This window comes from Psychromonas sp. B3M02, from assembly GCF_003318165.1.
GTDB lineage: Bacteria > Pseudomonadota > Gammaproteobacteria > Enterobacterales > Psychromonadaceae > Psychromonas.
Genome location: NZ_QOCB01000032.1, coordinates 1 through 52298, shown reverse-complemented (window position 1 = coordinate 52298; position 52298 = coordinate 1). Strand labels below are relative to the sequence as shown.

The 52298-nt window shown below is 37.9% G+C and carries 42 protein-coding genes, 1 other RNA gene and 1 pseudogene; 28 read left to right on the top strand and 16 right to left on the bottom strand.

What is annotated here, in order from left to right; genetic code table 11:
* The first annotated feature begins 444 nt into the window (after nucleotides 1–444).
* The 4 genes and pseudogenes from DS885_RS04600 to DS885_RS17735 all read left to right on the top strand — a co-directional run.
* Nucleotides 445–1056 (top strand): hypothetical protein, encoded by a 612-nt coding sequence (locus DS885_RS04600; RefSeq protein ID WP_113818227.1) that lies wholly within the window; start codon nucleotides 445–447, stop codon nucleotides 1054–1056.
* 116 nt (nucleotides 1057–1172) lie between these two features.
* Nucleotides 1173–1607, top strand: a complete 435-nt coding sequence (locus DS885_RS04595; protein ID WP_113818226.1) for a hypothetical protein — start codon at nucleotides 1173–1175, stop codon at nucleotides 1605–1607.
* A gap of 99 nt (nucleotides 1608–1706) precedes the next feature.
* Nucleotides 1707–2657, top strand: coding sequence for a hypothetical protein (locus tag DS885_RS04590; protein ID WP_113818225.1), 951 nt, complete (start codon nucleotides 1707–1709; stop codon nucleotides 2655–2657).
* A 111-nt stretch (nucleotides 2658–2768) separates the two neighbouring features.
* Nucleotides 2769–3086: pseudogene (locus tag DS885_RS17735) on the top strand (hypothetical protein); the annotation flags it as partial.
* Between the two features lie 220 nt (nucleotides 3087–3306).
* On the opposite strand, the gene DS885_RS04580 reads toward DS885_RS17735, so the two are convergent.
* On the bottom strand, nucleotides 3307–4290 hold the full coding sequence (locus DS885_RS04580) for an isopenicillin N synthase family dioxygenase (protein WP_258546843.1): 984 nt from the start codon (nucleotides 4288–4290) through the stop codon (nucleotides 3307–3309).
* 69 nt (nucleotides 4291–4359) lie between these two features.
* Nucleotides 4360–5304, bottom strand: a complete 945-nt coding sequence (locus DS885_RS04575; RefSeq protein ID WP_113818224.1) for a LysR family transcriptional regulator — start codon at nucleotides 5302–5304, stop codon at nucleotides 4360–4362.
* Between the two features lie 481 nt (nucleotides 5305–5785).
* Between DS885_RS04575 and DS885_RS17730 the strand changes: the two genes are divergently transcribed.
* The 4 genes from DS885_RS17730 (at nucleotide 5786) to DS885_RS04555 (ending at nucleotide 9520) form a co-directional block, all read left to right on the top strand.
* Nucleotides 5786–6025 (top strand): transposase, encoded by a 240-nt coding sequence (locus tag DS885_RS17730; RefSeq protein ID WP_309472378.1) that lies wholly within the window; start codon nucleotides 5786–5788, stop codon nucleotides 6023–6025.
* Between the two features lie 220 nt (nucleotides 6026–6245).
* Nucleotides 6246–7289, top strand: a complete 1044-nt coding sequence (locus DS885_RS04565) for an acyltransferase family protein (protein WP_113818223.1) — start codon at nucleotides 6246–6248, stop codon at nucleotides 7287–7289.
* Between the two features lie 51 nt (nucleotides 7290–7340).
* A complete protein-coding gene (locus DS885_RS04560) occupies nucleotides 7341–8216 on the top strand; it encodes a DUF2971 domain-containing protein (RefSeq protein ID WP_113818222.1) in 876 nt (291 codons plus the stop codon).
* A gap of 779 nt (nucleotides 8217–8995) precedes the next feature.
* Complete coding sequence (locus tag DS885_RS04555) at nucleotides 8996–9520, top strand: M48 family metallopeptidase (RefSeq protein ID WP_113818221.1); 525 nt, start codon at nucleotides 8996–8998, stop codon at nucleotides 9518–9520.
* Nucleotides 9521–9770: 250 nt separating this feature from the next.
* On the opposite strand, the gene oleD is transcribed toward DS885_RS04555, so the two are convergent.
* From oleD to mnmC, 5 genes are all read right to left on the bottom strand, one after another.
* The gene (gene oleD, locus DS885_RS04550; RefSeq protein WP_113818220.1) at nucleotides 9771–10847 is read right to left on the bottom strand and encodes a 2-alkyl-3-oxoalkanoate reductase; all 1077 of its coding nucleotides are present in this window, start codon (nucleotides 10845–10847) and stop codon (nucleotides 9771–9773) included.
* A 2-nt stretch (nucleotides 10848–10849) separates the two neighbouring features.
* The gene (oleC, locus tag DS885_RS04545; protein WP_113818219.1) at nucleotides 10850–12547 is read right to left on the bottom strand and encodes an olefin beta-lactone synthetase; all 1698 of its coding nucleotides are present in this window, start codon (nucleotides 12545–12547) and stop codon (nucleotides 10850–10852) included.
* A complete protein-coding gene (locus tag DS885_RS04540; protein WP_113818218.1) occupies nucleotides 12548–13429 on the bottom strand; it encodes an alpha/beta fold hydrolase in 882 nt (293 codons plus the stop codon). It lies immediately after the preceding gene.
* A 1-nt stretch (nucleotide 13430) separates the two neighbouring features.
* The gene (locus tag DS885_RS04535) at nucleotides 13431–14480 is read right to left on the bottom strand and encodes a 3-oxoacyl-ACP synthase III (RefSeq protein WP_113818217.1); all 1050 of its coding nucleotides are present in this window, start codon (nucleotides 14478–14480) and stop codon (nucleotides 13431–13433) included.
* Nucleotides 14481–14634: 154 nt separating this feature from the next.
* A complete protein-coding gene (gene mnmC / locus DS885_RS04530) occupies nucleotides 14635–16650 on the bottom strand; it encodes a bifunctional tRNA (5-methylaminomethyl-2-thiouridine)(34)-methyltransferase MnmD/FAD-dependent 5-carboxymethylaminomethyl-2-thiouridine(34) oxidoreductase MnmC (RefSeq protein WP_113818216.1) in 2016 nt (671 codons plus the stop codon).
* A gap of 113 nt (nucleotides 16651–16763) precedes the next feature.
* On the opposite strand from mnmC, the gene fabB reads away from it, so the two are divergent.
* The 7 genes from fabB to DS885_RS04495 all read left to right on the top strand — a co-directional run bounded on the left by fabB (nucleotide 16764) and on the right by DS885_RS04495 (nucleotide 26365).
* Nucleotides 16764–17978, top strand: coding sequence for a beta-ketoacyl-ACP synthase I (gene fabB / locus DS885_RS04525; RefSeq protein WP_113818215.1), 1215 nt, complete (start codon nucleotides 16764–16766; stop codon nucleotides 17976–17978).
* Nucleotides 17979–18148: 170 nt separating this feature from the next.
* Complete coding sequence (locus DS885_RS04520; protein WP_113818214.1) at nucleotides 18149–19288, top strand: 4-phosphoerythronate dehydrogenase; 1140 nt, start codon at nucleotides 18149–18151, stop codon at nucleotides 19286–19288.
* Between the two features lie 9 nt (nucleotides 19289–19297).
* Nucleotides 19298–20311, top strand: a complete 1014-nt coding sequence (locus DS885_RS04515) for an aspartate-semialdehyde dehydrogenase (protein ID WP_113818213.1) — start codon at nucleotides 19298–19300, stop codon at nucleotides 20309–20311.
* A 131-nt stretch (nucleotides 20312–20442) separates the two neighbouring features.
* Nucleotides 20443–23034 carry a FimV/HubP family polar landmark protein gene (locus tag DS885_RS04510; protein WP_113818212.1) on the top strand — a complete coding sequence of 864 codons (2592 nt, stop codon included), beginning with the start codon at nucleotides 20443–20445 and terminating at the stop codon, nucleotides 23032–23034.
* Nucleotides 23035–23120: 86 nt separating this feature from the next.
* Nucleotides 23121–24137, top strand: a complete 1017-nt coding sequence (nagZ, locus tag DS885_RS04505) for a beta-N-acetylhexosaminidase (RefSeq protein WP_113818211.1) — start codon at nucleotides 23121–23123, stop codon at nucleotides 24135–24137.
* Between the two features lie 136 nt (nucleotides 24138–24273).
* On the top strand, nucleotides 24274–24813 hold the full coding sequence (gene ycfP / locus DS885_RS04500) for an alpha/beta hydrolase YcfP (RefSeq protein ID WP_113818210.1): 540 nt from the start codon (nucleotides 24274–24276) through the stop codon (nucleotides 24811–24813).
* 265 nt (nucleotides 24814–25078) lie between these two features.
* Nucleotides 25079–26365: an NAD(P)/FAD-dependent oxidoreductase gene (locus tag DS885_RS04495; protein ID WP_113818209.1), complete on the top strand. Its 1287-nt coding sequence runs from the start codon at nucleotides 25079–25081 to the stop codon at nucleotides 26363–26365.
* Between the two features lie 70 nt (nucleotides 26366–26435).
* Here the strand turns inward: DS885_RS04495 and DS885_RS04490 are convergent, their stop codons facing one another.
* The 7 genes from DS885_RS04490 to DS885_RS04460 form a co-directional block, all read right to left on the bottom strand.
* A complete protein-coding gene (locus tag DS885_RS04490) occupies nucleotides 26436–26891 on the bottom strand; it encodes a DUF2919 domain-containing protein (RefSeq protein WP_113818208.1) in 456 nt (151 codons plus the stop codon).
* 90 nt (nucleotides 26892–26981) lie between these two features.
* Entirely contained in the window at nucleotides 26982–28847 is a 1866-nt protein-coding gene (sppA, locus tag DS885_RS04485) for a signal peptide peptidase SppA (protein ID WP_113818207.1), read from the bottom strand.
* Between the two features lie 100 nt (nucleotides 28848–28947).
* A complete protein-coding gene (gene fabA / locus DS885_RS04480; RefSeq protein ID WP_113818206.1) occupies nucleotides 28948–29487 on the bottom strand; it encodes a bifunctional 3-hydroxydecanoyl-ACP dehydratase/trans-2-decenoyl-ACP isomerase in 540 nt (179 codons plus the stop codon).
* 142 nt (nucleotides 29488–29629) lie between these two features.
* Nucleotides 29630–31327, bottom strand: a complete 1698-nt coding sequence (locus DS885_RS04475; RefSeq protein ID WP_181817694.1) for an AAA family ATPase — start codon at nucleotides 31325–31327, stop codon at nucleotides 29630–29632.
* A gap of 75 nt (nucleotides 31328–31402) precedes the next feature.
* A complete protein-coding gene (locus tag DS885_RS04470) occupies nucleotides 31403–31792 on the bottom strand; it encodes a hypothetical protein (RefSeq protein WP_113818204.1) in 390 nt (129 codons plus the stop codon).
* Between the two features lie 109 nt (nucleotides 31793–31901).
* The gene (locus DS885_RS04465) at nucleotides 31902–32681 is read right to left on the bottom strand and encodes a DNA repair ATPase (RefSeq protein ID WP_258546842.1); all 780 of its coding nucleotides are present in this window, start codon (nucleotides 32679–32681) and stop codon (nucleotides 31902–31904) included.
* Nucleotides 32682–32744: 63 nt separating this feature from the next.
* Nucleotides 32745–33431 (bottom strand): sensor histidine kinase, encoded by a 687-nt coding sequence (locus DS885_RS04460; RefSeq protein WP_113818203.1) that lies wholly within the window; start codon nucleotides 33429–33431, stop codon nucleotides 32745–32747.
* A gap of 269 nt (nucleotides 33432–33700) precedes the next feature.
* Between DS885_RS04460 and cysB the strand changes: the two genes are divergently transcribed.
* Nucleotides 33701–34669, top strand: a complete 969-nt coding sequence (cysB, locus tag DS885_RS04455; protein ID WP_113818202.1) for an HTH-type transcriptional regulator CysB — start codon at nucleotides 33701–33703, stop codon at nucleotides 34667–34669.
* 75 nt (nucleotides 34670–34744) lie between these two features.
* On the opposite strand, the gene pabB is transcribed toward cysB, so the two are convergent.
* Complete coding sequence (gene pabB / locus DS885_RS04450) at nucleotides 34745–36166, bottom strand: aminodeoxychorismate synthase component I (RefSeq protein ID WP_113818201.1); 1422 nt, start codon at nucleotides 36164–36166, stop codon at nucleotides 34745–34747.
* A gap of 105 nt (nucleotides 36167–36271) precedes the next feature.
* Between pabB and DS885_RS04445 the strand changes: the two genes are divergently transcribed.
* The 5 genes from DS885_RS04445 to DS885_RS04425 all read left to right on the top strand — a co-directional run bounded on the left by DS885_RS04445 (nucleotide 36272) and on the right by DS885_RS04425 (nucleotide 42365).
* A complete protein-coding gene (locus DS885_RS04445) occupies nucleotides 36272–37813 on the top strand; it encodes a fumarate hydratase (RefSeq protein WP_113818200.1) in 1542 nt (513 codons plus the stop codon).
* An 84-nt stretch (nucleotides 37814–37897) separates the two neighbouring features.
* On the top strand, nucleotides 37898–39088 hold the full coding sequence (locus DS885_RS04440; RefSeq protein WP_113818199.1) for an amino acid aminotransferase: 1191 nt from the start codon (nucleotides 37898–37900) through the stop codon (nucleotides 39086–39088).
* 195 nt (nucleotides 39089–39283) lie between these two features.
* Nucleotides 39284–40633: a CDP-diacylglycerol--serine O-phosphatidyltransferase gene (gene pssA, locus DS885_RS04435; RefSeq protein ID WP_113818198.1), complete on the top strand. Its 1350-nt coding sequence runs from the start codon at nucleotides 39284–39286 to the stop codon at nucleotides 40631–40633.
* Between the two features lie 634 nt (nucleotides 40634–41267).
* Nucleotides 41268–41363, top strand: an RNA gene (gene ffs / locus DS885_RS04430) — signal recognition particle sRNA small type.
* Nucleotides 41364–41402: 39 nt separating this feature from the next.
* Nucleotides 41403–42365, top strand: a complete 963-nt coding sequence (locus DS885_RS04425; RefSeq protein WP_113818197.1) for an LpxL/LpxP family acyltransferase — start codon at nucleotides 41403–41405, stop codon at nucleotides 42363–42365.
* Between the two features lie 54 nt (nucleotides 42366–42419).
* On the opposite strand, the gene DS885_RS04420 is transcribed toward DS885_RS04425, so the two are convergent.
* Complete coding sequence (locus tag DS885_RS04420; protein WP_113818228.1) at nucleotides 42420–43154, bottom strand: YciK family oxidoreductase; 735 nt, start codon at nucleotides 43152–43154, stop codon at nucleotides 42420–42422.
* Nucleotides 43155–43278: 124 nt separating this feature from the next.
* Here DS885_RS04420 and sohB point away from each other — a divergent pair, with 124 nt between their 5' ends.
* The 7 genes from sohB to purF all read left to right on the top strand — a co-directional run bounded on the left by sohB (nucleotide 43279) and on the right by purF (nucleotide 52217).
* Nucleotides 43279–44328, top strand: coding sequence for a protease SohB (gene sohB / locus DS885_RS04415; RefSeq protein WP_113818196.1), 1050 nt, complete (start codon nucleotides 43279–43281; stop codon nucleotides 44326–44328).
* A 186-nt stretch (nucleotides 44329–44514) separates the two neighbouring features.
* Nucleotides 44515–47175: a type I DNA topoisomerase gene (gene topA / locus DS885_RS04410; RefSeq protein ID WP_113818195.1), complete on the top strand. Its 2661-nt coding sequence runs from the start codon at nucleotides 44515–44517 to the stop codon at nucleotides 47173–47175.
* 156 nt (nucleotides 47176–47331) lie between these two features.
* Nucleotides 47332–48117 carry a tRNA pseudouridine(38-40) synthase TruA gene (truA, locus tag DS885_RS04405; protein WP_113818194.1) on the top strand — a complete coding sequence of 262 codons (786 nt, stop codon included), beginning with the start codon at nucleotides 47332–47334 and terminating at the stop codon, nucleotides 48115–48117.
* A gap of 13 nt (nucleotides 48118–48130) precedes the next feature.
* Nucleotides 48131–49417 (top strand): bifunctional tetrahydrofolate synthase/dihydrofolate synthase, encoded by a 1287-nt coding sequence (folC, locus tag DS885_RS04400; RefSeq protein ID WP_113818193.1) that lies wholly within the window; start codon nucleotides 48131–48133, stop codon nucleotides 49415–49417.
* 12 nt (nucleotides 49418–49429) lie between these two features.
* Nucleotides 49430–50035 (top strand): SPOR domain-containing protein, encoded by a 606-nt coding sequence (locus tag DS885_RS04395; RefSeq protein WP_113818192.1) that lies wholly within the window; start codon nucleotides 49430–49432, stop codon nucleotides 50033–50035.
* A 72-nt stretch (nucleotides 50036–50107) separates the two neighbouring features.
* The gene (locus DS885_RS04390) at nucleotides 50108–50611 is read left to right on the top strand and encodes a CvpA family protein (protein ID WP_113818191.1); all 504 of its coding nucleotides are present in this window, start codon (nucleotides 50108–50110) and stop codon (nucleotides 50609–50611) included.
* Nucleotides 50612–50702: 91 nt separating this feature from the next.
* Entirely contained in the window at nucleotides 50703–52217 is a 1515-nt protein-coding gene (purF, locus tag DS885_RS04385) for an amidophosphoribosyltransferase (RefSeq protein ID WP_113818190.1), read from the top strand.
* Nucleotides 52218–52298 lie beyond the last annotated feature (81 nt).

The window sequence follows — 52298 nt, the reverse complement described above, 5'->3', positions numbered from 1 at the left end:
ATATTGAACCTTTAGTTAAAGCGGGAAAAACCGAAAATGGAACTGGCTTAATTATTAGTTCATCTAGAGGCGTTATCTATGCTAGTGATGGAGATGATTTTGCCAGCAAAGCTAGAGAAGCTACTTTAAAACTTCGCTCAGATATCAATTTATATCGAAAATAGGTATAACAAGTGGAAGGTGTCCACTTTTGCGGGTGAAGATCAACTAAAACAGTTGGTTAGGTTCCGCTTCGCTCCACATTTTAACCAATAATTTTAGTCCGCTTAACGCGGCGTTGAGACCGTAGAATAACTCTTTTATAAGAAAAATAGTCGACTTTATGGGTTTCAAATGCATTACCTAGGGTGAGAAAAACGCTTAGAATTCGTTATAGGAGCTCTATTTTTTATTAATTTTGGCTGTTGGAGTTATTCTACAGCCTCGTTAGGCATACGGAGGCTCATGGACACATCGCGCGCTAGAAAAAAATATCTTAGCTTAATGTGGGAAATTGAAAAAAGATTAGAAGTTCTTAAGGCTTTGATTTCTGGCGAAGCTGACGTGATTTATTTAAAAGCTCAGATTGAAACTGAAGCCTTGCAATTGAGAAAATTGCTAGAATTAATAGCTTATTCATCTTTAGTTTGCCACAAGGAGCAATATAGGGCTATTCGGGAGGATATTGGCAAAGACTGGCATGCTAAACGCATTGTAAAAAAGATCGAAAATATAAATCCTAGATTTTACCCTATTCCAACAAAAGGGTATTTTGATGGTTCATGGAATGACGTCAACTCTGGTTTTCTGACTTTAAAACAATTTCAAGTTGCTTATGATTCATGTGGTGACATGCTTCATATTAAGAACCCATTTAGTAAAGTGAATAAAAGTGCAACAGCATTCCACAAGAGAGTTCCCGAGTATATAGACAGAATAGAAAAATTATTGAGTCAACATCGTGTTTATCTTCCTGATGATTATGGAGTCATTCATGTACTTACAAACTTTGGTTCAGAATCAGAATCAGAATCAGAGTTAAAGTTATGGTGGTACAGGAGAACTATAAGTACCTAACAAGCGCATTAAATCTGACGTCACACATTGTCCGATTTTTTGCTTAAAGCAAATAACGCAAAAAAGCGTTCAACATGTTCCGCAGCTTCTGCGGGCGTTAAATAGCAGGAGATATTTTGGAAATCGGCCCTTCAATTACAGATTTGTTATCCTTTGCAGCTATTTTAGTTGCTTCATTGTCCGCATTGTACGCAAGGTGGGCTTGGTCTGAAGCGCATAAAGCTAACGAACTGACTCTTCATCAGCATAAGAAAGAAATTTATGATTCATTCTTTTCCCTGAAAGGTCATATGACCCAAAATTGGGATCGTGCTGATATATCTGAAGTAGCTAAATTCTATTATCCAGCAAAGAATGCAGTATTCTATTTTGAAAAAAAGATTGCTGCTGAAATATATTCGTACTTCCAAGTTTGTTTTAATATTGCAGATCGTAACAGAGCAAACCGAGGTAATTCTGAGAGATTAGATCTTATGGATAATGCTAAGGAAGCAGATAAATTGGCCCTAGCTTTAGAAAAAAAACTTATAATACTGATCACTGTCGCTTAACGACTTGTCGTCATTTTGCAAAAATAAAAACAACAAAACTGTCGCCAAGCCTAGCGCAGTTTATTGCGGCGTTATACCTATTGACAGGACTTGCGATAGATGAACAAAATTGAATTGAGCTTAATTAAGTTCTTTGACATCGAAAGTGAAGTACGAGAACACATAAATACCCATAGATATCAAAAGGTTTTGATCTCAGTGCTAGATAACTGGAGTCAAATCTGTAGTTCTTTGGACACTCTAGGTGATACAGGGTTAGCGTTAAAAAGCTATTTTATATCTGATTTTCCTACTGAAGCAGGATTGACTTATATCTATACCTATGGACTTTTGCAGGCGTTATTTATTCAGCAGGATGCGATGAATCATTTGTCTGAAGCATTTGAAGTGTCATATGAATTGTCTGATGAACTTAAAAGCATCAGAGCAGTTAGAAATGCCTCAATAGGCCATCCAACAAAGAATAGAGTTAAGAAAACTACTTACTTTAATCACATTTCTCGGATTTCAATGAGTAAGGGGGGCTTTACTTTAGCTCGTTTTTACGACGAGGGTGAGAGTGAGTTCATCGACGTTGATTTCAAGAAAATAGTAGAAACACAGCTTACCGGTATTAATAATGCGTATGCATTAATCAGCGACAAGCTTCGAGAAATTGACGAGCAGAATAGGGCTAAATTTATGGAAAAACCTCTAACAGATATTCTTCATTCAACAATGGGGTATATGTTTGAAAAGGTAGGACAAGCAATATACTCACCATCCAATTCAAATGTTTCATTTGGTCTTAGTATGCTTGAGTCAATCGAAGAGGCATACAATAACTTCCAGAGTGCATTGCTCGAAAGGAATGAGTTACCTGACCACAATCAGTACGAACTTGATGAGTACTTTCACGGTATTAAACGATTGAAAGCTTACCTGACTAGTTCGAATGTTAATGACTTTTCAGAGGCAGATGCACAAATATTCTTGTTCTATCTGCAAAAGAGCCATAAAAGCTTTCAAAATATCGCTCGTGAAATAGACGAATATTACGTGGGAAAATAGGTATAACAAACAATTTAAGCAAAAGTCGAGTACACCCATTAATTTTGAAGAATCACAATTACTCTTCTAATTTTTTAGTGATGTAGTTTTACATGTTAAGAGGTCATTGTTATGACGCAGTCACACCAATCTCAGATATCGTTATCTGATACCCCTTATTACCATTGTATTTCCCGCTGTGTTCGTCGAGCTTATCTGTGTGGAGAAGATAAATAGACGGGAAAATCATTTACCTAGTTTCTCTGTATTAGCGGATATTTCATGGTTTATGCGTTGTTTAAACGAATTCATTGCGCGTAAAGCTGTTCTAATTTGTTCCCTGCAAATTAGTGGGAAGGTCGATTTAAATCTCAAGCACTATCAGACGAAGATACGCTATTAACTTGCATGGCTTGTGTTGATTTGAATCCAGTGCGAGCAAAAATGAGTGTCTTCATTGTGGAAAGTTTTCCACCCATTCGCCTTTCTGCTTCTGCAATTCTATGACTGAAGGCTGGTACTGTTTTGAAGCGACTGATTCTAAAGTCTTTAACATAGTCTATTAAATGAGGAGTGAATGTTTCAGTTCTCACTCCTCTAACCTAAGTTCCATGATTATTAACCAACCGTTTGATATCATTTTGCTTCTTTGATTTATCAATATTTATTATCAAACATAGGTTTTTTTGTACATATTACGCATATGCTGTTCAACACTAATGGGAGGGTATTTGGGTGATTCATTAGGGGCTAAACAAGTTGGTATGCAAGAAACAATATGCTCTGGGTTACCAGTAAAGAAAAAAGGCATGGAATATCTTTCTTTCCCACTTTTATTAATCACTCGGTGTAGAGTCGATTGATACTTATCATTGGTCCAGCTTGAAATCATATCCCCTAAATTGACAATAAAACTTCCTTTAACAGGTTTTGCATCTATCCAATATTCCTGTTTTCGATCCCATACTTGGAGGCCGCCATTATTATCTTGCAGTAATAATGTTAATCCTCCGAAATCAGTATGAGCACCACACCCTTTTTCATTTGGCAAAGGATTTTCTGGTTGCGGAGGGTAATGTAACATTCGAAGTGTAACAGCGGGTTCATGGTTGAAGGCTGCAAAGTAATTCTTTGGTAAATTGAGAGATAAAGCCAACAGGGACATTAAACTTGTGGCTAATTCAGTCATTTCATTAATATATTGATTTGATGCTTTTTGAAAACACTCGGAGTTGCTCGGCCATTGATTTTTACCATAACCAAATCGTCCTGCTTGCACCATTGGATGGTCATCAGCATACTCTGCACCTAGGTAAAATCCTTCTTTTAGATCTGGGGGCGTTCCTCCTTCAAGTGTTTGATTTTTTATAGCCTCATAACCACGATCGTTAGGAGATAATGATTTATCAATTGCCCGTTTTTGATTTTCAGGCAGGCCGAAAAAGAGTTGCATTTGCGCTAATAACTCTGATATCAAAGACTGATCAATACCATGACCAACAATATAGAAAAATCCTTTATCGGAACAAGCTTCCCTAATTTTACTGCATAATTCTTTTTCTAATTCAGGCGTAGCAGTTGAATAACCTGTAATGTCTATTATCGGTAAAGAAGTTGCTAACGCTTCTGTTTTCTTGTTTTCAGTGACCATCATTTTATATCCTCCACAAATGTATAAATACAATAGCAAGGTGAAATCGCTCTGAATATCGCTATATTTAGGTCACCCTGATGCCAGATTGGCAGCGGAATCTTCAAGTGTTAGTTGTTCGATGGCATGGCTAATTTCCCTTACTAAGAAGTCAACCGCAACAGGTAATGAGCGATGAGCTCTAACATATAAGCCAAGTTCAGAAAAAATAGTCGATGGATTGTTTATAGGGATATGTTTTAAACGTCCTTCAAGAATATCCTCTTCAATACCAATTCTAGTCTGAAAAGCGATACCCATCCCTTTTAAAGCGAACTTACGAGATAACTGAACAGAGCTAGATTCAATAATAGAACTTTTGGTGCTAACCCGTTCTTTCAAGGTCAATAACTGCTGATGTATAGAAAGTTGAGATTTACTGAGAATGAGTGGAAAAGGTAAACAGTCTTCATAACTAAGAGCATTTTTTTCTGACAATGGATGGTCGGGCGCAACCACTGCACCAAACTTAAAATTACCTACTTGCACCTGTTGTAGTTCTTTATTCCGCTGTAAATCAAATACTAACCCTATGTCTGCACGACCTTCAATTATTTCATTAGGGATAGACTTTGAACCTGAGACACTAATCCCTACACTTACATTAGGATAACGTAATTTAAACCTCTGTATTAACTCAGGTAACAAGTCAACGGTTGGCCCTTCAACACTAATAATTTCAATATGTCCTCGTTGCAATCCTTGTAGTGCTTCTAATTCAGAAAACACGCGTTCTGTGTCCTGAAGTACAATACGAACATGTTGTGCAAAGCTTTCCCCTGCAGCGGTTAATATTAACCCTTTTGGTAAGCGTTCAAATAATTGAACACCTAAATCACTTTCAAGATTTTGAATTTGCCTGCTCACGGCAGACGATGCAATATGGAGTGAACGAGCAGCCTCTCTAATAGAGCCTAATCGGTATACAGCTTCAAAATAATAAATGACAGGGGCGTGATAGCGTCTTCGAGGTTTCAAGTGAGTTCCCTTAAATTTAATAGCTGCAAAGTACAGTGTATAAACGTTATGGTTATGGCAAAGCCTAATCGTTAGTTATAAGACATAACAACGATTAAGTATATGCAAAATATTTATAAAAAATAGCGAAGGTTGGAGAAAAATAAGTTAATTAACACCATGAATTTATTGTTTTTTGAAAAATCATTTTGCATATAGGTTTATATATGATTTTGAAAAATCATTGGTTTGCGCCTACTTTCGAGAATTAGTGGATGTTCGCGTGTACGCGTTATTTAATCAAAGTGAAACGTATCAAAGAAGCAAACGAGTCATTGCCCTGCAGGTAAAGAAATGTGGCTAAGTGTTAAAAATGTCGAAACAGCAGGTCGACATTATGTACGCTACTCAGGGTATTTAAAAGATTACCGTGTTTGCCCGCTGTAAACTCAATGCATGACAAAGAAACCCACAAAAACAAGGTCGGCAGGTTCAGTTTGAAATAAATGTATCTGCAAAACCCATCTCGTATACTGATAAAATGCGAGTCAAAATAGATAGCAGTCCAGGCAGGCGAGAATACAGCAAACGACTCGGTGCTATTGAGCCTGTGTTCGGTAATATTACAGTGAATAAAGGGATGAATAAATTTACGCTGCGCGGCCAAGATAAAGTGAATACACAATGGAAAATGTACTGTCTCGTTCATAATATAGAGAAGTTAAGGAATAGTTTACATTAATCCAAGGGCTAAGCCCTTAATTCGCAATAATCCAACCTAATTAACCTCATAAACACTCTTACAACTCAATTTAATCAATCATTTATTGAAAAGTGAATAATCTATTTGAATCTCAAGTAAATATAAAATACTGTGCTTTTATAATTAAAATTCGGGCTGAGAATGAGAAATTCTACAGCCTCGTTATGTTTTTGATGAATTAAATTAAGTATGAGGTAGTATGAAAGGTCAAAGAGGGCAAAGATTATTAGAGCTGGATGCTCTTAGAGGAATCGCTGCATTAGCAGTGGTTTGCTTCCATTATTTTTATCGTTACAACGGCATATATGGTCACGAAAGTTTGATCGTAGATTGGTCTCTTGTCGGAAAACTTGGCGTCGAGTTATTTTTTATGGTCAGTGGTTTTGTTATTTTTTGGACTCTAAATAGAGCAGATAAGCCTTTAGATTTTATTGTATCTAGATTTTCTAGGCTTTATCCTGCTTATTGGTGCGCACTATTAATTACATTTTTAATTGTTTCGTTTTATGGCCTCCCAGGAAGGGAAGTATCTTTACGTGATGCATTAATAAATATTCTAATGTTTCAAGAATACTTAAAAATACCGCATGCGGATGGAGTTTATTGGACTCTTACAGTTGAGTTGACATTCTATTTTTGGATGTTTGTATTCTATCTTAGATCTAGCCTTGATAAAGCTGAGATACTATTTTCTTTTATAATTGGTTTTTCTATTTTGCATTCAATAGGCGTTATAGATATCCCCACACCTATATATAAAATTTTTATTATGAAATATCTTCCATTTTTTGTCGCTGGAATTTGTTTTTACAAAATAACAAATCAGGGCAATGATTTTAAAAGAAATATTTTTATCTTGCTTTTTTCTTTGCTATCGACTTCTGCGATATATTCTTTCAAGCATTTCTTGGTGTTTGCTGTTTTTTATATTGTATTTTATCTGGCTTTGTCAGGGCGCATGAGATTTTTGCAATTTAAACCGTTCGTTTTTATGGGTAGTATATCTTATTCCCTGTACCTTATTCATCAAAATATTGGCTACGTTATTATTAATAAGTTTTATGCAATGCAGTTTAATCCATTAATTGGAATATTGGTTTCTGTTATTTTGTGTATTGTTTTAGCAACAATTATATCTAAATTCATAGAAAAACCATCTTTAAAATATATACGCCATAGCTACAAACATAACAAGAAAATGCAGCGGATTGCCAAAAAGCTGACGCTTTTTAGCAATCGCTGATTTTGGCGTTATAAGCCAGTTGTAGCTACAAAGTTTAACTAAAGGAATAGTATGAAATCTGATGTTATCTTGCAAAGGTATATGGATCTGCCAAAGTTTCTATTCTTATTACAAAAAAGCTCATTGTTCTTGCCTAAAATGTCGATTTTCGATGATCATTTAGAGGGGGGGCTTACAGCCAATGATTATTTGTCATCCTCAAATGATGGTGCACATTTAGATGTTGCAATGAATGGCTTTGCTCCTCGGGTCAATGAAACAAAAGAGGATCGGGTAAGTCGTCTTGAAATGGCTAAAAAAGTAAGTGAAGAGATCGAACAGAGAACATTTAAAACTCCTTTTGGCGAGTACCAAAGAAATGATATAGATAAAGTATTTCCTCGATGTAGAGAGTGGATTTACGTAAGTTGCTGGCACAAATCTTTGCATGAATGTTCGGCTATGTGGTCACTTTATGGTGGTGACAACAATTCAGTTTGTATATTTACCACTGAGGAAAAACTTCTCAGTCAAGTTAACAATATTCAAGGTAATATAAATAAAATTGAATTAGAAGATGTTAAGTATATTAACCATAAAAGTGCAACGTTGAATTGTGGGGCTATCGAGCCATTTTTAGCTAAATCTTTACCATTCAGTTTTGAAAAAGAAGCTCGTTTGATAGCTTATGATCCTTGCTTAAATTTGAACTCAGCAGTAAAAAACGAAGCAAATGGAATAGAATTAACAATTACCTCTCTACCTGAGTTAATTGATAAAGTTGTAATATCTCCTAAAGCGGATGTTTGGTTTTCTGATTCAATAAAGCAACTTTGTGAGAGTAAAGGAATAAATGTTGTTACTAGCTCAACATTAAGAACAGAGCGTGTGACGAGCTTTTTTGGTGCTTTAGAACAATTGCAAGAAAAAGGCTTAGCAAAGATATAACAAGTGGACGGTGTCCACTTTTGCGGGTGAAGATCACGCATTACGGTTGTCGCGGTTTTTGCTAAAAATAAAAAGCCAGCAAAAACAGCACCAGTGTTTGCGGCGTTGAGGCTGTACAACTTCTCCCAAAAGAGCGTATTTCGCTCTTTTTGCAATCTGCCTAATTCTACAAAAAACAACCTTCAATGCGGTGATCGGTTGTGATCAAATAGTTATTATTCGTTTAGAGATAAACACGATAGCACTCTTTTAAAGTAAAGAAGAAAAGCTGATTTACTTGCCAACGTAAATTCATTTCGGTTGATTTTAATAGAAATTATTCCCGCTGTATTTCAATATATACTCTTCTAGATTGCAGTCTATTTATTTAAATAAGGTAGGCGATTAGGCGCTACTGATTTCACTCTCTTTAAAGTCAGGTTTAGTTGGATAAAGGAATGCTATGAAATAAAAGGCATCATAATCCTTAAGTATGTTTAGGATATTAAAATTAGATTGTTCAATATAATCTAATACTGCGCTAAGCATCTTTTGCATTAATATTAATGTATTGTGTGGTAATTAATCCTGCTTGTATGCCAACTTCTATCATTACGCCGTATTTGGCAGGTCGTATTATGCAAAGCTATTAAAAGCTGATTGTCATTTTTAAGGCATAGCAGAGTATTTTTTTGTCATGAATTGTTATGAAAGTAAGTCATCTATGAAGCTAAATAATTTTAAATATTTCAAAAGCAGATAGACTATAATCTTTACTCATTTTTATTCAAGAACCTATTATGTCCAAGCCTCACAACAACAGTAACCAACTTAAGTACCTGTCTGCTTATTCACCACAAGTACAGACGCAAATTCAAACCTTATTGGATCAGAATAAGTTAGGGGACTTTTTACTTAAAAAGTATCCTGAACAACACTCGATTAATAACGATAAATTATTACGTGATTATGTAATGGATATTAAAAACCGCTATTTACGTAAGTCTTCACCGTTGAGCAAAATTACTTACGATAAGAAGATTCATGTGGTGAATAATGCGTTGGGTTTACATACCTTTGTGTCGAGAGTGCAGGGCAGTAAGTTAAAGAGTAAAAACGAAATTCGCATTAGTGAAATGTTTAAGGTAGCACCAGAGCCGTTTTTGGAGATGATTGTCGTGCATGAGTTGGCGCATATACGTGAAAAAAATCACGATAAAGCCTTTTACCAACTGTGTGAGCATATGCTGCCTGATTATCATCAGTTAGAGTTTGAGATGCGTTTGTATTTAACGCAGTTAGAATTTAAAGGTGGGATTTATTAGATTTGAGGTTTGAGGGGCAAGGGACAAGGAGCAAGGGGCTAGATGATAGATGCTAGATTCGAGGGGCTAGATGCTAGATTCGAGGTTCAAGGAGCAAGGGACTAGATGATAGATGATAGATGCTAGATACTAGATTCGAGGTTCAAGGTGCAAGGAGCAAGGAGCAAGGTGCAAGGAGAAAGGTGCTAGATGTTAGGGGGTAGATTTCTCGAATCTCATACCTCATATCTCGTATCTTATATCCCTCACCTCATTCCTCAGTGTTTCTTAAATCATTTTGTAACTGCTTCATGCCTTGTTCCATTGAGACTAGGGCTTGGTAATTAAAGTCTTGTTTTGCGGCGTCTAGGTTAAAGTAATGGCTGGTGGATAACTGTTTAGCGACAAAGCGGGTCATGATTGGCTCATCTTGTTTGCCTGTTTTTAAATACCACCACTCTAATAGGGTGCCAACAAAGTATGCCAGACCACTTGGTACACGCGCGCTGACTTTATTTAAGCCAGCTACAGCTAAGATGTTATTGAGCATATCAGCCATTAGGATAGGTTGATCATTACTAATGAAGTAGGCTTTCCCAGCACACGCGGAGTTGTCTTCACTGAGTGTGACCGCCGCAATCAGGTGAGCATACACGGCATTGTCGATATAAGTGGTGTCCACTAGCTTATCTTTTTTACCTACCAGCTTTAGTTTACCGGCTTTTGCTCGCTCTATTACACGCGGTATAAGATGTGGATCGCCTGGACCCCAAATAAGGTGAGGACGTAAAGCGACGGTTTTAAGTGTTTCACTGTTAGCCTCTAAAACTTTTTGCTCTGCAACGGCTTTTGATAGCCCATAAAAGTTTAAGAATTGTTTGGCGTAGGGCTGAGATTCATCGATATAGTCTTCATCTTCACCTGCAAAAGTCACACTGGGTGTGCTGGTGTAAATAAACTTGTTAATCTTGTGCTGATGACAAGCTGCAATGATGTTTTCAGTGCCGACTACGTTGGGCTTGAAGTAACTCTCTTTATCTCCCCAAACACCGGCTTTAGAGGCCACATGAAATACCATATCGCAACCTTGCATTGCATCGATGACAGCTTGTTTATCTTGAAGGTCACCTTTGATCAAGGTGACACCTAACTCTTTGAGGTGAGGGTAGTTACCACGGGCAAAGCCAACCACTTTAATATCGACCGCACGTAAAAAACGACATAAAGCAGTACCTAAGAACCCGCCTGCACCAGTCACAAACACACAGTTTACCTGTGTCGTTAAACGCGTTAGCACAGCTTGTTGTTCTATTAAAAGTTCAGAAAAATTCAGGTTGGGTATCTGCATAGTTAACTCTGTTGTTGTGCCCAAACGGCTAATTTTTCACGGAATATTTTAGCGTTATGGCGAATATCCATAGGAAACTTCTTATGAATATAAAATAGGCTAATACCTTGAGTATGGCTATGTTTTTCAGCTAACTCTTGTAACTCAAAGAATAAACGTGAGTTATCAAGCTTGTTGTTGTCAGCGACTTCAATACAGACGGCTGGTGTTGATTTTCCATCTTTTTGTATTGTCACTAATGCACTGCGTTTAATACTTTTGTGGGTATTAAAGATGCGCTCACAGGGAATGGAGTAATAAGATTTAGCGTTTTGTAGATGATTAGATTCAACGCGATGTGCTTTACGGCCGCACATCCATAATTTACCTTGGTCATCAAGGTAACCTAAATCACCCATGCGATGCCTGATCTGATCGCCATCGTTAATCTTCGCTAATTCAGTGGCACTTTCACGACGATAATAGGTTGCACTCACTTGTGGGCCTTTTACTACAATCTCGCCAATTTCAAAAGCGGGTAAAGTTAAGTCCGAATGCCAGTTTTGGATAATATCTTCATCTATTTTGATAATGCTAATATCGACGTTATCAATGGCATAACCGACACAAATACCGCCACCTTGTTCAGTAATTTGTGCTGTTTTGAGCATCTGTTTACTACCCATTTTACTGATCGGTAATGATTCAGTTGCGCCGTAGGAGTTAATGACTTCTGCATTGCCTGTGAGCATTTCACTGAAACGGTTAATTGCGTCAATTGAAGCGGGTGCACCTGCAGATATGACGCGTTTTAAGCTGGGTAAACTATGTCGTTTGCTTTGTCCTGCTTTGCCTAATACTTCTAACAATGCTGGATTGGCAAATAGGTTAGTGCATTTGTATTTTTCAATGGCAGCAAAGATGAAGTCTGGATTAGCTTTAATGGGCTGACTAGCATCCATATCTGGCACAATGGAGGCCATGCCTAATGCTGGACCAAATAATGAGAATAGTGGAAAAGTAGCTAAGTCCATTTCACCGGATTTTATTTGGTAATCGTGTTTTAATACTTGGATCTGTGCTTCAAACATTCTGTGAGTATAAACCACACCTTTGGGAGTGCCTGTGCTACCACTGGTGAATAAGATGGCCGCTAGTTTATCTAATGGTGGTTCCTGCATTTTGAACAGGGAAGTACGCGGATATTTTTTTAATAAACTTGTGAGTTGTTTGCCGCCAGCAAGTGCAGGGCCGCCAACATTAATTACATGCTTAATGGTTTGCTTACCCCAAGCAAATAACAAACGTGCTAGCTGTGCCTTTGGGATACCGATAAAGGCTTCCGGTTGCGACTCTTCAAAGCATTGTTTTAAATTTTTAATACCCATACCTGGGTCAACTAAAATAGGCACAATACCGGCTTTGAATAATGCAAAGGTTAAGTTAAAGAAAGCAATGCTGGGTGTCACCATTAATACTGCTTTTGTGCCGGGTTTAAGACCAAACTCGGTTAAAGCAAAGGCGATATCGTCACTTTGTTGGTGTAACGTTTTAAAGTCTATCTCTTGATAGGTGAGGCCACTGCGTGTGTTTTGTTGCACACTGACGGCCAATTTATCGGGGATTTTTTGTGATGCTGTGACTAAGTGGCGACATAAGTTTCCTTTTGCCGCCTTAGCTTGTTTTTTAAGACTTCGTTTAGAAGGTTTGGTGTTGGCCATTTATGGGTTTGTCGCCATAAATTTCTGCACAATGTTAATCACTTCATTACTGGCATCTTCCAGTATGTAGTGACCACAGTCTGCAAATTCATGTATATCTGCATGAGGCATTTTTTGTTTCCAAACATCTAAAAAGTGTTTATCAAATACAAAGTCTTGTAAGCCCCAACAGATTACAGTTGGTACTTTTTGAAACTGTTGCAAGCTGTTATCGATACTTTCAACTAACTTGTAGTTACGGTCAGTTTTCACTAATGGAATATCCTGTACAAAACGTAATGTTGAGATACGGTTTTTCCAAGAGTTAAATGGCGCAACATAGGCTTCACGGATAGTTTTTGGCATTGGCTTACGCTTCACACCGACATAAGAGGCGATTGAAGAGAAAGCGTTTAAGCCACGCACTAATGCGGTACCTAAATAAGTATTCCGGCAGATCCAAAGTGGCACCGGGAATTTCTTAGTGCTTGGTAGATTAAAGGCAGCAGTGTTCAACACCACTAAACGTTTAATTCTTTCAGGGTAACGCGCTGCATAGCCCATACCAATCATACCACCCCAGTCATGAACCACTAGAGTGATGTTTTGTTTAATATCAAGGTGGTCTAACAGTGACTCTAGGTCATTAATACGCTGATTTAAGGTGTAGTCGTAATCTTTGTCTGATGGTTTATCAGATAAACCACAACCGATATGATCCGGTACGATACATTGATATTGATGACTAAGTTCCGTCACTAAGTTGCGGTAGTAGAAAGACCAGCTTGGATTACCGTGTACCATCACAACAGGTTCGCCTTTACCTTCGTTTAGGTAGTGGTATTGTTGCCCATTAAGCTTTAAAAAGTTACGTCTAAAAGGGAATAAACTATCAAAATTCATCTTACCACTCCAATCCAAGCATCATGCAGTTCAATCCACTGCCTATTCCTAAAAAGCTGACTTTGTCGCCTTTTTGTAAAAATCCATTTTCATCGGCTAATGCCGCAGTGACAGGTAAGGATACCGTGCCCATGTTGCCCAAATATTGATAAGTGGGATACTCTTTTTCAGATGGAATATTAAGTGCACTTAACACTTGTTTTTGGTTCGCTGAACCTACTTGGTGACAAATCACTTTATCAACACTGTCCACTGACCATTGTTGTTGTGATAAGAAGTCTTTCCAGGTGTCTAATGCTAGCGCAACCCCTTCTTTAAGCAGCGGCACAGCATTGGTGCGCATAAATTCACGGTGTAATTTAAGACCAACTTCCTGTAGTCCCCATTTACACAGGTCATGATGTTCTGGTGCAGATAAGTGGCTTGCACCTAATAATTTATGCTGACGTTGATTGTGTAAAGGCAAGCTGCCGTCTGTTAATAAAACTGCAACTGCGCCTGAACCACCGGTTAATGTCGCCAGTGATTGAGAAAAGTTTTGAATACTTTGGTTTGAAAGCATGTTGTCGATAGTGATATCAACAATGTGCCGTGCAGATTCACAAGACACCACTAAACCAGCCTTAATTTGACCAAGTTCAATGCGGTTTGCAATATCTAAAATACCTGATAACACACCTAAACAGGCGTTACTGATATCGTAAATAGCAGTGCTTTTATTAACACCTAATTCGGCCGCAATACGACATGCAGTAGCAGGCTCGTGTTGATCACGACATACGCCTGTGTAAACCACAGCACCAATATCGTCGACGTTCACACCTGTCTCGTTTAATGATCTTTTAGCTGCTTCGATGGCACCGTCGGATAGACGATGGTCTTTAGGCCACCATCTTCTTTGTTCAATACCTGTTAGTGCCGCAAGTTGTCCTGTTGGGATGCGCAATTTTTGATACAAAGGTGCAAGTCTAGATTCCAATTCTGAACTTGAGACCACTTCAGGGGCTAATTCATAAGCCATACTATTGATATAAACGCGGGAATATTTCATTAAACTGTAATTTTTCTCTTTAATTTTTTAAAAAGGACTTTTTAAATCAACCCTCAAACCGGAGCGCTAGATTACCGTAAATTGTTCGGTTAACAAAGTCCAATCAAGGTTGTGAATCTAATAACCGCTGATTTTTTGCAAAAGCGTTTACTTTTTATTCTTTTAGGGGCTTATTTTTCGCCATGTAACTCAGCCATTGTCGTGGTATCTGCATCTTTTTATAGATGTTATTGGAAATCGGTAAACTTTCTTGGTTAATCTTACTGGCTAATATTTCTGCAAGCAAAGGTGCACTACATAATCCTCTAGAGCCTAAACCCGTGATCAGATAAGCGTTAGGTAAAATAGGCAGTGTTAAATCTATACTTTTACCTGCCTGATAATCTTGTTTAAGTTGATCATAATCTGTTAATTCACCTAGATAAGGAAAGTGATCACGTGTTGTTGTCCGCGTTGCGACATGTGCTTGATCATTAGTAGTGATAGTGTCTACCCAAGTTTGATCTGAAATACATTTTTTAAGTTTTTGATGGTTTTCTTGCTGTTCAATTTCACGGTATTCAACACAGTCGTCGTGGCGTTTGAAGGTCGCGCCCATGCAATGTTCGCCGTGCATAGCGGGGGTTAAGTAACCTTCATGACATAGCGTCAGCTTTAAATCACTGAGATCTTCCTTACTTGGAATATGGCTCACTTGGCCTCTTGCTGCAGATAAAGGCACTGCACGGCATTGGCTAAACTTAAGTGTGTCCATACCTGCGGCGATTACAATGCATTGATGTTTGGATGTTGATGTTTGGTGTTGAACTGTAGTTACAGTTGTTAATGCCCAATTACTGGAGGTATCCGATGATTGCCGTTCAACATTATCGACACGACAACCGCAATGTATGTGTACATTAGGGTATGTTGTTAATAGTGCGATTAACGAGTTAATTAATTCTCTTGGGCTCAACCAGCCTGCAGCTGGGTAATATAAACTTTGTTGGCCAATGGGTAATCCTGCTAATTGATCTGTTTGTTGCTCTGTTAACCATTTTACTAATTTATTGGGCAGCTGTGCTTGGTTGATATTAGTTAATTTTCGATGTGCAATTTGGTCGTAAGCAAGTTGTAATAATCCATTAAACTGGTGAGAAAAGGGCACCTGTGAATCAAGGTCGTTATAAAAATTTAATGCGTATTGATAAGCATTAGTGAACAACTGACTAAGTTCATCATGTTGTTGATTAAGTAATGGGTACAACGCGCCCTGTAAGTTGCCAGAAGCGCCTGCCCCTAGTGTTTCATCTGCGCAATATACAGTGACCTTGTTACCCCGTTTAGCAAGGGACAAAGCAGTGCATAATCCTGCAATGCCACCCCCTATGATGGCCACATCAGTTTGCTGAGGTGGTTCTTTTGGAACTTGTTCCACTTCGATTGCCTGTACAACTCCCACCAACATTTCACGCTTTTTGCCATAACCTTTTCGTTTTGACATAGTAAAGCCTGCGTTGATTAAGGCGCGGCGTACAAACCCTGCCGCGGTAAAGGTTGCTAATGTGGCGGTTGGTTTACTGAGTTTATACATTTTTTCAAATAAAGCTTGGTGCCACATGTCAGGGTTTTTATGTGGGTTGAATCCATCTAGATACCAAGCGTCAGCAATGCCTAATGCGCTACCAGAAAGATTATCGATCTGCTGGTTAATATCGCCGAACCAAAGGTCTAAGAGTATTTCGCCTTGGTTAAATGAAAGGCGGTGACAACCCACTAAGGGTAATGGATATTGTTTGATCAACTCTTCAGATAAACCTGAAAATTGTTTAAATTTAGCAAGTGTTGTTTGTAGTGCTTCTATCTCTAAAGGGTATTTTTCAAAGCTAATAAAATGTAAACGTTGTAACTGTGAACTAGGATTGTTTTGTTTAAATTGGCTAAATTTTAACGCTGTTGTGAGGAAGTTTAAGCCTGACCCAAATCCTGTCTCTAAGATGCAAAACTGTTCAGAATGAAAGGTTTGCCATCTTTTTTCTATGTCGTTACCAGCAAAGAATACATATTCAGATTCATCGGCACCATGATCATTATTGAAGTAAATATCATCAAATTGTGTAGAAAATGGCTCTGACTGATCTGACCAGTCAAGTTGTGCATGGTTAATTATATTGTTTTTGTCTTGAGACAAGTTATATTCCTTGTATATTAGATCATAAGTTAAAACTGTCAGGTTGATTTAGGATAAATCACTTCACACTTGATGATCATATAATTAGTCCCTCAAGCAATAAAGGCTTAATAATGAAAAGAGCAGTAATTACAGGTATTGGCATTGTTTCTAGTATTGGTAACAATAAAGATGAAGTTTTAGCATCACTTAAAAGTGGCCAGTCGGGCATCACATTTTCTGAGCAATTTAAAGAAATTGGTATGCGCAGCCAAGTTTGGGGTGATTTAAAAATCAATCCTTCAGAGCACATTGACCGTAAAGTAATGCGTTTCATGGGTGATGCAGCAGCATACACATATCTTTCAATGCAGGAAGCGATTGAAGATGCGAAATTACCTGAAGAGATGGTTTCTAACATTCGTACTGGTTTAGTCGCAGGTTCTGGCGGCGGTTCTTCAAAAAACCAAGTTGACGCATGTCAAATCATGAAAGACAAAGGTGTTCGTCGTGTTGGTCCTTACATGGTACCGCGTACGATGGCGAGTACGACTTCAGCATGTGTTGCGACACCGTTTAAAATCAAAGGTATTAACTACTCAATGAGTTCTGCTTGTGCAACAAGTTCTCACTGTATTGGTCATGCCCTTGAGCAAATCCAACTTGGCAAGCAAGACATCGTTTTCGCTGGCGGTGGTGAAGAGTTAGATTGGACAATGGCCTGTGAGTTTGACGCAATGGGCGCATTATCTAGCAAGTACAACGAAACACCTGAAAAAGCATCTCGTACATACGATGCAAACCGTGACGGTTTTGTTATCTCTGGCGGTGGCGGTATGGTTGTCGTTGAAGAGTTAGAGCATGCACTTGCTCGTGGCGCTAAAATCTATGCTGAAATCGTAGGTTACGGTGCAACTTCAGACGGTTACGATATGGTTGCGCCATCTGGTGAAGGTGCGGTACGTTGTATGCAACAAGCACTATCAACAGTTGAAGGTAAAGTTGACTACTTAAACACTCACGGTACGTCTACGCCAGTCGGTGATGTGAAAGAGTTAGAAGCAATCAACATCGTATTTGGTGAAAATGCACCTAAAATCAGTGCAACAAAATCACAAACTGGTCACGCACTAGGTGCAGCTGGTGTTCACGAAGCTATCTACAGCATGTTAATGATGGAAAATGACTTTATCTCAGCCTCTTGTAATATCGATGAAGTTGATGAAAAAGCGATTAACCTGCCTATCGTTAAAAACAAACCTGAGCCAGCTAAACTAAACACTGTTATGTCTAACAGCTTTGGTTTTGGTGGTACAAACGCAACATTAGTATTCAAACGTTACGAATAAGTTTTTACTAATGAGATTAAAAAAGGAGCTTTGGCTCCTTTTTTTTGGTTATAGGGAATGCCTCATTGCATTTGTAACTCTACTTACATCTTCAACTAAGTTATCATTCTGCGTCAAATCTCAGTTAACTAGCTTATACAGTTAAAGAAAATAGGTTAAGTGGAAATAAGATGAAAATTTATATCGACGAAAATATGCCACACGGCAGATCATTTTTTGAATCTTTTGGTGAGGTTATTACCTTTTCTGGACGCGATGTAACTGCGCAACAGATTCAAGATGCAGATATATTATTAGTTCGCTCAATCACTAAAGTGAATGAATCTCTTCTGGCGTTAAATAAGCAAATCCAATTTGTTGGTACAGCTACCATTGGTACTGATCATATTGATATTGAATACCTACAATCGAGAAACATTGCATTTAGTAGTGCGCCTGGTTGTAATAAAATATCCGTAGCTGATTATGTGTTAAGCGCTTTGTTAGTGATGATTGAACAAGGTCAATTGTCTTTATTAACACAAAATGTTGCCATTGTTGGTGCTGGTAATACAGGTACAGCGGTTTATGATTGTTTAACAGCGATTGGGATTAACTGTCTTTTATACGATCCACCTTTGCAATTGGCAGGCGATCCACGTGAGTTCTGTACTTTTGAGCAGGTATTAACAGCGGATGTGATTTCTCTGCATGTGCCAAAAACTCTGATTGGCGAACATAAAACCTTTCATTTGTTCAATCAATCTGTGCTTGAAAAACTGAATTCACAACAAATATTGATCAATGCATGTCGTGGTGAGGTAATTGATAATAAAGCCTTATTAGCACTTGCCATTAAAGGTAACATACCTCGTTTAGTATTAGATGTATGGGAAAATGAGCCTAATATTGATAAAGCACTTTTACCTTATGTGGCATTAGCGACACCGCATATTGCTGGTTATAGCTTAGATGGCAGAGCACGGGGTACAGAGATGTTATATATTGCACTGTGCCAAAAACTACAAGTGCCGGTTACTTTAAAAAGTACTGACTTCACTGAAAAAGCAGCAATTAGTGATATAAGCATTGATGCAGAACTGTCACCAGAATTACTAAAATCATTGGTACATTTAATATATGATGTACGCAGAGATGATGCTTTATTTAGAAAAAAAGTAAATGAAGTGAACGGTTTTGATAATATGCGCAAAAATTATCCAGAAAGACGAGAACTGTCTACCTTAACGGTGACAATGTCGGATAAGTGGCAAATTTCGCCACAAATAATCGATTTAAAGAAAATTGGTTTTACTGTTAAAAACAAATAAAAGGTCAACATGAACAAAGAATACAATATTGCATTAATCGGTGAGATTGATGGTTGCATCGAAACAACGTTAGAAGTGTTATTAAAACGTGATTTCGCAATTAATAATATTTTCCCAATCAGTAGCAGTGAGTGTGATACCACTTCGGTTATGTATTCAGGTAAGCCTGTTGATGTTGTTGAGTTAGAAACATTCGACTGGCAACAAGTTGATATCGCTTTATTCCTGTCGGATAGAGAGATTGCAGCGACTTGGATCCCTGTAGCGAAAGAGCATTGTGTGGTGATTGATATCAGTGGTTACTACCTTGAATCACCTGAAGTGCCTTTAGTACAAGTGGGTGTTAACGATGATGATATCGCACGTTACAGTGACGCTAATATCATTGCTATTCCAAGCCCTGAAACGGCTCAGTTAACCTTAGCAATTAAACAAATTCATCAAGAAGTGGGTATTAAGCGTGTGACTGTTGCAGGTTATCAATCAGCTTCTACCATAGGTAAAGAGGGTGTTTCCGCTTTAGCTGGCGAAACGGCACGTTTATTGAATGCTAAAAGCATTGAGCAACACAAATTTAAACAGCAAATTGCGTTTAATGTGGTGCCACAAATTGACGAGTTTAATGAAGATGGTATTGATTTTTCTGAATTACGTTTAGCAGCTGAAACACGCCGTTTGTTAAATGACCCAGAAATGGTGGTTTCAACGACTCAGGTTGTTGTTCCTATGTTTTATGGTTGTTCTCAAGCTGTACATGTTGTTACACATTATCCAGTAGAGCTAGAAGAGGTGGCTAATGCACTTCACCATAGTGATAACATTGTATTAGCAGGTTCAGTTACTGAATATGCCAATATGATTGATGATGTTGTTGGTAATGTTGAAGTACACGTGGGTCGTTTACGTAAAGATACCTGTGATGCAGCAGGCATCAATATGTGGGTATCAGCGGATAATGTCCATTATGGCATTGCTACCAACGCTGTATTGGTAATGGAAAAATTAGCTTACACCTATTTATAATAAGATAGGTTAAGTGTTACAGTGGGCTAGATCGCAATTCTAGCCTACACGCTTGTTTTATAAGATCATCTTTTGCTTGTCCTGGTTTATTATAATTATAATATTTTGCAATTCCCTTACAAGGATCGTTTATGAATCGCATGTTACTTGCTGTTGTTTCTTGTCTTCCATTATTATTCAGTGCGCACAGTGCACAAAGTGTTGAGTTAGTTGGCCCAAATGATGAGCCACAAGTTACCCCATCATCGGTGTCGGTGACTGCTCCGAATAATACAACTCCTGTTCGTTATGGTCCTGTAACAGCAAACGAAACATTATGGTCGATCTCTAATAAATTACGCCCTAATAACAATGTTAGTGTGTATCAAACATTAGTTGCTATCTATAAAACCAATCCAACTGCTTTTCGTAATGGCGACATCAACAAAATCATTGCTACCTCGGTGATTGATGTACCTAGTTTAGCGGTTATTTCCCAACAAACTAACGCTGAAGCTTTTCGTTTATTAAGAATAACCAACACGCCTGCTGCGCCTGCAGTAAAACCCGCGACACCTGTGGTTCCGGAGAAGGTAGAGCCAACTGTAGAAGAACTAGCTCAAGCTGAAGCAGGGGCTGAAGAGATTGAAACTGTAGCAGAAGAAGGGCAAAAAACTGCACCAGAAACAACTAACGCAACTAATGAACAGTTACTGAAACTTGAACAAGAGTATGCGGCGCTTAATGAACAGTTAATTCAAGCAACAGAATCTAACCAACGTTTAAAATTAAAATTACAGCCTTTAAGTGACCAAATACATACGCTATCTGAACAAGTTGAAGAAGATATCAATGTACAAATAGAGTTGCAGGCATTGATTGACCAATATAAAGCTGAGATCGAAGCTTTTGAAGCTCCACCTTTTAGTGGTCCTGGTTTGTTAAATCAAATTCTCAGCTCTATTACTGGCTCAGCCTCTACGTTATTGTTAACTATTCTTTCTCCGCTTTTACTGTTAACAGCCTTATTCCTGTTAATTTTACGTATTAAATCAAAACGAGAATTAGCATTAAAAGAGCAAGAGCTTGCTGAGTCAACGGCGCTGTTAGAGGAAGAAGATAATGAGTTTGATTCATTATTTGCCACTGACGTTAGTGAAGAAGAGCCTGAACCAAAGGAAGATGATGCAGATTTAACGATTATCGAAGAGCAAGTGTCAGAAGAAGATGAGCTAACAACTAGTACTGACACAGAGTTAATTGAAGATGAACATGCATCAACTATCGAAGATGAACTTGATATCGACATTGATGCGGTTATTAATGGCGATGATGAAGTTATTGAATTATCTGAATCGGATTTAGAGTTAGACGAAGAGACATCACAGAGTGATTTGGATTTAGCGGCACAATGGGAATCTGAACTTGCAGAGTTAGAAACAAATGACGAAGAGCAAGTGGATCTAGATGAGTTTGATTTTGATTCAGTGGATCAAACACCTTTAGAGCCAATTAAATTAGATGAAGTGGAAGCTGAATTAGAAGCGAGCACTGATGATCTTACTATTGAAGAAGAGTCTCAACCTGAAGCAATTCCTGAAGTTGAAGAGCTGTTAACTGAGACAAGTTCAGAACCGTCAGCTGAAGTAGAATCTGCAACAGATTCTAGCTTAGATGTTGAAGAAGAATCGCAACCTGAAGCTATTCCTGAAGTTGAAGAACTATTAACAGAAACAAAGCCAGAACCGTCAGCTGAAGTAGAACCTGCAATAGATTCTAGCTTAGATGTTGAAGAAGAATCGCAACCTGAAGCAATTCCTGAAGTTGAAGAGCTATTAACAGAAACAAAGCCAGAACCGTCAGCTGAAGTAGAATCTGCAATCAATACCAGCCTAGATGTTGAAGAAGAATCGCAACCTGAAGCGATTCCTGAAGTTGAAGCGCTATTAGATGAAACGGCTGCAGAGAATGAATTACTAGCAGAAGCTGAACCAGAAACGCCACTAGACAGTGATGCATTATTAACAGAAAGCGATGCAGAGGATGAAACTGCTGCTGAAACAATGTCTGATATTGATAAGCTGTTAAGTGAATACCCTGAAGACCTTGAGTTATCTGATGATGAACAACCACTAGATCTAGAACAGTTATTAGCGGAAAGTAGTTCAGAACTTGATGAAGAGTTTGAAACTGAAACAGAGATTGATGATCAGCCTGAAGCTGAGCTTGATACTGAAGATACGTTAGATTTAGAAGAGTTATTAGCAGAAACTAGTTCAGAGGTTGAGGAAGAGCTTGAATCTGATATTGCCCAAGCTGCTGCTGAACATGCAAAACAAGTTGAAGATGACAGTGATGAACTGGATTTTACCGACCCTGATACCTTAGCTAAACAATTAAGCAGTAATGCATTTAATGAGGAAGCAGAGTTACCAAAATTCGATAAATCTGATGATAAAGGATTTATTGATATTGATACCTTGCTTACCAATGACGATGGGCAAGACCTCACTGAAGAAGAGTTTGATTTAGACTTTGGTTTAGATGAGTTCCCAGATGTGGTGGAATCCTTTGCTGAGTTTGATACCGATGCCGATGGCGTTGCTGCTCAATTAGATTTAGCGAGAGCTTACTTAGAAATTGACGAAAAAGAGAGTGCTAAAACTATCTTAACGGAATTACTAGAGAACGCACCTGAAGACAAACTTAAAGAGGTTAAAAAACTGTTCGATAAAATCAGTTAATCACCTTACTTTAAATAACAGCTAACAGTTATTTTCATGTGTTACCTAAGCCAGCTTTGCTGGCTTTTTAAATTGGAAAGAAATATATGCGCCCAATCATCTTAGATGTAGCCGGTTATCAATTAACAGCAGAAGAACAAGAATACTTAGCTCACCCATTTGTTGCAGGTGTTATTTTATTTACACGCAATTTTGATAATGTGGTGCAATTAAAAGAGCTAGTACAACAAATTAGATTTTATGCCAAACAACCGATTATTGTTGGTGTTGACCATGAAGGAGGGCGCGTACAACGTTTTCGTGAAGGGTTTACCCATTTACCTGCTTGTGGTGATTTGTTATCTAAAACTAATTCATTACAAGAAACGCTATCTTTAGCGAAAGCTAGTGCCTTTGTGATGGCCAGTGAATTAATTGCTTGTGATATCGACTTAAGTTTTGCCCCAGTGTTAGATATCAATGGTATATCAGATGTCATTAGAGAGCGTGCTTTTAGTGATGATAAAAAGCAAGTTACTGAAATCGCATCGGCTTACATCGATGGAATGAAACTCGCAGGCATGGCATCAACGGGTAAACATTTCCCTGGGCATGGCAGCGTAAAAGCAGACTCCCATATCGCTTTACCCGTAGACTCACGATCCAAACAAACTATTTTTGAACAGGATATGTTACCGTTTAAAAAGTTAATTGCAGCGCAACAATTAGATGCCATTATGCCATCACATGTGGTCTATTCAGAGTGTGATGATTTACCCTGTGGCTTTTCTGATTATTGGTTACAACAGGTATTAAAAAAACAGCTAGGTTTTAAAGGTGCCGTGATCAGTGATGATATTTCTATGCACGGAGCAAGCTTTGTAGGCGATCACCTATCCCGTGCGGAAGGGGCATTGTCTGCAGGGTGTGACTTTATTCTGGCTTGTAATGATGCCGCTGCTGCTATGACCATTTTAGATGGGTTATCAGTAAAACCCACTGAGAGTTTGACCTTAATAAACGCGTTATCGGCGAACAAAGAGAAACAAGTTATGCCGTTAATTGAAAATAAATTGTGGCAACAAGCGAAACAATCAATAGATCAATTTAATGAAAAATACTAATTCTCTGGTTTGTTTTCACAAACATAACAGTTATTTACAGATTTTATACGCTAAATTAGATACGGTAGTTAGATAAAAATAAGGTAACATTACAGAAAACAACGTAACAGATTTCATAGAAAAGGTGGAAACGACAATGATCATCTATTTACATGGCTTTGATGCAACGAGTCCAGGTAATCATGAAAAAGTGATGCAATTAAAATCGATTGATCCAGATGTACGCTTTGTGCATTACAGCACTATTCACCCTAAACAAGATATGGCTCATATATTGAAAGAGGTTAATCACCACATTAATAATAGCGAGGACAATGCACCTTTAATTTGTGGTGTTGGCTTAGGCGGCTATTGGAGTGAGCGTATCGGTTTTTTATCTGGCATTAAGCAAGTGATCTTTAACCCTAATTTACACCCTGAAGATAACATGGTGGGGCGTATTGAGTGGCCAGAAGAGTATTTTGATATTGATACTAAATGTGTGGATGATTTTAGACGTGAAAACTCAGCGAACTGCCTATGCATTTTATCAACTGTGGATGATGTATTAGATAGCGAAGTGAGTAATCATGAGTTAGCCAGTTATTACCCGATTATTTTTGATCAAACTCAAGGGCATAAATTCACTGATATCACTGCACACCTTCAAACAATTAAAAAATTTAAAGGCGAATAACTTAATTCATTGCTTAATTCGATCAGATTTTTGTCTGTAAAACAGCTAAACTGATCGAAATCCCCTATATATCGTCAGGATTTAAACAGATAAATTTAAACAATCTTACTTCATTCACAATCATGGATAAAAAAAGGTGACTTGAAGCCCATTTTTTTATAATCTTTCCTTTTTAAAAGTACAACCTAGATCAAGTTTTTCATAAAAACGATATTTGAATATACCAAACATCATTTTTGTAAAAAATTTAATTTATGAGGACGTTATGAAAAAGATAGTAATAGTTGGTGGTGGTGCTGGCGGTTTAGAGTTAGCCACAAAATTAGGTAATAAGCTTGGACGTAAGAAAAAAGCACATATTACATTGCTTGATAAAAATAGTACCCACCTGTGGAAACCTTTGTTACATGAAGTAGCAGCAGGATCTTTAGATGATGGTATTGATGCAGTCAGTTACCGCGCCCATGCAACAAACCATTCATTCAACTTTAAACTGGGTGCAATGCGTAATCTTGATCGTGTTAAGAAAACTATCACTATCGACCCTTTATACGATGCAGAAGGTTGCATGATCTTACCTGAAAGTCATTTAGAGTATGACATTCTAGTGATGGCTTTAGGTAGTGTAAGTAACGATTTCAACACCAAAGGTGTAGGCGAACATTGTATCTTCTTAGATAGCCCACAACAGGCTAAGAAGTTCCATCACCGCATGTTAAATAAATATTTACAACTTGGTGTGAAAGAAACTAATTCGGTTAATGTTTCTATCATTGGAGCGGGTGCTACAGGTGTAGAGCTGTCTGCAGAGTTATATAACTCCCTTAAACAAGTTTCTAGCTACGGTTTCTCACATATTAAAAGTGCCGATTTACGAGTGAGCTTAATTGAAGCAGGTGACAGTATTTTACCTGCACTACCAAAACGTATTTCAGCATCTGCACACCAAGAGTTAGTGAAATTAGGTGTAGATGTTCGTACTAATACTATGGTGACCGAAGCTAATGAAGAGGGGTTACTTACTAAGTCAGGTGAGTTGATTAAAGCCGATTTGATTGTTTGGGCTGCGGGTATTAAAGCGCCTGATTACTTAAAAGAGTTAGCTGGTTTAGAAACGAACCGTATAAACCAATTAATCGTTAAACAAACCTTACAAACGACTTTAGATGACGACATTTATGCCATTGGTGACTGTGCAAGTTGTGCATTGCCTGATGGTGGTTTTGTGCCACCACGTGCTCAATCTGCGCATCAAATGGCAACACAAGTGGGTAAGAACATCATTGCTACTTTAAATGGTAAAGAGTTAACTGACTACAAATACACTGATTATGGTTCATTAGTTTCTTTAAGTAACTACAGCACAGTAGGTAGCTTAATGGGGAACTTAATGAAAGGCTCTATGATGATTGAAGGGCGTTTAGCTAAGGTTGTTTACGTTTCTTTATATCGTATGCACCAGGTTGCTCTACACGGTTATATCCGCACTGGTTTAATGACTTTAGTAGAAAAAATTAACCGCGTATTACGTCCTCGCTTAAAATTACACTAATCAATACCTGTTGATTCGCTAATAAAAATGCCTCACTTGTTGAGGCATTTTTGTATCTGTTAATATGTCATTATTGTTTAAAACTATCCCGCAAGTGCTTACTTTTAAATACGTAAATCGTTGCCCAAGATACAATCACTAACTGTAATGATGCAGACACAGAGTATTGAAAATGCTCCAATGTCAGGTAATACAGTTGTAGTAATAAGTCCGCTAATAAACTCATCACCATTAAATAATAGCAAGCGGGCCAAATAGTGATTGCCCATTTTTTTTGTGCATGACGACGGCCAGAGATTAAAAACACCAGTACTGGTAAAAAACCTACTAATAGCCCAGTGTAAAAATGCATCTGTTCAGGGTAAAAAAGCATCAGTAACTTATCACCTGTTTGTTGTGATGCCAGCGAGATGATAAGTAATATCCAAGTACGAGATAAGAAAAATAGTAGGTAAATAAACAGTGGCGGCGTTTTTAGATCGCCCGCTTCAGTATAATGTTTAAGGGCGTATAGACGTGTTTTCATTTTTAACTCTTTTAAATACCATTTAGCAGAAAGATCATAATCAAAATGCTAAATGGCATACTGTTAATACACTAGAGTGTAAGGTTCTAATTACTTAATATAACATTGTGTGCAGTACACAAAACGACTTTGAGGGTCATTAATTCGTGAGATAAAGTTTGCTTGCTGTTCAATGTCAGTAAATAATTTAACCAAGGTAGGTTGGGTGATGACACCACTTGGTAGATATTTAATAGACTTAGCAAATAATTGATTAAAGAATACTTCTTTAGAAGATAATCTTGGCTCAATAGAGATAACATCAAAGTCATCTAGGTCTGCTAATTGTGCAGCCTGTTGTACGGCGTATTGCAGGCCACCTAATTGATCAACTAGGCCGTTTTGTACACCATCAACACCAGTCCAAACACGACCTTGCGCGACTTTATCAACATCTGCTAAGGACATACCTCGACCTTCAGAAACCACTTTTAAGAAATTAGCGTAACCATTCTCTATACCTAGTTGAAATATTTCAGCTAGCTGTGGATCTAATGCCTGTGTAATACCTATATTAGCAAGTGGGTTAGTGGCAACACCATCCTGTTGAATACCCATTTCATTTAGCGTTTTATCAAGTGTTGCAAACATGCCAAAGATGCCGATTGAACCCGTAAGGGTAGTAGGCGAGGCAATTATCTTATCGGCAGCAGAAGCTATCCAGTATCCACCAGAGGCAGTCACCGCTCCCATAGATACCACTACTTTTTTACCAGCATTTTTTAATGCCAGTACTTGTTGTCTGATATTTTCGGACGCAAAAGCACTGCCTCCAGGCGTATCAAGGCGTAGTACAATGGCTTTAATATGTGGGTTATTCTTAGCTCGTTTTAATAAAGCATTAAAACTCTTATCGGCAATGGTTGAGCCTGTATTAAGACCCGAGATGATCTCACCTGAGCCATGAATAACCGCAATTTGAGATTCTTCACCTGTGTATCTATAAAGGTCTGGCAAGGTACTTTGATAAGCGCGATAACTAATCATGCTTGGTTTACTATTCTGTGTTTGTTGCGCGTCATTAGCCATATTTTTAAGAAATTGATCATGGAATAACAAATTATCCACTAAGCCTACAGATAACGCATATTCACTCGTATCACCGTTCACTGCTTTTAACCCTTGTTTAACTTCCGCAAGTGTTGGGTTGATTGAGCGCTCGCTAATTTGTGGATTATTTTTACGCGCTAGTAATACATGGTCAATATAGTTCTGCCACAATTGGTTTAACCAATGTTGATTAGCAGTTTTACTGTATTCAGACATATGATCTTCAGTGTACGGCTCTACAAAGGATTTATAGGTACCTACTTTAAACACATGTGGCGTGATCAGTAGTTTATCCAGTAGGTCTTTAAAATAGAGACGATTGACTGCATAACCTTGTAATAAAACAAAGCCATTAGGGGGAAGGGTAACTTGATCAGCATAAGCGGCTAAATAATATTGTGTTTGTGAATAGTTATCAGCATAAGCATAAACTGGTTTACCTGCACTTTTAAACTGAGTAATGGCACTGCCAATATCTGTTAATTGGTTAATACTTGCTGCTTGTAAGCCTGATAACTCAAGTACTAAACCAGTAATATTTTGATCGTTTTTAGCATACTGAATTGTTTTAATAATCTCTTGTACTTCAAACTCCTCTGGCGCTTCATTAGCAAAGCCTGAAAGTTGTTTAGACACTTCTTGAGAGAAGTTCATTGGTTGCTTTTTCTCAACAATAAAGCCATTTAAGTCAAGACGTAGGTAAGAGTTTTCCGCTACTTCAATTTCAATTTCATCACCATCATAGGACGCGAAGAGAAACAGCAATATCATAATAAAAATGACATTCAGCAAGATTAATCGGATGGCATTAATAAACTTGAAGCTGTTAACGAGTATGGATTTGATAAGTCGGAATAAGAAAGCCATGGGATATCCTTGTCAAAGAAGGCGTTACAAAATTTAAACAAAAAAAAGCACTGATTACTAATATAATCAGTGCTTTCTAAGTAATAATCAATCTTTTAGTTTAAAAGCTTGAGGTATCAACAAATAGGCCAACTTTAAGATCTTCAGCTGTGTAGATAACTTTACCGTCAACTTCTACTACACCATCAGCAATACCCATTACTAATTTGCGCATAATTAAACGTTTCATTGTTATGCGGTAAGTTACTTTTTTAGCGGTTGGTAATACTTGGCCAGTAAATTTAACATTACCCACACCTAGTGCGCGACCTTTACCTGGACCACCGCTCCAACCAAGGAAGAAACCAACTAGTTGCCACATTGCATCTAAACCTAGGCAACCAGGCATTACAGGGTCATTTGGGAAGTGACATTCGAAGAACCATAATGCTTTATCGATATCTAATTCAGCGATTAATTCGCCTTTACCATGTTCGCCGCCATCTTCAGTGATAGAGATGATGCGATCTAACATTAACATGTTGTCTACTGGTAATTGACAGTTGCCTTCACCAAATAGCTCACCTTGACCACATTTAATTAATTCTTCTTTATTGTAAGAGTTTTTTCCCAACTCTTTTTGGGATACGGTTTTAGTCATAATCACTTTTCTTAAGATAATTGATAAGGTGAGGTATTAAAATGCAAATAATTAACACCACGAAATAATGAGCGCCATACTTTATATGAGCGGCTATAAACAATCAAGAATAATAAAAACCTATCGTTTAGATTTGTAAATCCTAATGAAAGATAGAGTGTTTTAGTCTAGAAAACAAGCCTATTGACGATTCTTCCATCTCTTCCTTGTTTGCTAACTCAATTCTGCAATTAATTGTTTTTATGATCTGTTCAAAGCTTTTATTTAATAATATTGGAAATGCTTGATGACAGTGGTTAATTGCGTGAATTAATAGCTTACCTTCTTCTATTAAGGCTAAAGAGTATTTATTCAAGGTCAGGTTAAGCATATTTGCTTTTGGCATCACGATAGTGACAGGGTCAGTTAATAACCCTAATTCAAATAAACGGGACACAGACTCAATTTTTTGATTGATCCCACCTATTGGTAACACATTACCATGTTGGTCCAAGGAGCCTGTGACAAACACGTCTTGTTTGACTGCGCATTTGGCATAACAAGAACTGACCGCCAGCAAAATGGCTAATGAGGCACTGTCACCATCACTTTCTTGGTAAGATTGCTCAAAGACCAAGTTACATGAGTAGGGGAAGGCACTGATATGGCTGAAAAAATGGTTAAGGTACCCTTGGACAATATGCGTACTCTTAGCATGAATGTTGCCCGCTAATTCTACTTTTCTTTCCACATCGATAATTTCACCATCACCGATCATATCACTTGCGGAGATTCTAAATACTTCACCAAACTCACAAGGGTAACCGAGTAGTTCTACGACGGACAAGCCATTTATTTGTCCTATCTTTTCGCCTGTTAGTTGTAGGTTTACTTGGCCTTCAATCACAGACTGTTCACTGTATTTTCGAGCCAGTGATTGCGCTTCATTGATCTCGTCAAAATAAGCACTTAAGTCATCTTCAGTAACACGCTTATTCTCTGTAAATAGATTAGCATAACGAATGGTTTGCTCGATAAACTCTAGGTCAAATAATAGCTGTTGCTGATGCTGGCACTCTATGGATAACGCATTCAATATAATCTGTAATGCTTTATCATTTAAGGGTGTTAAACCCAATTGTGCAGCTAGGTGCTGACAATAATGGATAACCGTATTAATAGAGGTTTGGTTAACCGGTACCTGGCTGGCTAATTCACAAAACAATGATGAGATTTGCGTATACTCAGGGTCAATTTGAATTAATTCTTCTAATTGAGCACGGCTCGCTACTAGTATTAATTTAATATTGATCGGTTGAGATTGTAAATCTGGCAACGCCTGTTTGGATTTATCTGCGTTAACAGCATCACTGGCTAATAGATAGCCTCGTTGTAATACTGACTTTAATTTAAACCACAAATTTGACTCAACTAATAAAGGGCTAATATTTAATACTAAAGCGCCATTATTAAAGGTATTCAATAACCCTTGTGATAAGTGCAGGGTATCATCTGCATTTAGTGAAGCACGGCCAAATAGGCTTTCTTGATTATAACTTAGCAAATAATCTACAGGCAGGTCATTGGGAATGACTTCTTTTAATACCTGCTGAGCATTTAACCAATAACGACTGTTTACCAATAATAAAGGTACAGGTAGCTTTAGATATTTTTCAATAATTGCAGTCGCATTTGTAAATAATGGTGAGAATGCAAGTTCACTTGGTGCAACATATTGCTCAATATATCCAGTAAATGCAGGCGTGCATTGTGATATTGATAAAGGTGTTGTCTTTTCAAGTTCAAGTTGTGTCGTGCTAGAGGCGTTGTCTAAAGTTACAGGGGAAATATTATTGGTCAAAATCTCTGCTCTAGTTAAGTAAAAGGAAGGCAATTTAGCATATACCTTCCTATAAAGTTAATAATAAATTAGATTTTATAATTTATACCCCTTAACTTTTTGTTGTTGATACTTTAATTCACATTCCGGACAACGTTGTTGAGTAGGGCACTCAAATAACGCTTCTGCAGTTAATTCAGTCTCGCAGTCGGAGCATAAGCCGTATAAGCCTAGTTCCATACCCTGTAAAGCAGCATCAATACTCTTGATCTGCATTTTGTAGACATTCAAAGAATGGCTCTCACTATGAATTAAACTATCGATCAATAGATCAGCATTCATTGCATCGACCTTGTCGACTAGGTCATTCAGATAAGGTTTTGAAGAGACGGCAAGACGGGTTTTTACCTTTTCTTTCACCTGCGAGAATTCTGCAAGTAAATGCGTTTTTAATTGTTGCTGTTGTTCTTGGGATATTGTTTGCATAACAGATGCCTCATTATTATGGTGATATTTTATAATAATGAGGGGGATATTAAAGTTATTGATTTGTATCAATAATAACAATTTTAAAGCAGGACGTGAGGGTTATTTTTTACCATTTTTGTTTATCTGCAAAGAGTCTGTCTAAGTCTTTTCTTTTTGCATCATCTTTCTGCTCTTGCGCTTGGTTCTCTGACGCAATTTTTTGCGCACTGGTTAAATGAGCGCTTAATTCATTTTTAACACTTTCTAACATTTGTTGTTTATGTTCTAAATCACTGTCTTTGTTTGGAAGATTATTTAATATTTTTAAAATCTTATCAGTCATCTGCTTCGCGGTATTATATTGCTTTTGTCCTTTTGCATCGTTAATACGCTTGATACTGATTTCAATATTAATTTTAAGTTGCATCATTTCTAACTGTTGGTTTTCTGAAACAAACAGATCTGTATTGATTTTCTGTTTAGCATGCTCAGAACGAAGGACTGCACGTATTTTTTTAGTCGCTTGTACAAGAGCCATCGCATCTTTATCGTTAGGTGGAACTTGTAAACTGCTTGGTGAAGGCGCGACATAATTTTCTTTGATTTGTTTTATTTGTGCTTCGGTGTCAGCGAAGTGCTCGCGATAACTCGCTGTGGTCGGAGAAATATTGATCATGATATAAAGTGCATTACGTATTCTATTTTTTAGGATAAGTAATAACGCCTTACTAAAAGGGATTTTTGTTGAAAACAACAACAGCTCATCCACCTCTGTAATAGTGGCATGTTGTTTCGAGACAGAAATACGTCGCTCTGTTTCCGCTTTTTGTTTGTACTGTTGAATAATGTTGTAACCGATCATTACAATCAGTAACAAACCAACTAAAGATATTATTAATGGATACAAGGTTTATGCTCTTTTTAAATTAAAAGTAAAGCAGGGCTTTAAACTCACCATGCCATTAAAAGATTATGGTAATCGTAATGTAAATAAACTGCCTGTGTTATCAGGTTTGTTTTTTAAACTGATACTGCCTGTTATTGCCTTTAATTTGTGTGCTTGTGCAATTTTTTTAGCAAACAGTAACCCTAAGCCACTGCGTCCTTTGTTGGCATTAAAAGTAGCAAACTCATCCTCATTAACGTTTAACATATAATGAGGGTAACCTTCACCATCATCCTCAACTTCAAAGAGTAAAAATTGATCTTGGTAATAGGCACGTATGATCACTTCACTTTTCGCATGGCGCAGTGCGTTAATTAAAATATCACTTAATAGATAACTGATTAAGTCAACATCATAATAGCCACGCAGGTTATTTTCAACTTTAACACTTAACTTGATATGGTGGCTGTTTAAATATAACCGGTTACGCTCTAAAACATCAGTGACTAGTTCATCCACTGCGTTTTCTTCAATCACTACGGGCAGTTGTTTTTTTTCTTCTCGGTATAAGGCTAACAGTTGCATTAACGTACTGTTAATACGTGATGTTTGATAATGTAAGTTAGATACTGATTTATGTTGAGTGGTAGTGAGGTTATCAGCTAGATCTAAGTCTTCAATGGATTGTAATACCATCGCTAATGAGTTTTTCATATCATGGATACTGGTGGCTAACATAGTACTAAAATCTAATTGCTCATTGTTTTTCATTATATCTCCATCAGCATAAAAGCAGTGCTATATCATTCTATCGATAAAAAAGCCAAGGTGTTAGCCTTTAACGCTTAATATTAAACAGCCCAAAGTTTGCAAAATAGTTACCACTTTATTGTTTTGTATCATTTTGTCGTTGAATTCTACCCTTTAAGGGTATTTATACAGGTATAGTAGTGGCTAAGAAAAGTATGACTTTGTTAATTTTAGAAGTCTGATAGAATAAAATGGAATAAGCATTAACCTAAACATAAGCTGATAACATTATGAAATTGCAACAATTGCGTTACATTGTCGAAGTACTCAATCATAACCTGAATGTATCTGCCACCGCTGAGAACCTATTTACCTCTCAACCAGGTATTAGCAAGCAGGTCAGAATGTTAGAAGATGAGCTAGGCATTCAAATTTTCGAGCGTAGTGGTAAGCACTTAACGAAAGTGACCCCTGCAGGGCAGGAGATCATCCGCTATTCGACGGAAATATTAGGTAAAGTTGAAAGTATTAAAGCTGTTGCAAATCAATATACTATGCCAGATCAAGGTAAGTTAAATATTGCTACAACCCATACTCAAGCACGTTATGCCTTACCAGAAGTGATCAACGGTTTTATTAAACGTTATCCTAAAGTGTCATTGCATATGCATCAAGGTACACCTACACAAATCAGCGAGTCTGTGGTGAAAGGTAAAACTGACTTTGCAATAGCGACTGAAGCATTACATCTATACCAAGATCTGATCATGCTACCTTGTTATCATTGGAATCGTTCTGTGATTGTGCCGAAGGATCATCCCTTAGCTAAAATTGATAAACTTACTATCGATGATATTGCTGAACATCCTATTGTCACATACATATTTGGTTTTACTGGTCGTTCAGAATTAGATGAAGCCTTTAACGCTGCCGGTTATAAACCTAATGTCGTCTTTACCGCAACCGATGCAGATGTGATTAAAACCTATGTGCGTCTAGGATTAGGTGTGGGTGTGATTGCAACCATGGCTATCAATGAAGATGATGACTTCTGTGTATTAGACGCCAGCCATATCTTTAAGTCGAGTTTAACCAGTATTGGCTTTAGAAAAGGGTCGTTTTTACGTGATTACATGTATGACTTTATGGTGCGTTTTGCACCGCATTTAACTCGTCCATTAGTTGAAAAAGCGATACAGCTTAAATACTCAGCGGAAGTGAACAAACTATTTGAGGATATTGAGTTACCGACTCGATAAATTTATTTGGTTTTATCCCTAAACCTAAAAACCCAAGGCATTGACCTTGGGTTTTTTATGTTCGTTTATCAAGTATTACTGATTCAGTTCAGCTAACAATGGCAAGATTTTACTGACCTTATCAAAGCACTCTTTATATTCACTTTGTGCATTTGAATCTGCAACGATACCTCCGCCAGCCCAGCAATATATTTTTTGCTGATGGCACACTAAAGTACGAATAGTAATACTACTGTCCATATCGCCATTACCATTAACGTAAGCGATGCTGCCACAATATATATGACGTTTAAACTTCTCTAGTTCACAGATCACTTCCATGGCACGAATTTTTGGCGCACCAGTGATGGAACCGCCAGGAAAACAAGCTCTTAATAGATCTTCAGTACTATATCGTTTTGCTAATTCACCAGTGACTGTACTCACGAGGTGATGAACAGCAGGGAAGCTTTCAATATCAAACAATTTAGGTACAGCTACACTGCCAGCAGCACTAACTCGACCAATGTCATTGCGTAATAGGTCTACAATCATTAGGTTTTCTGCCTGATCTTTTTCAGAGTCTTTTAATTGTTGTTTATTTACTTGATCTTGAGTGGGATTGTTGCTTCTTGGCATGGTGCCTTTAATCGGCTTAGTCTGAATCAAATTATCTTTTAACTGCAAAAAACGCTCTGGTGATACAGAGATAATGGTTTGTTCAGGCAATACAAAAAAAGCGGCAAAGGGGGCTTTGTTTTCCATTAACAATGCTTGATAAGCCTGATATTCATTGCCTATATAGGGGGCTTGAAAACGTTGCGCTAAATTAACTTGGTAACAATCACCACTGAGTATGTACTCTTGTACTTGATTAAAGGCCTGTTGATACTCATCTTCAGTGGTGTCAGCTTGCCATTCCTGGATTAGTTTGAAGTCAGTTATTTCAGGTGGTGCTTGTGTTACTAACTCATTTAACCATTGCCAGCGAGCTTGCCATAATGATTGGGTATCTTGTTGTTGGCCTTTAGTGCGGTGCTGCATTAAGTATAACTGGTTGTCTCGTACGTTATGTAGGATAGCCCAGTCATAAAAACCACAGTGGTAAGCGCCTAAGTCCATTCCTTGATTCTCAGCTTGTTTATGCAAAGATTCAAACAGTTCACCCATTTCATAACCGTAAGCAGCGATAGCGCCGCCAGTGAAAGGGAAGCTGCTGTTCTGCTCAGGATGAAAGAGTTGCTCCCTTACAGTATTTTGCGCAGCAAGTGGATCAGTTGCAAGTGTTTGACTTTGCGCAGTAATCGCATCATGAAAAAAAACGCCATGTTGCGATTCTGTTAATGTCGCAATTGGCTCACTGGTGAAAATTGACCACTGACTATCTTCATGGTCAACACTACTTGATTCTAAAAAAACGGTCCATGGAAGTATGGATAGCTTGCTCTTAATGATAGTGATTATCTTTTCAGGGAAAGATAGCGGTTTGATTACGGTATTATCTGATATATAAGTCATTTTTTCGTATTTAGGCAACATTTTTTTAACAAAAAATTAGGCGGTAGAGAACAATAATATTACCATTGTTTTCACAAACTGTTTACTAATTACTGGGAGCGACTGATGACAGTCATTAAAGAGCTTGATTTCATTAATAGTGTAAAAAATTCGTTACAATTCATTTCTTATTACCATCCCCTCGATTTTATCCAAGCAATGGATAAGGCTTACCAAGCGGAGCAGAATCCTGCTGCAAAAGATGCCATCGCACAAATTCTTATTAATTCTCGTATGTCTGCGGAAGGTAAACGTCCAATATGCCAAGATACTGGTATTGTGACAGTATTTGTTAAAATTGGTATGAAAGTTAGTTTCGATACTGAACTAACCGTGCAAGAGCTTGTTGATGAAGGTGTGCGCCAAGCATATAACGAGCAAACTAATCCATTACGTGCCTCTATTGTCGCTGACCCAGCTGGCGCACGTAAAAATACCAAGGACAACACTCCATCTGTCGTACATGTAGAGATGGTTAAAGGTGATAAAGTAGAAGTAATGGTAGCGGCTAAAGGTGGTGGTTCAGAAAACAAATCCAAAATGGCCATGCTTAACCCATCAGATTCTATTGAAGATTGGATTGAAAAAACGGTACCAACAATGGGTGCAGGCTGGTGTCCACCAGGTATGTTGGGTATAGGTGTTGGCGGTACAGCTGAAAAAGCGGCTGTCATGGCTAAAGAAGCGCTAATGGAGCCTGTTGATATTTATGAGTTAGAGGCAAAAGCAAAAGCTGATCCTGATTCATTAGAGACAGATGAAAAACTACGTTTAGAGATTTATAAACGTGTTAATAATTTAGGTATTGGCGCGCAAGGTTTAGGTGGTTTAACAACCGTATTAGACATTAAAGTAAAAAGTTGTCCAACCCATGCTGCCTCAAAACCTGTAGTAATGATTCCAAACTGTGCTGCTACACGTCATGCTCACTTTACCTTAGATGGTTCAGGAGAAGCATACTTAACACCTCCAGCGTTAGATCAATGGCCTGAAATTACTCGTGAAGTGGGTGAAAATGTTAAACGTGTTAACGTTAACGAACTGACTAAAGCGGACATGAGTGATTGGAAAAGCGGCGACACTTTATTATTAACGGGGAAAATTCTAACCGGTCGCGATGCGGCACATAAACGCATTAATGAATTAATCACCAGTGGTAAAGGTTTACCTGAAGGGGTTGATTTCAATGGACGCTTTATCTACTACGTGGGTCCTGTTGATGCTGTTCGTGATGAAGTAGTAGGTCCTGCAGGCCCAACAACTGCAACTCGCATGGATAAATTTACTGACTTTATGTTAGAAGAAACTGGTTTATTAGGCATGATTGGTAAATCTGAACGTGGCCAACAAACCGTTAACTCTATTGCTAAACATAAGTCAGTATATTTAATGGCTGTTGGTGGTGCTGCATACCTTGTTGCTAAAGCGATTAAAAAGTCTCGCGTTGTTGCCTTTGCCGACTTAGGAATGGAAGCTATCTACGAATTTGACGTTGAAGATATGCCAGTGACAGTTGCCGTTGATAGCCAAGGAAATAACGTGCATGAGCAAGGTCCTGCAATTTGGAAAGCTAAAATTGCTGAAATAGACAGCAAAATGTCACAATAGTTATTAAATTGATTGCTTGATCAACTAAGGATGGTATAAAAGCAATCGAATTAACTATTTTTCAATATCAACAAAGGAATAAGTATGTTTGAACAAGTGAGTATGGCACCTGCGGATCCTATCCTAGGTTTAACAGATGCATTCAAGAAAGACAGTCGTGAAGATAAAATCAACCTAGGTGTTGGTATTTTCAAAAATGAAATGGGTCAAACACCTATTTTAGCGACAGTTAAAGAAGCGGAAAAACGTTTACTTGCTGAAGAAACTACCAAAAGCTACCTGACCATTGAAGGTATTGCAGCTTACGGTGAAGCTGTTCAAACATTATTATTCGGTAAAAACGCTGAAATCATCACATCAAAACGTGCTCGTACAGCACAAGTACCTGGTGGTACTGGTGCATTACGTACAGGTGCTGACTTTGCTGTTAAAAAACTAGGCATCAAAAAGATTTGGGTAAGTAACCCAACTTGGGCTAACCACGGTAACGTGTTTAAAACATCTGGCCTAGACGTTGTGACTTACGATTACTACAATGCAGAAACAAAAGATCTTGATTTTGATGCGATGGTTGCTTCTCTACAATCTGTAGAAGCTGGCGATATGGTATTGTTCCATGGCTGTTGTCACAACCCAACGGGTATCGACCCTACAGCAGAGCAATGGGAAATTTTAGCTAAGCTAGTTGCTGAGCTAGGTGCAATTCCATTCTTTGACTTTGCTTACCAAGGTTTTGGTAATGGCGTAGAAGAAGATGCACAAGGTCTACGTGTGTTCGCTGAACATAACAAAGAACTATTAATTGCTAACTCATTCTCAAAAAACTTCGGTTTATACAACGAACGTGTTGGAGGTATTACGCTTGTTGCTGAAGATAGCGATATTGCAGATGCGGCATTTAGCCAAATCAAAGCAGGTATCCGTTCAAACTACTCTAACCCACCATCACATGGTGCGGCTATCGTAACAACTATCTTAAATGATGAAGGTTTATATGCTCAATGGGTACAAGAAGTTGCCGATATGCGTAACCGTATTCAAGAGATGCGTGATCTATTTGTTGCAACATTAAAAGAGAAGGGTGTACAGGGCGACTTTAGCTTTATTAGCCGTCAATTAGGTATGTTCTCTTTCTCTGGTTTAACCGTTGAACAAGTAAATACACTTAAAGAAGAACATGCTGTTTACATCGTTGGCTCTGGTCGTATCTCAGTAGCTGGTATGACTAAAAACAACATGCAACCATTATGTGATGCGCTAGCTAAAGTTATCTAATCAATCACTTATGCGTTAATATTTAAACCTTAATGAGTGATCATTAAGGTTTAATTATATTCATTACATTAACTTTTACATCACTGTTAACGTTAATTTAATTAATATAAAACCGAACATAAAGCTGACTTTACATTTTTAAGTATTCTAGTTTCATGTAAAGTAAATCAGCATCGGTAAACATGATAGAGAGCTATGAGTAAAAAAATTAATCAAAGTTTTTCATTTTTAAAAAAATTGAAAAAACTGCCAATTTCTGCAGATAATGTGAAATGCTTGCTATCAACAGATGCATTCAAAACAGAATTATTTGCACAAATCAATAACGCAACTCAACGTATCTATATTGCTGCTTTATACTTAGAAGCAGACGAAGCTGGCGAACAAGTATTAAATGCTTTGTATAAAGCTAAGCAAAACCATCCTGCATTAGACATCACCGTTTGTATCGATTTTCACCGTGCTCAGCGTGGTTTGATTGGTGCTGCAAAGGGTGGAGATACCAATACAACTTGGTATCAGAAAATGGCAGAGATAAACGGGCAAGGTGTTAAGATTGTTGGTTTGCCGGTTAAGCGTAAAGAGTTGTTTGGCGTTCAGCATCTAAAAGGCTTTATATTTGACGACTTGGTTTTTTACAGTGGCGCCAGTATTAATAATATTTACCTACACCAACAAGAGCGTTACCGTTTTGATCGTTATTGGTTAATTAAAGATAAAGCCCTTGCCGACACTATGGTGGATTACTTAAAACAAGTGATCGTTAATAGTGAAGCGGTTGTACAGTTAAACTCTCCCTATGTACCGCGTTTTAACGAACTGAAAAAAGAGCATAAAAATTTAAGTAGAAACTTAAAATCATCGGGTTACCGTTTTCTACCTGAAAAAACTGATGGCCTGGCTATCAGACCGCTTACGGGTATTGGTACTAAAAAGAACCTGTTAAATAAAGTGATACGCGGTATCTTCCATTCAACAGAACAAGAGCTGATCTTGTTTACCCCTTACTTTAATTTACCAACGGCGTTATCTCGAGATATCTCAACTTTACTAAAACGTAAAGTGAAGATAACTATCGTAGTAGGGGATAAAACAGCTAATGACTTTTATATTCCTGAAGATAAACCTTTTAAAACCATCGCTGCTTTGCCTTATTTATATGAAGTTAATTTACGAAACTTTGCAAAAAAACATCATACTTCGATTTTACAGGGTAATTTGAAGCTGCACCTATGGAAACATGATACTAATAGTTTCCACCTTAAGGGTATCTATTCAGATCAACGTTTTTCATTATTAACCGGACATAACCTGAATCCAAGAGCATGGCGTTTGGATCTCGAAAACGGCTTATTAGTGGATGATCCTAAAAAGCAATTAACTGAACAACTTAATAGTGAATTGGAAAATATTCTTACCCATACACGTTTAATTGAAAGCTATCAGGATATTGATGACATGGTTAATTACCCAGATAAAGTGAAGCAATTAATCTCAAGATTAAAACGTGTTAAAGCCGATAGAATTATTAAAGGTATTATCTAATACTAGCTAAGCTACTGAGCCTTATTTTCTCAGTAGCTACTTTTCCAAAAGATAGTTAACACTTTTTGTCATAAACGATTTAAATTTAACTACCTACTTCTTCCTTCTATTTCCAGCATTAATTTCTTTTATTTATTTCTATTCCTTTCTATTTTTTTAAATTAAATATGTTCCGTATTACAAATACCCAGATAACACTTTTATTAACAAAGGCTTTATATCAATGACTAAGTAACTGATCTACTTACTGGTTAAAATAACTTATTGCCTCGTTGTAATTTTCGCAAATAGAGCAACTATTTAATAATTAACATTTTTTAGTTAATTCTCCGTCAGACTATTAACGAAGTGAATCGTCGAGAGGTTTAAATTACGCCTGATTTAAGTCATTTTTGAATTAAGAAATTCTTCCTGCGCAAAATTTCGATCACTTACTTAATGCAATTGCTATTAAATTCAAACAACAACAAAGCACAGTGATAGAAAATGGTTTGCTTTTTAAGCAGAAAAGTAAAAAGTGTCGACTATTTAAGCGCTTAGATATAAAATCATTAATTATCTGTTGAATTATGTGGGGGCTTACGTATAATCCTTCGCATCAAGTCAAGGCTTGATGCAGTGACAATGGTAGGCCTCTTGGTTTCTCGCATTGATAACTTATTAACCTGGTCAGAGCCGGAAGGCAGCAGCCATAGTAGGTGATTCAAGTGCCGAGAGTTTGCTGGGAGGTCTGCCACCCAATCACTACTCTTCGTAAAAGCTTCTAAATATGACTCAATATAACTCCCAATTCGATACATCACTTAAAGCACAGCATTTTTTACCCAAATATTGGGGAACTTGGTGCCTATTAGGCCTGCTATTTGTTTGCAGCTACCTACCTATTCGTTTTCGCGATCGATTTGCTGCATGGTGTGCAGATAAACTCTATTCCGCTAAGTTTTTGCAAAAACGTAAAAAGATTGCCTTTACTAATATCGGGCTATGCTTTCCTGAGTATTCTGACTCGGATAAAGATGCATTGATGAAGAAAAATTTCCGCTCAATGGCTCAAATTGCTTTGTCTTTAGGTGAGATTGCATTCCGTAGCCAGAATTTCCTTCATAAACGTATCAATTTTATTGGTGAGCACCATGTGCAAGAAGCTGAAAAAGCGGGAAATGCAATAATTTTCTTAGCGCCACATTGTTATGGAATCGATTTTGCTGGTGTTGCTGCGATCTCAGCAAGAGGGTACCCTCTATCTAGTATGTTCAAGGATTATAAAAACCCTATCTTTGATTGGTTTGTAACAAACTACAGAACACGTTTTAGTCGCCAACATGAAAAAGGGACCTTGTATCATCGCAGTGAAGGCTTAAAACCTTGTATTAAAAGCCTACGTGATAAAGCACATTTCTACTATTTGCCCGATGAAGATCATGGTCGTGAAAGTAGTGTTTTTTCACCCTTCTTTGCGACTGAAAAAGCGACTTTGCCGGTTATTGGTCGCTTGGCTAAATTAGGTAAAGCGGTGGTTATTCCAACTTACACCTCATATAATGCTAAAACGGGTAAGATTGATGTTATCTGTCACTCTCCCTTAAACAATATTCCTAGCGGTTGTGAGCAGCATGATACGGATTTAATGAACCAAGCGATTGAACGTGTGATCGTGGAGAATAAAGCGCAATACATGTGGACGTTAAAACTGCTAAAAACAAGACCTGAAGAAGGGCAGACTATTTATTAAGCCTTGTATGATTGGTGAGTAATTTTATATATTCACCAATCAAGAACACTTAAATTATTGTGCGTTGAAACGCTGCCCAGTCACTTCTAAGCTATCATCACCTAAAAGATAAAGGTAAGTCTCTAAAATCTCTTCCGGTGTCTTTAAACGGTTCACATCTTCATCTGGATACGCACTAGCACGCATAGATGTTCTCGTTCCACCTGGATTGACCGCATTAAAACGCATAGTGGTATCTGCATATTCATCTGCTAAGAGTTGCATCATACCTTCCGTTGCAAATTTTGAGACACTATAAGTTCCCCAAAACGCGCGGCCTTTATGCCCAACGCTTGATGTAGTGAAAATGGTACTTGCGTTAGTACCTGCTTGAAGTAGTGGTAGAAGGTGCTTAGTTATCAAAAAACCGGCATTGACGTTGGTTTGCATCACCTCAATCCAAGTATCATAATCAATGTCGATAAATGGGCCTAACTTCCCCAATTGACTAGCATTATGCACTAAGCCATCTAATGTAACTTGTTGTTCAGTTAATTGTTGAGCAAATGTAATGTAGCGCTCTTCAGTGGCATCATTTAGGTCTAGTTCAATAATCATTGCTGTTTGTTTATTTAACTGAGTAATGTGATCAGCGACAGCTGCAAGTTTGCTTAGCGTTCTACCTAATAAAATCACTTTAGCACCTAAGTCAGCACATTTTATGGCTAACGCTTTACCAATACCGTCTCCAGCACCAGTAATAAGAATTGTTTTATTATCTAATAAGTTAGTAGGGGCAATGTAGTCCATTTGTGCTTCTCTTTTGTAAAATGAAAGGATCATATCGTTTTTTTTTAAAAAACGCTTAAACTCTTTTGTAGGTTGCGACATTTTTTGTCATTATGGGCAGATTATTTTATTACGAGGATTTATTTTGGATTATTTAATGCAGTATGGGCTATTTTTAGCCAAAGCTATTACCTTTGTGATCACTGTTGTTGCTATTTTAATTGCTATCATTGCACTGACTAGTAAACAAAAAGCTAAAAAAGGTGAGCTAGAGTTAACTGATTTATCTGAACAAATTAACGATACAAAGCAATCAATTTCAGAGCAATTATTAACATCTGCGCAACTTAAAGCGAAACAAAAAGAAGATAAAAAAGCACAAAAAGAACAAAATAAAAAAGATAAAGCAGAAGCTAAACAAGCGAAAAAAGCTGAAGTGAAACCACAACTTTATGTCCTCGATTTCAAAGGCAGTATTGATGCTAAAGAGGTGTCATCTTTACGCGAAGAAATCACTGCTATTATTAGTGTCGCAACAGAAAAAGATGAAGTGTTTGTTCGCTTAGAAAGTGGTGGCGGAATGGTACATGGTTACGGCTTAGCTGCATCACAATTACAACGCTTAAAAGATAAGAATATCCCACTGACTATCTCTGTCGATAAGGTAGCAGCAAGTGGCGGTTATATGATGGCTTGTGTTGCTGATAAAGTCATTGCAGCGCCTTTCTCTATCATTGGTTCAATTGGCGTGATCGCGCAGATCCCAAACTTCAATAAAGTACTTAAAAAACATGATGTTGAATTTGAACAACTGACTGCGGGACAATACAAGCGTACCTTAACAATGTTTGGTGAAAACGATGATTTAGGACGTGAAAAATTTAAACAAGAATTAGAAGAAACACATCAACTATTTAAACATTTTGTGAGTGAGCATCGTCCACAATTAGAGATTGATAAGATAGCAACGGGCGAACATTGGTATGGCTCACAAGCTTACGATTTACAGTTAGTTGATAAGATACAAACAAGTGATGATTACCTGCTTGAACAACTTGAAGGTAAACATATAGTACAAGTACGTTACCAAAAAAGTAAAAAGCTTGCTGAAAAAATCGGCAAAAGTGTAGCGTCATCTTTACAAACAAGTTTAATGACTATCATGCAAACTAATATTTCTAGAATGTTTAAGTAACGTTTTGATTAAAAATATGTTAAAAAGCCGGCTATTATTCAAGTCGGCTTTTTTGTTACCTATTATTTAAAAATATAAAAAATAGGTTGCTATTAGTTAAAACTTTGGATTATATAAAAAAGAGAGACTCAGCGGACGAGTCAATATTCTTTCTAACACAGACTATATATTAGGTATCAAAGCAATATGAGCAAATCTCTGGTTATCGTGGAATCACCTGCCAAAGCAAAAACAATTAATAAATACTTAGGTAAAGATTTTATTGTTAAATCGAGTGTTGGACATGTTCGTGACCTACCAACAAGTGGTAGTGCGAAGAAATCAATCGATGCAAAAAAGAAAAAATCTTTAGCTGGCTTAACCCCTGCTCAAAAAGCGAAAGAGACAGCCAAACGCACACAAGCTGCGTTAGTGACAAGAATGGGTATTGACCCAAAGAACAATTGGGCTGCCAACTACGAAATCCTCCCAGGTAAAGAAAAAGTAGTTGATGAATTAAAGAAGTTAGCCGTTGATGCACCGACTATCTATCTCGCAACCGATTTGGATAGAGAGGGTGAGGCGATCGCATGGCACCTGAAAGAGATTTTAGGTGGTGATGATGACAAATATCAACGTGTTGTATTTAACGAAATTACTGAGTCTGCGATTCAAGAAGCTTTCCAACACCCAACCGAATTAAATGTTGATGGTGTTAATGCGCAACAAACTCGTCGATTTTTAGATCGCCTTGTTGGTTTTATGGTTTCACCTTTGTTATGGAAAAAGGTTGCCCGAGGTTTATCTGCAGGTCGTGTACAGTCAGTGGCGGTAAAGTTACTGGTTGAGCGAGAGCGTTTAATTAAAGCCTTTAACCCTGTTGAGTTCTGGGATTTACACGCAGATACAGTGGCAAAAGATAAAACTGAATTACGTTTAGAAGTGTTTAAACATAATGATAAAACCTTTGCGCCAGTTAACGAACAAGAAACATTAGTAGCTGTAGAAGCATTAAAAGATGAAACATTCTTATTACATGCCCGTGAAGATAAACCGACTAAAAGTAAACCAAGTGCACCGTTTATTACCTCTACACTGCAACAGGCAGCGAGCACACGTTTAGGGTTTGGTGTTAAAAAGACCATGATGTTAGCGCAACGTTTGTACGAAGCGGGTTACATTACTTACATGCGTACTGACTCAACAAACTTGAGCAAAGATGCAGTTGCTTCAGCGCGAGACTTTATCACGAAAGAGTTTGGTGAAAACTACCTGCCAGAAGCACCAGTTTCATACAGTAGTAAAGCAGGTGCACAGGAAGCCCATGAAGCGATACGTCCATCAGATGTGTTGCAACGTGCTGAGCTGATTGATGTTACAGATAAAGATGCAAAACGTTTGTATGAGCTTATATGGCGCCAATTCTTAGCTTGTCAAATGCTGCCGGCTCTATATGATTCATCAACTCTGGTGATTGCAGCAGGTGAGTATAAATTACGTGCTAAAGGCCGTACTTTACGCTTTGCAGGTTGGACAAAAGCACAACCGGTAACAAAAAGTAAAGCTGATGAAATTCATCTACCAGATCTGAAAGTAGGTGAAGAGGTAAGTTTAGTTGAGTTAGATCCTCAGCAACATTTTACTAAACCACCTGCACGTTTTACTGAAGCTGCATTAGTAAAAGAGTTAGAGAAACAAGGCATTGGTCGTCCATCAACCTATGCGAGCATAATCTCTACCATTCAAGACCGAGGTTATGTGAAAGTAGACAAACGTCGTTTCTTCGCTGTGAAAATGGGAGAAATTGTCACTGATCGTCTAACTGAAAACTTTAGCGATTTAATGAGCTATGACTTCACTGCTGCCATGGAAGAAAATTTAGATGCCATTGCAGAAGGTAAAGCAAACTGGCACAGCGAGTTAGATAGATTCTACAAAGACTTAACAACGCAACTGGACAAAGCTGATTTACCTGAAGAAGAAGGCGGTATGCGTCTTAATGACCCAGTGATTATTGATGATGTTGCATGTCCTACTTGTGGACGCCCAATGGGCATCCGTACTGCTAGTACTGGTGTATTCTTGGGTTGTTCTGGTTATGCATTACCACCAAAAGAGCGTTGTAAAACGACTATCAACTTAGTTGATGGTGAAGAAGTTGAAGATATTTTAAGCTCTGAAGACTTAGAAACTGCCGCATTAATGGCTAAGCATCGTTGTCCTAAATGTGATACTGCGATGGACAGCTACCTGATTGATGAAACACGTAAGCTACACGTTTGTGGTAATAACCCAATCTGTGATGGGCATATTGTTGAAACAGGTGAGTTTAAGATTAAAGGGTATGATGGTCCAGTTGTTGAATGTGACAAGTGTGGCTCGGATATGCAGCTTAAAGATGGTCGCTTCGGTAAATACATGGATTGTACTAATGACGAGTGTAAAAACACCCGTAAAATCCTACGTAGTGGTGAAGTTGCTCCACCAAAAGAAGATCCTGTTCATCTGCCTGAATTAGAGTGTGAACAAAGTGACGCTTACTTTATCTTACGTGATGGGGCTGCGGGTATTTTCCTTGCTGCAAGTACATTCCCTCGTTCAAGAGAAACACGTGCCCCTAAAGTGGCAGAGTTAGCCCAATTCCGCGATAGAATCTCTGAGAAGTTCTATTACCTTGCTGATGCACCGCAACAAGACCCAGATGGGAACTTAGCGATTGTACGTTATAGCCGTAAGAACAAAGAACAATATGTGATGACGGAAATAGACAAAAAAGCAACGGGTTGGACGGCTAAGTTTATTGATAATAAATGGGTCGAAGAGCTTCCTAAAAAGAAAGCCGCTAAAAAAACCAAAGCGAAAAAATAACTCATCCTTCAAACTATAATGGCAGCCTTCGCTGCCATTTTTGTGTCTGTTGATTTTTTCGGCAACCGAAACAGTTCTTAATCTGCAAGTTAAGGTTGTTTGTTTATATTTTTAAACATTTGTATATACTAGCGTTTTTGAAGAGGATGGTATGAAATGCGCGTAGCTTTAGGTATTGAATATGATGGTGCGAACTATTATGGTTGGCAAAGACAAAAAGAAGTTAACTCTGTTCAAGAAGAGCTAGAAAAAGCGTTATCTAAGATCGCCAATCATCCGGTTACAGTCAACTGCGCGGGTCGTACAGACGCTGGTGTACATGGGACTGGACAAGTAGTACATTTTGATACTGATTCTGTGCGTCAAATTGGGGCTTGGACATTAGGTGTAAATGCTAAATTACCCGATGATATTGCTGTTCGTTGGGTGAAAGAAGTGGATGATAGCTTCCATGCTAGATTTAGTGCCACAGCAAGACGTTACCGTTACATCATTTACAATGGTGTTTACCGTCCAGGTATTTTAAGTAAAGGCTTAAGTCATTATCATTGTGATTTAGATGCGGCAATCATGCATCAAGCTGGTCAGTATCTAGTGGGCGAACAAGACTTTACTTCATTTAGGGCATTACATTGTCAGGCTAATAGTCCTGTACGCACTATCGAATATTTAAACGTATCACGACACAGTGATTTCATCGTGATTGATATTAAAGCAAATGCTTTCTTGCACCATATGGTACGAAACATTGCAGGTAGTTTGATTGAAATAGGTCAACAGAAACAACCCGTTGACTGGTTACAAACCTTATTAGGTTATAAAGACCGAGCAAAAGCGGCAGCAACAGCTAAACCAGGTGGATTATATTTAGTAGAAGTAGATTACCCTGAGCAGTTTGCACTGCCTAGACCGGCTTGTGGCCCGTTATTTTTAGATATTTAATGCGATGAATACCATGACAAATTCAACACCTAATACACTTTTTTCTGCAGCAACACTGGAACAATGGTTAGCTCATTTAGAGCAGCTACACCCTAATGCCATAGAGCTAGGGTTGAAACGCATCACTGAAGTAGGTCAACGACTAAGTCTGATCCATTTTGATGCTAAGGTGATCACGGTTGCTGGCACTAATGGTAAAGGTACTACCTGTGCTTACCTTGAAAAGATATTATTAGATGCTGGTTTTAAAGTAGGTGTCTATAGTTCACCGCATATCCATCGCTATAACGAACGTTTACGTATTAACTCACAAGAGTTAACGGATCAAGCACATTGCGATGCGTTTGCTATCATCGAAAAAGCGCGTGAAATTATCTCTCTGAGTTATTTTGAGTATGCGACTTTGGCTTGTTTATATCTTCTACAACAAGCAAATTGTGATTATATTCTATTAGAAGTCGGCCTTGGTGGACGTTTAGATGCAACCAACATGGTGGAGTCTGACCTTAGCGTTGTCACCACCATTGGTATCGATCATATTGATTGGCTAGGCAGTGATAGAGAAAAAATAGGGTTTGAAAAAGCCGGTGTATTTAGAGCCAACAAACCTGCCATTTGTGGTGAATTAGATGTACCACAGTCTATTATCGATCATGCATCAAATATTTCTGCACAATTAAAGCTTGCTTCTCGAGACTTCTCATTTGCAATGTTAGATGATCAACATTGGTCATGGACAGGGCAAAACAAAACGTTATCGCCTATAAAGCAAACCTTAATGCCAATGCAAAATGCCTCTACTGCATTAGCCGTCATTGAAGCTTTAAATTTATCTATTGCAGAAGAACAATTGATTGCTTCCGTTGAAAATGCAGCGTTAGCAGGGCGCTTACAAGCGATATCAGGCTATGATTGCGATTTTTACATTGATGTTGCACACAACCCACAATCTGCGCAATACTTAGCATCACAAATAAAACGCTTGAAGCATGAAAAACCAGAATCTTGTCAAGTACATGCAGTTGTTGGCATGTTATCAGATAAAGATATGACCTCGACGCTTTCTGCAATTAATGCACAGATAAATGAATATCACTTTGCGGATTTAAACTGTTACCGTGGTGCTTCTGCAGCAACATTATTAGAGGCATACCAGGGAAGTGAAGACAATCAGCATAATGTGACTTGTTATGAAAATGTGTCTAGTGCAGTCGATAAGGTAGTTCAGAATGTCAGTGCATCTGATATAGTCATAGTATTCGGTTCATTTCATACCGTTTCCGATATTTTAACCAAATAGCAAGGGTATAACGTGGCATCTCAGTTTAAAAATCGTTTAGTTGGTATTACCATTTTAGTTGCCTTAGTTGTTATTTTTCTGCCATCTATCATCGATGGTAAAAAAACAACTTATCAACAAGAGTTTGCAGCAACACCCATTAAACCTGAGTTAAAAGAACACTCGCAATCTTTCACTGAGGAATCTGCTAGTACCAAAGAACAATTAGTGATTGAAAACCAACAAAACGAAACACCAGAAAATGAGCAACCAGCATCAGAATGGAAGGTTGAGGAAGTTGCACCCACGGTTGTTGCTGAAGAGCCTGCAAATAAACCGCAAACTGCGCCAGCAGTTGTAGCAAAGCCGGTTATGAAAACTGTATTTGAAGATCCGGCTTGGACTATCCAGCTTGGTGCTTTCCAAAACAAAGCGAATATTAATAGTTTATTGAAGAAATTAAATAAAGCGGGGTTTCAGGCTCACACCATTCCAAGGGAAGTGATGGATGGTCAATTAACGCGTGTTTTTGTTGGGCCAAACGTATCGAAACAAAAATTAACCGATATGTTGCCTAGATTAAAAAGTTTAACCAGTTTAAACGGAAAAGTTGTTCCTTTTAGTCCAATTGCACCTTAGTTTTTAAAGCGTTTTAAAACATTCTCTGATAGAATGCGCGCGTTATAGATCCACAACAATTTAGGGATAAGTATGAATTGGTTTGATTTCACCATTCTTGGTGTTATTGGTTTATCATCTTTAATTAGCTTAATTCGCGGCTTCACCAAAGAAGCTGTCTCGCTAGCCACTTGGTTCGCTGCATTCTTTATCGCCAGTAATTTTTATCCCGAAATGGCGCAATTCTTAACCGGTATAGAAGACCTTAAACTTCGTAATAGTGCCGCCATTGCTATCCTCTTTATTGCTACCTTATTAATAGGTGGCTTAATCAATTACATCATTAATCGTTTAGTTGCAGTAACTGGTTTATCAGGTACAGACAGACTATTAGGCGTTATTTTTGGTGCAATTCGCGGTATCTTAATCGTGAGCGCTTTACTCTTCATCATTGATTACATGACATCATTCGATGAAACTTTATGGTGGAAAGAGGCGCAATTGCCGCCTCATTTTGGCATAGTGATAACCTGGTTCTTTGAACATTTAGAAAGCTCATCTAGCTTTCTAAAAAATATACAATCAACAAAGATTTAATCGTTGATTAGCAAAAATTAGTCACTCCATTAAAAGCACATTCGTTTGTGCTTTTTTGTGAACTCTCTTAAAAATAGAAAGGCTTCAATTTATGTGTGGAATAGTAGGTATAGTTGGTTCAACTCCTGTCAATCAAAGTATTTATGATGCATTGACTGTATTACAACACCGCGGGCAAGATGCCGCTGGTATTGTAACGACTTACAACGGCAACTTTAAACAACGCAAAGCTAACGGCTTAGTAAAAGATGTGTTTGAAACAAAACATATGCAACGTTTAAAAGGAAATAGTGGTATCGGTCATGTTCGTTACCCAACAGCAGGTAGCTCAAGTGCAGCTGAAGCACAACCATTCTACGTAAACTCACCTTGGGGTATTTCCCTAGCGCATAACGGTAACTTAACTAACGCTAAAGATTTACGTGCTGCGTTAGTGAAGTCTCGTCGCCATATTAACACTACTTCAGACTCTGAACTGTTATTAAATACATTTGCAGCTGAATTAGGTAAAACTAAAACTGATCACCTTTCTCCTGATGATATTTTTGCTGCCATTTCTGAAGTTCATAAACAGATCAGCGGTGCTTATGCTGTAACTGCGTTGATAATTGATCATGGCTTAATTGCATTTCGTGACCCTGATGGTATTCGTCCATTAGTGTTAGGGTCTCGCCAAACTGATGAAGGTGATATTGAATATATTGTTGCTTCTGAAAGTGTAGGCCTTGATACAATTGGTTTCCGTTTCCTACGCGATGTTGAACCAGGTGAAGCCGTTTACATTACTGAGAACCGTAAATTATTTACTCAACAGTGCGCTGAAAAGACGTCATTAACGCCATGTATCTTTGAATATGTTTACTTTGCTCGTCCAGATTCAACATTAAACGGTATCTCAGTTTACGAAGCGCGTTTAGAGATGGGTCGTAAATTAGGTGCTAAAATTAAACGTGAATGGGCTGATGTTGAAATTGATGCAGTTATTCCAATTCCAGAAACTTCTAATGATATTGCCTTAGAAATTTCAGTCGAGCTTGGTTTGCCGTACCGTCAAGGGTTTGTGAAAAACCGTTACATCGGTCGTACCTTTATCATGCCGGGTCAAACACAACGTCGTAAATCGGTACGTCGTAAATTGAATCCTATTTCAGCAGAGTTCAAAGGTAAAAACGTATTGTTAGTGGATGACTCTATTGTACGTGGTACAACCTCAGAGCAGATCATTGAAATGGTTCGTGAAGCTGGTGCTAAAAAAGTTTACTTAGCATCTGCAGCACCAGAAGTACGCCATCCAAATGTGTACGGTATTGATATGCCAACACCTGAAGAGTTAATCGCTCATAACCGTAATGCGGAACAAATCAGTGATTGTATTGGTACTGACAAGTTAATCTTCCAAGATATTCAAGATCTAAAAGATGCTGTTGGTAAACAGAACCCAAACATTAAAGAATTTGAATGTTCAGTATTTGATGGTCAATATGTGACACCCAATATTAATAAAGAGTACTTTGATTACCTAGCAAGCTTACGTAGTGAAGATGCTAAAAAGATCCAAACTCAAAAAGAAGAGATTGCGAACTTAGAGATGTATAACGAAGCCTAATCTTTCTTTTATCGCTCCTTTAAAAGCACAGCTTAGGCTGTGTTTTTTTATACTTAGTACCTTATTATACCAATCATAGTA

Excerpts from the sequence above, each read along its gene's own strand:
- DS885_RS04600 (WP_113818227.1), top strand. The coding sequence starts at position 445 with ATGGACACATCGCGCGCTAGAAAAAAATATCTTAGCTTAATGTGGGAA.
- DS885_RS04590 (WP_113818225.1), top strand. The coding sequence starts at position 1,707 with ATGAACAAAATTGAATTGAGCTTAATTAAGTTCTTTGACATCGAAAGT.
- DS885_RS04580 (WP_258546843.1), bottom strand. The coding sequence starts at position 4,290 with ATGATGGTCACTGAAAACAAGAAAACAGAAGCGTTAGCAACTTCTTTA.
- DS885_RS04565 (WP_113818223.1), top strand. The coding sequence starts at position 6,246 with ATGAAAGGTCAAAGAGGGCAAAGATTATTAGAGCTGGATGCTCTTAGA.
- DS885_RS04560 (WP_113818222.1), top strand. The coding sequence starts at position 7,341 with ATGAAATCTGATGTTATCTTGCAAAGGTATATGGATCTGCCAAAGTTT.
- DS885_RS04555 (WP_113818221.1), top strand. The coding sequence starts at position 8,996 with ATGTCCAAGCCTCACAACAACAGTAACCAACTTAAGTACCTGTCTGCT.
- oleD (WP_113818220.1), bottom strand. The coding sequence starts at position 10,847 with ATGCAGATACCCAACCTGAATTTTTCTGAACTTTTAATAGAACAACAA.
- oleC (WP_113818219.1), bottom strand. The coding sequence starts at position 12,547 with ATGGCCAACACCAAACCTTCTAAACGAAGTCTTAAAAAACAAGCTAAG.
- DS885_RS04540 (WP_113818218.1), bottom strand. The coding sequence starts at position 13,429 with ATGAATTTTGATAGTTTATTCCCTTTTAGACGTAACTTTTTAAAGCTT.
- DS885_RS04535 (WP_113818217.1), bottom strand. The coding sequence starts at position 14,480 with ATGAAATATTCCCGCGTTTATATCAATAGTATGGCTTATGAATTAGCC.
- fabB (WP_113818215.1), top strand. The coding sequence starts at position 16,764 with ATGAAAAGAGCAGTAATTACAGGTATTGGCATTGTTTCTAGTATTGGT.
- DS885_RS04520 (WP_113818214.1), top strand. The coding sequence starts at position 18,149 with ATGAAAATTTATATCGACGAAAATATGCCACACGGCAGATCATTTTTT.
- DS885_RS04515 (WP_113818213.1), top strand. The coding sequence starts at position 19,298 with ATGAACAAAGAATACAATATTGCATTAATCGGTGAGATTGATGGTTGC.
- DS885_RS04510 (WP_113818212.1), top strand. The coding sequence starts at position 20,443 with ATGAATCGCATGTTACTTGCTGTTGTTTCTTGTCTTCCATTATTATTC.
- nagZ (WP_113818211.1), top strand. The coding sequence starts at position 23,121 with ATGCGCCCAATCATCTTAGATGTAGCCGGTTATCAATTAACAGCAGAA.
- ycfP (WP_113818210.1), top strand. The coding sequence starts at position 24,274 with ATGATCATCTATTTACATGGCTTTGATGCAACGAGTCCAGGTAATCAT.
- DS885_RS04495 (WP_113818209.1), top strand. The coding sequence starts at position 25,079 with ATGAAAAAGATAGTAATAGTTGGTGGTGGTGCTGGCGGTTTAGAGTTA.
- DS885_RS04490 (WP_113818208.1), bottom strand. The coding sequence starts at position 26,891 with ATGAAAACACGTCTATACGCCCTTAAACATTATACTGAAGCGGGCGAT.
- sppA (WP_113818207.1), bottom strand. The coding sequence starts at position 28,847 with ATGGCTTTCTTATTCCGACTTATCAAATCCATACTCGTTAACAGCTTC.
- fabA (WP_113818206.1), bottom strand. The coding sequence starts at position 29,487 with ATGACTAAAACCGTATCCCAAAAAGAGTTGGGAAAAAACTCTTACAAT.
- DS885_RS04470 (WP_113818204.1), bottom strand. The coding sequence starts at position 31,792 with ATGCAAACAATATCCCAAGAACAACAGCAACAATTAAAAACGCATTTA.
- DS885_RS04460 (WP_113818203.1), bottom strand. The coding sequence starts at position 33,431 with ATGAAAAACAATGAGCAATTAGATTTTAGTACTATGTTAGCCACCAGT.
- cysB (WP_113818202.1), top strand. The coding sequence starts at position 33,701 with ATGAAATTGCAACAATTGCGTTACATTGTCGAAGTACTCAATCATAAC.
- pabB (WP_113818201.1), bottom strand. The coding sequence starts at position 36,166 with ATGACTTATATATCAGATAATACCGTAATCAAACCGCTATCTTTCCCT.
- DS885_RS04445 (WP_113818200.1), top strand. The coding sequence starts at position 36,272 with ATGACAGTCATTAAAGAGCTTGATTTCATTAATAGTGTAAAAAATTCG.
- DS885_RS04440 (WP_113818199.1), top strand. The coding sequence starts at position 37,898 with ATGTTTGAACAAGTGAGTATGGCACCTGCGGATCCTATCCTAGGTTTA.
- pssA (WP_113818198.1), top strand. The coding sequence starts at position 39,284 with ATGAGTAAAAAAATTAATCAAAGTTTTTCATTTTTAAAAAAATTGAAA.
- DS885_RS04425 (WP_113818197.1), top strand. The coding sequence starts at position 41,403 with ATGACTCAATATAACTCCCAATTCGATACATCACTTAAAGCACAGCAT.
- DS885_RS04420 (WP_113818228.1), bottom strand. The coding sequence starts at position 43,154 with ATGGACTACATTGCCCCTACTAACTTATTAGATAATAAAACAATTCTT.
- topA (WP_113818195.1), top strand. The coding sequence starts at position 44,515 with ATGAGCAAATCTCTGGTTATCGTGGAATCACCTGCCAAAGCAAAAACA.
- truA (WP_113818194.1), top strand. The coding sequence starts at position 47,332 with ATGCGCGTAGCTTTAGGTATTGAATATGATGGTGCGAACTATTATGGT.
- folC (WP_113818193.1), top strand. The coding sequence starts at position 48,131 with ATGACAAATTCAACACCTAATACACTTTTTTCTGCAGCAACACTGGAA.
- DS885_RS04390 (WP_113818191.1), top strand. The coding sequence starts at position 50,108 with ATGAATTGGTTTGATTTCACCATTCTTGGTGTTATTGGTTTATCATCT.
- purF (WP_113818190.1), top strand. The coding sequence starts at position 50,703 with ATGTGTGGAATAGTAGGTATAGTTGGTTCAACTCCTGTCAATCAAAGT.